Source organism: Pseudomonas sp. TE24901, assembly GCF_054058375.1.
In genome coordinates this window covers 57,672-113,861 of sequence record NZ_JBSSAF010000006.1, presented here as the reverse complement: position 1 = coordinate 113,861, position 56,190 = coordinate 57,672, and the positions used below count along the sequence as shown (strand labels likewise).

Genomic DNA, 56,190 nt, shown 5'->3' with positions numbered 1-56,190 from the left:
AGAGTTTGACTCACAAGGTGCTCAAGGCCGCCGGTTTGAAACTGCCGTCGCAGCAATTGGCGGGCAGTGCCGATGACAACCTGGAGTTTCTCGACGAGCACCAGCGCATCGTGGTCAAGCCACTCGATGGCGAGCAGGGCCAGGGTGTGGCAGTGGACCTGCAGAACATCGAAGAGGTGCAGAAAGCCATTGAAGCGGCGCGCCAGTTCGACAGCCGCGTGCTGCTGGAAAGCTTTCATGAAGGCCTGGACCTGCGCATCCTGGTGATCGGTTTTGAGGTGGTCGCCGCCGCGATCCGCCGTCCGGCCGAGGTGACCGGCGACGGTCATCACTCCATTGGCGCGCTGATCGAGGCCCAGAGCCGGCGCCGCCAGGCGGCCACCGATGGCGAGAGCAAGATCCCCCTCGACGCCGAAACCCAGCGCACCCTCCACGCGGCCGGTTACGACTACAGCAGCATTCTGCCACGTGGCCAGACCCTGGCCGTGCGCCGCACCGCCAACCTGCACACCGGGGGCTGCCTGGAGGACGTCACCGCGATCCTGCACCCCACGCTGGTGGACGCCGCCGTGCGTGCCGCCCGTGCACTGGATATCCCCATGGTGGGCCTGGACCTCATGGTGCCGGCCGCCGATCAACCCGAGTACGTGTTTATCGAAGCCAACGAACGGGCCGGACTGGCCAACCATGAGCCGCAGCCAACGGCTGAGCGGTTTGTGGACCTGCTGTTTCCCCACAGTTAGCTGACTGCTTGAGAGGTGGGGTGCCTGCACTGGCCCTATCGCAGGCAAGCCAGCTCCCACATTGGAATGCGATCACCTGTGGGAGCCGGGCTTGCCCGCGATGAGGCCTTTACAGGCACTACATCCTGACAAGCCAATAGGAGTCTTTATGAGCCGAACCATCCCCGAACCCGATCTCAACTACCTGCAGAAAGTGCTGCTGGAAATGCTCGCCATCCCCAGCCCCACCGGGTTCACCGACACCATCGTGCGCTACGTCGCCGAGCGCCTGGAAGAACTGGGCATCCCCTTTGAAATGACCCGGCGCGGCACCATTCGCGCCACCCTCAAAGGCCAGAAGAACAGCCCCGACCGCGCGGTGTCGGCACACTTGGACACCATCGGTGCCGCCGTGCGCGCCATCAAGGACAATGGCCGGCTGAGCCTGGCCCCGGTGGGCTGCTGGTCGAGCCGCTTTGCCGAGGGCAGCCGCGTCAGCCTGTTCACCGATAACGGCGTGATCCGGGGCAGCGTGCTGCCGCTGATGGCCTCCGGGCATGCGTTCAACACCGCCGTGGATGAAATGCCGGTGAGCTGGGACCACGTGGAGCTGCGCCTGGATGCCTACTGCGCCACCCGCGCCGACTGCGACTCCCTGGGGATCGGCATCGGTGACTACGTGGCCTTCGACCCCCTGCCCGAATTTACCGAAAGCGGGCACATCAGCGCCCGTCACCTCGACGACAAGGCCGGCGTGGCCGCCCTGCTCGCCGCGCTCAAGGCGATCGTCGACAGCGGCGAGCCCTTGCTGATCGACTGCCACCCGCTGTTCACCATCACCGAGGAAACCGGCAGCGGCGCGGCAGCCGCCTTGCCATGGGACGTGAGTGAGTTTGTCGGCATCGACATCGCCCCGGTCGCCCCCGGGCAACATTCCAGCGAACATGCGGTGAGTGTGGCGATGCAGGATTCCGGTGGCCCTTATGACTATCACCTGTCCCGTCACCTGCTGCGCCTGGCCTCGGACAACGAGCTGCCGGTGCGTCGAGACCTGTTCCGTTATTACTTCAGCGATGCGCATTCGGCGGTCACGGCCGGGCACGATATCCGCACTGCCTTGCTGGCATTCGGTTGCGATGCGACCCACGGTTACGAGCGCACGCACATCGACAGCCTTGCGGCGCTGAGCCGCTTGCTGGGGGCCTACATCCTCAGCCCACCCGTGTTCGCCAGCGATGCGCAGCCCGCCCAGGGCTCCCTGGACCGGTTCAGCCACCAGCTGGAACATGAGACACAGATGGAGAGCGACACGCGAGTGCCGTCGGTGGACAGCCTGGTCGGACAGAAGTCCTGACACGGGCAACTGCTGGTCACAAGAGCCCCGGCGCAGTAGGATCGCCGGGACTCACTACCCGAGGCTTGTATGCTGATTCCCTACGACGCACTTGAAGTCGACACCCTGACCCGCCTCATCGAAGACTTCGTCACCCGCGACGGCACCGACAACGGCGATGAAACGCCCCTGGAAACCCGTGTTCTGCGTGTGCGTCAGGCACTGACCAAGGGCCAGGCGCTGATCGTGTTCGACCCTGAAAGCGAGCAATGCCAATTGATGCTCAAGCACGATGTGCCCAAGCATCTGCTCGACTGAGGGAGGCTCAGGGGTTGGGCACCGCGTGGGCAGCGGTGCCCTGGCGCTCAAGGATTTTCTGATACACCTCGGCCCGGTGCACGTGCACCCCGGTCGGTGCTTCCACACCAAATTTCACCTGGGGCCCATTCAACTCGAGGATGTGCAGGGTGATGTCATCGCCGATGGAGATGACTTCGCCTACGGCGCGGCTTAAGACCAGCATGGCGGTTGTCCTTATTCAGTGACAGGACCTTGACCATGCGCGCTAGAGCAGGCGGGCATCAATGCCTTGCGGCCAAATCAGGCCGCACCTACACCACAAGGTAACTTACCTGACAGACTGCGACCCAATCAGCCTTTGGCTGCCTGGGCCTTGGCGCGCATCTTGTCCGCCATGCTTGTCATCTCGTCGTACAGCAGCTGCGGGTTTTTCTGCTTCAGCGCCCAGGCCATGCGGCCCTGCTCGTGAGGCAGGATCATGAACTCGCCCTGGGCCACCTGCTGGTAAATGTAATCGGCGATATCGGCCGCTGAGATCGGCGAGCTTTCCAGCAACTTGCCCACCTGGGCTTTCATTGCCGGGGTTGGCCCACGGAAGGAATCCAGCAGGTTGGTCTGGAAGAACGACGGGCAGACCACGTGCACCCCCACCTCCTGCTGCTTGAGCTCCACCAGCAGGCTTTCCGACAAAGCCACCACGCCGGCCTTGGCCACGTTGTAGTTGCTCATCGCCGGGCCTTGCATCAAGGCCGCCATCGACGCGATGTTGATGATGCGCCCCTTGCTCTTTTCCAGCAGCGGCAGGAACGCCTTGCAGCCCTTGACCACGCCCATCAGGTTGATTGCGATCTGCCAATCCCAGTCCTCCAGGGACAATTCGGCGAAGAAGCCGCCCGAGGCCACGCCGGCGTTGTTGACGATGACATCGATACCGCCGAGCTTGACCTCGCAGGCCTGGGCAAATGCCGTGAGCTGGCTGTAGTCGCGCACGTCGCAACGCTGCACAAAGCCGTCACCGCCGACCTCGCGCACCCGCTTCAGGGTTTCCTGCAAGCCCGGCTCGCTGACGTCCGACAAGGCCAGTTGCCAACCCTCGCGCGCCCAGCGCAGAGCGATTTCGCGACCCAGGCCGGACCCGGCGCCAGTGATCATCATGCGATTTTGCATAGGAAGTAGCCTTGTGGTTCACGGAAGAAGTGATCGGCAGTGTAGCGAAGGTTTTTCCTACACCCACGTACCATCCAATTGATGAATGCCTCAGGCAAACCGGCGCCCGGGTGCGACGGCGGCCTATAGCGCAAGTTCAATAATTTTCAACTAGACAGATGAAGTTGCGAGCGTATTAAAAGAAATAACACGGCGTGCAAAATGCTTTAAAAAAATAGTGAATTTTCTGCGAAGTGCCAGAGTCGGAGTTGTTAAGGCGTTCGTAAATAAACGGACCTTACTTTAAATAACCGGTCTTTGCAGAAGGCCTATAAGGAAGATAAACCATGAGCCTCATTCTGATCATTATCCTGATCCTCCTGCTGGTCGGTGGCCTGCCAGTGTTCCCGCACTCGCGTAACTGGGGTTACGGCCCCTCGGGTATCCTCGGTGTTGTACTGGTGGTGCTTCTGGTGCTGTTGTTACTCGGTCGGATATAAAACCCAGGCAAAAAAAAGAGGCCTCCAAGAGGCCTCTTTTTTATTGCCGATTAGTTAGTCCGGCTTGCCATCAACCACACCCGCGGTGTTATCCAACAGGCTCTTGGTAGCGGTTTGCAGGAACGACTCGAGTTTCTGCTTAAGCGCCGCCTCGTCCGGCGATTCAGGAATCACTTTGCCCGTGGGGTTTTCACCCAATTCGTATTCCCACAGCTTGGGTGGCATTTCCTTGGGCAATACCAGCACGCGATCAGCAGTGAGCAAGGCCACGGTCTGGTCGCTGCCCGATGGCTTGATCACGCCGAAGCCCTTGTCGCCTTCCGGCAGGTTCAGCAGGTCACGGCCCCAGCACTGGTGCAGGGTGTCGCCACCGAGGCGGCCCATGATGGTCGGCACGATGTCGATCTGAGTGCCCACGGTGTGGTCACGCTGGCCGAATTTTTCCTGGATACCCGGTGCGATCATCAGCATCGGCACGTTGAAACGGCCCAGGTCCATTTCGGTGATCTGCTGCTCGTTGCCAAACCCGTGGTCACCCACCACCACGAACAGGGTTTCCTTGAAGTACGGCTCTTTGCGCGCCTTCTCGAAGAACTGGCCCAAGGCCCAGTCGGAGTAGCGCATGGCGGTCAAGTGCTCGTCCAGGCTGCCACGGCCGGTGACCTTGTCGACCGGCAAAGGCGTCGGCAAGGCATACGGGGTGTGGTTGGACAGGGTCTGCAGCAGCGCATAGAACGGCTTGCCGCTTTCACCGCGCGTTTTCAGCTCTTCCAGGCCACGGTTGAACATGTCCTGGTCGGACACGCCCCACGTCGGGTCGGAGAACACCGGGTTGACGAAGTCATTGCGGCCGATGAAGTTGGTCATGCCCTGGTTGCTGAAGAAGCCCGACTGGTTGTCCCAGGCAAAGTCGCCGTTATAGACGTACACGTCGTCAAACTTGCGCGCGCTGAGCAGCTGCGGCAGGCCCGACAGCTTGTGGCTGCCTTCCGGGGTTTGCATCAGGTATTCGAAGCCCGGCAGGTTCGGGAAGCAGGCCATGGTGGCAAACATACCCTGGTGGGTGTGGGTGCCGTTGGAGAAGAAGCGATCGAACAGCAGGCCTTCCTTGGACAGCTTGTCGAAGTAAGGCGTGATGTTGCCGGGACGGCCCAAGGCGCCCACCGAGTGACCGGCGAAGCTTTCCATCAGGATCACCACCACGTTCTTGATCGGCAGGGTTTTCTCGGCCGGTGGCGTGTAGTCACGGCGCACGGCAGCGGTGTCGGTGTCCACCAGCTTCTCGGCCGGCAGTACCAGCATGTCGCGCACGGTCTGGGTGGCCAGCGGCTGCTCCAGGGTGGCCTTCCAGATGTTGGAACGCTCTTCGGAGAAACGCGACTTGGCGGCGGCGATCAGCGACAGAGTACCGTTGAGGCCCAGTTGGTTGGCGAAGTTCGATTCGGTGGTGTAGACGTCACCCCAACGCAGTGGCGGGCCCTGGCGCAGGGTGCCACGGATGGCGACCACGGCGATCAACAGGCAGACCACGAACACCGCAATGCGTGTGTACCACGGCGCCACTTGGCGGGTGCCGATGCTGCCGCCACTGAACGGGCCACGGGGGCGCGTTGCACGGTCGGCGCCCTTGAAGGCGATGCTCAGGATCAGCGTGCCTACGGCCCACGCCAGCAGGTAGCGCACCACCGGGAAACCGTACCAGAGCATGCTCATCACGGTTTTCGGGTCTTCCTTCACGTACTGGAAAACCAGGCCATTGAGGCGCTGGTGGAACTCACGGTAGAAGTCCATTTCCATCAGGCCCAGGAACAGGCAAATGCTGGACGCGACGGTCAGCCACAAACGGAAGAACCCACGTGCCGCCATGGCCCGCACGCTGAACAGAGCCAACAGCAGCGGCACCAGCACGTACATCACCAGGCGGATATCCAGGCGCAGGCCGTTGGCAAACGCTTCCAGGAATGTCGAGGCCGGTGTGTCGAGGATCATCTCGCGGTTGTAGACCAGCAGCGCAAGGCGCAGCAGGGAGAACATCACCATCATGACCAGTGCGCAGAGCAGCGTGTACGCCAGATGGGATTTGACGGTCGGTTGCAGCAAGCGATTAGAAGCTCGCTGCTGACTCAGGGCGTCCGGGTTTGCCATGTCGTTTAAGGACCCATTGGAAGTTAAAGTTGCGAAATATTGCAGCGTCTTCCTACCGACACTCAAGCATGTAGGAAAACAGAGGCGGCGCTTTGGCGCGAATGGTGCCCCATCACTGCCAGCAACGCTATGGTTTACTGAGGATTAGCGCTTCTTTGTGGTGTTTTCCCTGGCATGAAAAAGATCTTTCCGGCAGAGAGTCGAAGCGTGGGAATTATCCGAGGGGAGTTGTGAAAATTCTGTGCAGCGAATATTTCGACACATAAATTTCTGGACGCATACAAAACAATGTGGGAACGAGCCGCCCGCAAAAACAGTGTGTCAGCCTGAGTTTCTGGCACTGATCCACCGCATTCGCGGGCAAGTCGAATCGTCGCACCGCCGCGCCCACATTGACTGTGTCCGCTTCGAATCGAGGGGGGATCAGATCCGCACGTTGCCACGCGGCCCGGCAATCGCCCAGATGATCAGGCCCAATACCGGCAACAACAGGATCAACAGGATCCACAGCACTTTGGCACCCGTGCTCGCGCCGCTTTTGAACACGTTGATGATCGCCCAGATGTCCAGGGCGAGAATGATCAGCCCGATCAGGCTATTAAACGTGGAACCCATGGTGTCGCTCCTTAGTGAGGGGCATGCACTTGTAGGATAGTCAGCCCTGCCAGGGGTTCCGTTTTATTTCAGACGTGCAGGGCAATGCGCAACGCTTCCAACGATGGCTCGCCCTTGATGCCCACTTCGGCACACAGCTCCAGCACGCGCGGCAAGTCGTTGCCGTAGACCAGCACGGCCTGGATTTCGTCATCGAGCAACTGGCTGAAGTTGAGCAGCACGTAGCCACCGTCTTCCGGGCTGAGGGCGCTCATCTGGATCTGGATACGGTTGAGCGCCGTGAGGTCTTCGGCCTTGGCCAGTTGCTTGGGCTTGAGGTTGAACGCCACGCCAGGGCCGAACGAGGCGACGATCTGGGCGAACAGGTCGCCGTAGGTGTCGGCCTGGAACAGCACGGTATCGGGCAGGCTGCCGACCACGACCCACTCCCCCAGCGGAATAGGGAAGGTGTCGTCGTAGTTGATATCCGGGTTGGCCGCCAGAAAGGCCGCAGGGTCGGCGTAGGCCTGGGCCGCTTCATCGGCGATGCGCGCCACTTCGTCCTCGCCCATGACGCCGGCGCTGATTTTGCTGATGAGTTCGACGAGGGCGGTTTTCATGGAGCGATCCTGTGGCGGGCGGGTTTTCGAGGGCGCGTAGCCTACACCAGTTTCTGCAGCTGCGCCGCCGTATCCACCGCGCCCATGGTTTGCGCCGCTGCCAACGCGGTGGCGCCCTGGGCATCAGCGGCCTTGGGGTTGGCGCCCTGGCCGAGCAGGTACTCGACCATTTCGACACGGTTGAACATCGCCGCCATCATCAACGCCGTACGCCCGTCGGAAGAGGCCGCATCCACCGGCGCTCCGCCTTCAATCAGCGCCTTGACCACCGCCAGGTTGCCCTTGAACGCCGCACCGGCCATGGGCAATTGGTTCTTGTCGTTGGCGATCTGTGGGTCGGCCTTGAATTCCAGCAGCACTTTCACCGCCTCGGCGTGGCCGTGATAGGCCGCGAGCATCAGCAACGTGTCGCCATTGTGGTTACGGAAGTTGGCGGGCAAGCCCTTGGCCAGCAACGCTGCGAGCATGGCTGCGTCGCCGCGGCGGGCCACGTCGAAGACCTGTTCGGCAAATTCGGCGGCTTCGTCTTCGGTCATTTGTTTGGCGTGGTCTGACATGTGGGGCTCCTTGTCTGGTGCTTTATAGGCGCCCAGTGTCGCGAGGGAGTTCCCACCTGTCATGGCTTTTTTGTCAAAAGCGGCCATAGGCAGAATCAATAACGCCGCCTTTAATAACGAAAGTGCCCACCCTGAATCTGCGCCAACAGTTGACCGGTCACCGGCACGTAGCAGTCCGAACCCGGCAGCCACGCATAGACCGGGTCATTGCCCGCCTTCTCCGGGTCAAAGGCCTCCTCCTTGAGCTTGACCTTCTGGTACTTGAACGTGCCGGTGGTTTCCATCTTCACCTTGATCCGCAGGAACAGCGGCACCGCATAGTGGGGCAACTGGCCGTGGGCGAACCGCAACAATTCACGCATGTCCAGTGAGGCCAGGGACTCGCTCGGCGTGATGGCGACCATCCCGGCACGGCCGTTGGTGTTTTCGATCTCCACGCCATAGGCCACCACTTCGGCGATCTGCGGGTGTTGCAGCAACACGTTCTCGACTTCGGTTGTGGACACGTTTTCACCCTTCCAGCGGTAGGTGTCCCCCAGGCGGTCGACGAATTGCGCGTGACCAAAGCCGATGCTGCGCACCAGGTCGCCGGTATTGAAGTAGCGGTCGCCCTTTTCGAACACGTCGGTGAGGATCACCTTGCGGTTCTTTTCCGGGTCGGTGTAGCCGTCATAGGGTGACTTTTCATCGATCCTGGCCAGCAACAGGCCCTGCCCGCCTTTTTTCACTTTCAGCATGAAACCATCGCTGCCACGCACCGGCTCTCCCGTGTCGTGGGCGTAGTCCACCAGCGCCCAGTGCTGCAGGCAAAAGCCGACGGTGTTGTCGAAATTCAAGATATTGGTGAAGCCGATATTGCCGTCGCTGGCGGCATACAACTCGCAGATATGCGCCACGCCATGACGCGCCTTGAACTGCGCCCACACCCCAGGCCGCAGGCCGTTGCCGACCATCTTGGTCACGCTGTGATCACGGTCTTTTTCGCTGGCGGGCTGGTCGAGCAGGTAGCGGCACAACTCACCGACATAACCGAGGGTGGTGGCCTTGAACCTGCGGGCATCATCCCAGAACTGGCTGGCGCTGAACTTGCGCCGGATGGCGAACCCCGACGCACCGACAATCGCCGAGCCCCAGCACACACACAGGCCGGTGGCGTGGTACAGCGGCAGGGTGCAATAAAGGACATCCTCCAGCCCCATGTCCAGGGCAATGCTGCCGAAGCTGACGGCGGTCTTGGTCCAGCGGCCATGCTTCATGATGCCGGCCTTGGGCAACCCCGTGGTGCCGGAGGTGTAGATATAGAAGCAGGGGTCGTTGAAGAAGATTTGCGCGGTGCTCGGCGGGTTGTCCGCCGGGGACTCGGCGCTGGCGGTGATCAGGTCGACATAGCCGTCGGGCACTGCGCTGGCCTGCTGGTCGGCGACAAACCAGGTGTGCTCGGCGGGAATCTGCACCTGATGACACACCGCTTCATAGGACGCCACCAGTTCCGCCCCCACCACAATCGCTGCCGGGCTCACCAGGTTCAGGCTGTGCACCAGCGCGGCCTGGGTCTGCGCCGTATTGAGCATGGCGCAGATACCGCCCAGCTTGGCCACGGCCAGGACGCTGAGCAGCAATTCGGGGCGATTCTCGATGAACAACGCCACCACATCCCCCTTGCGGATGCCCTGGTCATGCAGGTAGTGGGCAATGCGGTTGGCGCGACCGTTAGCCTCACGGTAGGTAAGGCAGGTATCGGCATACAGCAGCGCGACGCCATCGGGGTTGCGCAATGTGGCCTGCTCAAAATGCCAGCCCAGGCCGCAGGGCTGCGCGGGGTCGGTGACATTGGCCGCGCGCATGCCGCGCACCACCCGAGGCAGGGCCCGGACAATGGTGGGCACCTTACGCAGCATCATGCCCCAGGTGATCATGTCGTTTGGCGGTTGGCTCATGGGGAACGTCCTTTTTCTTATTCTTCGTAGGATCCTGAAACAGCGACGCTTCTGTAGGCAGGAGGTCGAATGTCTTGCAGGAAAATACGCCAGCCATTCTTGGACTGTACATGCGGGATTTGAAAAGTTTTGTATCCCGAACCCCTGCGTTCAGTTAAATGGAATTACCCCCGCAGGCAGCAGTCGATAGAAGGACAGGACGCCGAGACGTCACGGAAAAAACCCGGCCCGGATAGCGCAAAATGCAGGATGCACGATGGCCATTCATGCAAATTGCACGAAAACGAAAATCGCATATTTTTATAAGCAATTGATTTATAAGGTTTTTTATAGAGAGCCAATACTGGCACAATCACTGCACCTATCACTCCATGCTTGCCAACTTGAGCCAACGGAGCTGATAGACATGAGCCTGATCCAAGATAAATTCGCTTCTGTATTCTCCCAATACGACGTCACCACCCAGCCGCGCCCGGACGGCGGCATCCTGTTGACCCTGCGCAACAGCGAAGGCAAACAGGTCAAGCGCTCGATCTCGTACCAACAGCTGCACACCGCCGATCAACTGACCTGGGTGATCAGCGCTATTCGCCGCGACCTGGCCGAGCAAGCCAGCGAGCTGCCACAGATTTCGATGCTGCAAAGCCAGAACCGCTTTGCCCTGCCGACTTACCATTCGGCCTAAGCACCGGCACAAAAAAGGGCCGCGACGCCGTTGAGCGTCGCGGCCCTTTTTTTGCCCTCAATACAGCCCCAGGCGGGCCGCTTCGTTCATTGCCTGCACACGATTGGTGACCTGCAGCTTGCCGTAGATATTACGCAGGTGAAACTTCACGGTGGCTTCGGAGACCGCGCGAATCTGGCTGATTTCCCAGACGGTTTTCCCTTCTGCCGCCCAGCGCAAGATCTCAAGCTCTCTAACCGTAAGGGTTTTGCCCGACTGGCTCAGGCGCCTTCTTGTCGCGATCGGCGCAGTAACCGGCTTACGGCATGAATCCTCGGGGCCGCTCATGACTCTCTCCTTCTTATTATCGGATGCCCCCGCCCATCTTCGGATTCCTCCGATTGACAGACGTTATAAACATAGGGGCAGGAGAGAGTTACATAATGAAAGGAATGAAAGCATAGGGTGCCGAATAAACAGCAGGGTCTCACAGATTGTTAGGCCGCTTCCCACACCAACTTCCAACTGGCCGGGGTTGATCATTCTTACGTTTGCGCCTAGTCATCCAACCCTGGAAAGCCCGAGGCCAGGGTGTCGCCGGTGAACATCGGTACCCAGCCTTGGGCTGTATCGAACATGCGCAGTGCCACGAAGTGCGGGTTTTCACCCATGTCGAACCAGTGAGGCAAGCCGGCCGGAATCACCAGCAAATCATTCTTTTCGCAGCGCACGGCGTAGACATAGTCACCCACATGCAGGCAAAACAGGCCCTGGCCAGCCAGGAAAAAACGCGCATCGTCTTCGCTGTAGCGGCGTTCATCCAGGAACTGGGCGCGCATTTCGGCCGCTTGCGGGTGGTCGCCCGTGACACTCAGCAGCTCGACCGAGCGGTAGCCCAGGGCGTCGATCTGCGGCTGGTAGGCCGCAATCATTTCAGCCGCGCTGGCGCCCTTCTCTATCGGGCTGGGCTGCCAACGCTCGAACCGCACGCCGTGCTCGGCCAGGGTCGACACAATATCGTCGAAGTGGGTGAGCACCTTGTTCGGGGTATCAGGCGTGGCGATGTGATAAACGGCGACATAACTCATTGCACGGTTCCTCTATTCGGCTCTTGCAAGCGCAGGCCAATGATAACGGCGGCCGCCAGGGCCGCGACGCTGGCGATACTGAATGTCAGGGTCGGCCCCAGCAGGTTCCAGCTGTAGCCGGCATACAGGGCGCCCAACGCGCCACCGGTGCCGGCCAGCGCGGCATACAACGCCTGGCCCTGGCCTTGCTGGCGGTCGCCGAAGCTGCGTTGCACAAAAGCAATCGCTGCCGCATGAAAACTGCCGAACGTCGCGGCGTGCATGACTTGCGCCAGCAGCAATACCCACAGGTATTCGGCAAACGAGCCCAGCAACAACCAGCGCAGCGCGGCCAACAGAAAGCTGGCCAGCAGCACGCGGCGCACGGAGAAGCGCGTGAGAATACGGCTCATGGCCAGGAACATCAGCACTTCAGCTACCACCCCCAGCGCCCAGAGCATACCGATCACACCACGGCTGTAGCCCAGGTGTTCCAGGTGCAGGGTGAGGAAGGTGTAATACGGGCCGTGGCTCAGTTGCATCAGCGCCACGCAGGCATAGAACGCCAGCACGCCGGGGCTGAGCAGTTGCTTGAGGAAACCATCACCGGCCAGGCGATTGCCGTGGGTGGTGGGCTGTGCGTTTGGTACCCACAGGCTGGCGCCGATGATACCGGCCATGATCACCACGACCACCACCGGGTAGATGTCCAGGCTCAGCCAATCGAACAGACGGCCCATGATGACCACGGTGAGGATAAAACCGATGGAGCCCCACAGCCGCACCTGGCTGTAGCGTGAGGTCTGTTTGTACAGGTGGGCCAGGGTGATCACTTCAAACTGCGGCAGCACCGCGTGCCAGAAGAACGCATGCAGCGCCATCACCAGCGCCAGCCAAGCGTAGGTCTTGCTGACGAAGATCAGCGAAAAACTGGCCAGGGTGCACACCGCGCCGAAACGCACGATGGCCAGGCGCCGACCGGTGTAGTCCCCGAGCCAGCCCCACAGGTTGGGCGCCACGCAACGCATCAGCATGGGGATGGCCACCAGCTCGCCGATGCGCGCGCTGGAGAACCCCAGGTGATCGAAATACAGCGCCAGGAACGGTGCCGTCGCGCCCAGCAGGGCGAAGTAGAAGAGGTAGAAGCTGGAGAGGCGCCAGTAGGGGAGGGCTTGGGTCATGGTGTATTAAGGGGCTGCTTCGCAGCCCAGCGCGAGCAAGCTCGCTCGCCACAACAAGCTCGCTCATCACACAGAGCTGTCACAATTGGCCCAGCACCGGGGTACTCACGCGCACGTCGGCGTTTTGTCCGCGATTGCGCAGCAGGTGGTCCATCAGCACGATGGCCATCATCGCCTCGGCAATCGGCGTGGCACGGATGCCCACGCAGGGGTCGTGACGGCCCTTGGTGATCACGTCCACCGGGTTGCCGTGCACATCGATCGAACGGCCCGGCGTGGTGATGCTCGACGTGGCCTTGAGTGCCAGGTGCGCCACGATCGGCTGGCCGGAAGAAATGCCACCGAGGATGCCGCCCGCGTTGTTGCTGAGGAAACCTTCCGGGGTCAGCTCGTCGCGGTGCTCGGTGCCACGTTGGGACACACAGGCGAAACCGGCGCCGATTTCCACACCTTTCACGGCATTGATGCTCATCAGCGCGTGGGCCAGTTCGGCGTCCAGGCGGTCGAAGATCGGTTCGCCCAGGCCAGGCTTGACGCCTTCGGCCACCACGGTGATCTTGGCACCGACCGAGTCCTGGTCGCGGCGCAGCTGGTCCATGTAGGCCTCCAGCTCTGGCACTTTGTCCGGGTCGGGGCTGAAGAAGGCGTTGTCTTCGACGCTGTCCCAGGTCTTGAACGGGATTTCGATCGGGCCCAGCTGGCTCATGTAGCCACGGATCACAATGCCCTGGGTGGCCAGGTACTTCTTGGCAATCGCACCGGCCGCTACGCGCATCGCGGTTTCGCGCGCGGAACTGCGGCCACCGCCACGGTAATCACGCTCGCCGTATTTGTGGTGGTAGGTGTAGTCGGCGTGGGCCGGGCGGAACAGGTCCTTGATGGCCGAGTAGTCCTTGGACTTCTGGTCGGTGTTGCGGATCAGCAGGCCGATGGCGCAACCGGTGGTGCGGCCTTCGAACACGCCGGAGAGGATCTCGACTTCGTCGGGCTCCTGGCGCTGGGTGGTGTGGCGGCTGGTGCCGGGCTTGCGGCGGTCGAGGTCACGCTGCAGGTCTTCCAGAGACAGCTCCAGACCCGGCGGGCAGCCGTCGACAATGGCGACCAACGCCGGGCCATGGCTTTCGCCCGCGGTGGTGACAGTGAACAGTTTGCCGAAGGTATTGCCGGACATGCAGGGCGCTCCGTGAAATCAGTTGAATCAAGTCAACCGTAATAACTTAAGGGCGCCAGTATACGCAGGCTAATCGACTAGTTCATCCTCGAAACCTTACCGGTAGACCTCTGTCCAACCGGCACCTCTCTCATAATGGCGCGATAATGCTGCGAGTTCTGCTGTTTACCCTCACCCTGTTTACCGCCGTGGCCCAGGCCGCCTCCCCCGTCGTGCTGCAACGTCCCATCAGCCTGGACACCGGCAGCGGCGAGCTGTTTGGCTCGTTGCTGCTGCCCCAGTCCGACACCCCGGTGCCGGTGGTGCTGATCATCGCCGGCTCCGGCCCCACGGACCGCAATGGCAACAGCGCCGACGGCGCACGCAATGACAGCCTCAAGCGCCTGGCCTGGGTGCTGGCCCGGCATAACATCGCCAGCGTGCGCTACGACAAGCGCGGCGTGGCCGCCAGCCTGGCCGCCACCCCGGACGAACGCAACCTGACCCTCGACGCCTATGTGGCTGACGCCGTGGCCTGGGGCAAGCTGCTCAAGGCCGACAAACGCATGGGCCCGCTGATCGTGCTGGGCCACAGTGAAGGCGCGTTGGTGGCGGCCCTTGCCGCACCGCAACTCGACCCGGCCGGGGTCATTTCCCTGTCCGGCAGCGCCCGCCCGGTCGACCAGGTGATCCGCCAGCAACTGGCCGACCATCTGCCCCCTGCCCTGCTACTGCGCAGCAATGAAATCCTCGACCACCTCAAGGCTGGCCAGGTGGATGCCGATGTGCCGGGCCCGTTGGAGGGGATATTCCGGCCGAGCGTACAGCCTTACCTGATCAGCCTGTTCCGCGCCGATCCCTCAGCCGCCTTTGCGAAGTTGAAGATGCCGGCCCTGATCCTCCAGGGCACCAACGATATCCAGGTGGGCGTGGGCGATGCCCGGCAACTGAAAAAGGCCAAGCCCGATGCGCAGTTGGCGGTGATCGAAGGCATGAACCACGTGATGCGCATCGTGCCCAACAACGTGAAGGAACAATTGGCCTCCTACAACGACCCGCAATTACCCCTGGCCGCCGAGCTGGGTGAGCGTGTGGTGCGCTTTATCGGCGGACTTGGGCCCCGTTAAGCGACTATTTGCCTCCAGTCCTGGAGAAAGCGGCCGATAAGCCCAGTGTCGACAGTAAAAAGACTGCCGACTCGCTGGGCTTGGACAGGATCGCGCCGCATGACAACCACTGAAGCAACACCGGAACCGACCGCCGAAACCCCGGCTGAAAAAACCGAGGCCAACGACGCGGCCGCCTTGCCGTGGGCGGACGTGCAGGCCGAACGTTTCAAGATGCTGCGCCTGGCGCCCCTGGCCACGGATCGCGCCACCGGCGTGCGACCACTGCGCTTCGTGCAGTTCGGCTACGCCGAGCGCCACGATAAACGCCATAGCCTGTTGCGCATGGTGATTCAATTGCCGGGGCAACGGGTGCGCCGCGAGCAGAACCATTTGGACATCTGGGTCGACCACGACACCCATCGTGTGCATTTCGGCCCGGGCAACAGCCTGGAAATCGAACCCGCCAACCGTGGCATCGGCCGTTTCCTGGTGGCACAAGGGGCGGCGTGGGCGAAGAAGAAGTGGTCCCACTACCGCGTCGACGGTGTGGACCTGGCCAACAAGGACGCACTGAACGAAGCCACGCGCCTGCGCCGCGACCACTTCCTGCGTATCCAGGGGTTTGATGTGGCTTACGCCGATGTGCAGCACCTAAAGGGCAACGTGCAACCGGGCAAGGTCAGCGACGTACTGGACAGCTGGAACACTGAGAAGCTGCAGTTCGTGGAGATCCTCGAAGCCGCGCAGATGCTGCAGCAGGCCGAACAGAACCTGGCAGAGCAGGAAGTGAAGCTGCGCAAGGAAGAGGAAAAGGTCACCAAGTTCAAGCGTGAAGACAGCGGCTTGCGCTTTACCATCACCTGCCTGGTGGCGTTTACCGTGTTTCAGGCGGGGCTGTTGATCTGGATTGCCACGCACCGCTGACAGCGGCTGAAATGCGGTCAAACAGGTGGGAGCTGGCTTGCCTTCGATAGCGGCAGTGAATTCACCATCGCTATCGCAGGCAAGCCAGCTCCCACATTGACCGCGTTCTATCTTGCGATTGGGTTAAATGCGGGCGGCGAAGACGGCCTGATGCTGGCGGCACTGCTCGGCCGTCAACATGAATACGCCGTGACCGCCGCGCTGGAAGTCCAGCCAGGCAAAGTCCACTTCCGGGTACAACGCCTCGACGTGCACCTGGCTGTTGCCCACCTCAACGATCAGCAACCCCTTCTCGGTCAGGTGGTCTGCCGCTTCGGCCAACATGCGCCGCACCAAGTTCAAGCCATCATCACCGCAGGCCAGGCCCAGTTCCGGTTCGTGCTGGTATTCGTCGGGCATGTCGGCGAAATCTTCGGCATCGACATACGGCGGGTTGGACACGATCAGGTCAAAACGCTGGCCCGGCAGGCCGTCGAAGCCATCGCCCTGTACGGTGTACACGCGCTCATCGACGCCATGACGTTCGATGTTCTGGTTGGCCACTTCCAGCGCTTCGAAGGACAAGTCCCCCAATACCACTTCGGCGTCCTGGAACTCATAGGCGCAGGCAATACCGATGCAACCGGAACCGGTGCACAGGTCGAGGATGCGCGCCGGTGGTTGCGCGAGCCAGGGCTCGAAGCGGTTTTCGATCAGCTCGCCAATCGGGGAACGCGGGATCAACACGCGTTCATCGACAATAAACGACAGCCCGCAGAACCACGCCTCTTTCAGCAGGTAGGCGGTGGGCACGCGCTCATGGATACGACGATGCAGCAGACGCTGCACATGGGAGATTTCCTCTTCTTCGAGATTGCAATCCAAGTAGCTGTCAGCAATTTCCCATGGCAGGTGCAAGGCACCGAGCACCAATTGCCGGGCTTCGTCCCAGGCATTATCGGTGCCATGGCCGAAAAACAGGTCTTCCCCATGGAAACGGCTGACAGCCCAACGGATGTGGTCGCGCAAGGTGCGCAGGCGGGATGTGATCACGGGGGAGAACTCCTGGAAAAAACGACGGGCGATTCTAACAGCCTTCGCCTGTCCCTTCGATGTACGAAAATCCTTCGCCATCCGTCGGATTTCATCCATTTTGCCATCATTGCGCTAAACAACCCGCCCACTTGACATGGCTGAACGCCAACAACGGCGTACCTTACGATGGTAGCGGTTCACAGAACCGCTCAGCCAGTGGACAATGTCGCAAAAGCCCCCCTCACAGGAGCCCCAGAATGTCCGTTCCAAAGACGATGTTTCAACTCAGCGGTCGCGGTTACGCAGCAGCCAACCTGAACCATGCGACCCTCGTGATCATCGACGCCCAGAAGGAATACCTCAGCGGCCCACTCGCCCTCTCGGGCATGGATGCGGCGGTTGGCAACATCAAGCAGCTGGTCGCTGCAGCACGTAACGCCGGACGTCCCATCGTGCATGTGCGCCACCTCGGTACCGTGGGCGGCCTGTTCGACCCCCAGGGCGAGCGCGGCCAGTTCATTCCCGGCCTGGAACCCGAAGGTGACGAAACCATCATCGGTAAGCTGCTGCCCAGCGCATTCCACGGCACCGGCCTGGAAAAACACCTGCAAGACCTGGGCTCCCTCGACCTGATCGTGTGCGGTTTCATGAGCCACTCCAGTGTCAGCACCACCGTGCGCGCGGCCAAGAACCTGGGCTTTCGCTGCACCCTGGTGGAAGACGCCTGCGCCACCCGCGACCTGCCTTACAAAGGCGGCATCCTGAGCGCCGAGCACGTGCAACAGACCGAAATGGCCATCATGGCCGATAACTTCGCCACCCTGGCGTTGACCAAAGATCTGATCTGATCGACCTTCCGGTGAGCGGCGCGGCCTGTCTACGGCCCCGCTCATCCGCAAAGCCCTCTCATTTGGCGCATTTACCCCTCCCCCCGGAACAACCTGTGTATTGTCCGGTCGAAGGGCCGATACCCTGGAGGAAAGGTCGGAATGAAGATATCCGATGGTTTTGATGCTCGTCGCTTGCGCCCCAAGGGCCCGAGCAACTGGCGTCTGCGCCTGGTGGCTGGCTTTGCCGCGCTGCTGGCGATTGTAGGTTTGTTGATGGCTGGCGCGGGTGGCGCCGGGTTGTTAGGTCACTCGCCCGCCCTGGGCGAATTGAACGCCAGCCCTGGCGGTTCGGCTATCCTGTTGGCGATCGGGCTGCTGGTGCTGTGGTTGGGCATTTGGTTGTGGCGCCGTAGTCGTCGAAAAATGCGCCAGCCGTTGTCGCTCAATATCGCTTCGCACCTGATGAAAAAGCACGACTGATGGCGCTTGGATAGCGTTTCCTGCGCCCCGGCCGCCGCGATTTAGGTAAACTGCCCGCCCTTCGCGGAGGCTGACATGCAAGACGACGATTTTTCCCTGTTCAAAAACGAGCTGCGCGGCGTCAAGCCGATCAAGCACGACCGTGCCGACACCGGTAAACCCAAGGCTGACCGCGCGCAGATCGCCAAGCTGCGCCAGGCCGCGACCGTGCGCACCGATGCCACCACCGTGGACGGCCTGTCGGACCAGTTTGTGATCGACGTCGGCCCCGAAGACGAGCTGATGTGGGCCCGCGATGGCGTGCAGGAAAGCCAGATGCGCAAACTCAAGGTCGGCCAGATCCCCTTCGAGGGCAGCCTGGACCTGCACGGCATGACCGTGGAAAAAGCCCGGGAGACCCTCTGGGCCTTCCTGGCCGAAGCCACCCGGTTCGAAATCCGCTGCGTGCGCGTCACCCACGGCAAGGCCGTGCGGCTCGATGGCAAGCGGCCAATGATCAAGAGTCACGTCAATACCTGGTTGCGCCAACACGCCCAGGTGCTCGGCTTTACCTCGTGCCAGGCCCGCCACGGCGGCGCGGGTGCCGTGTATGTGATGCTCAAGCGCACCATGATGGAAGGCCGCGACGAGTAACAACTGCCATCGTCAGGCTTGCAGCGATGTGTCCGCCACCGTAACCTTGCGCTTTGCGAAAATCCCACAGGTAGTTTCATGTCCCTGGAACAGAATTACACCGCGATCCTCGGCCAGCTCGGCGAGGACGTTTCCCGCGAGGGCCTGCTCGACACGCCAAAGCGTGCCGCCAAGGCGATGCAGTACCTCTGCCGCGGTTATGAACAGACGCTGGAAGAAGTCACCAACGGTGCCTTGTTCAGCTCCGACAACAGCGAAATGGTGCTGGTCAAGGACATCGAGTTGTACTCGCTGTGCGAACACCACCTGCTGCCGTTCATCGGCAAGGCCCACGTGGCGTATATCCCGAGCGGCAAAGTGCTGGGCCTGTCGAAGGTCGCGCGGATTGTCGACATGTACGCCCGCCGCCTGCAGATCCAGGAAAACCTCAGCCGCCAGATCGCCGATGCGGTCCAGCAGGTGACCGGTGCCCTGGGCGTTGCCGTGGTGATCGAAGCCAAGCACATGTGCATGATGATGCGTGGCGTCGAAAAACAGAATTCGTCGATGATCACCTCGGTGATGCTCGGTGAGTTCCGCGAAAACGCGGCCACCCGCAGCGAATTCCTCAGCCTGATCAAGTAATCGGCTGGGCAGGAAAAGACCGGCGCTCATCGCCGGTTTTTTTTCGCCCGCAGAATTGCTGTAAGCTGCGACCCCTTCTGTCCTGGGCAAGAGGTTCAAGCCATGTTCGTCAAAGCACTTCGAGTGGGCCTCGGCCACGTCATCATCGCGGGCGACTTCCTGACCCGTCCACGTAAAAAGCAGCGCCCTGCCGAACAGCAGGCACAGGTGAACGAGGCCGCCAAGGACCTGACCCTGTACCAGTTCCACGCTTGCCCGTTTTGCGTGAAGACCCGCCGCACCCTGCACCGCCTGAATGTGCCGGTGGCGTTGAAGGACGCCAAGAACAACGAGCAGGACCGCCAGACCCTGCTGGAGCAAGGCGGCAAGATCAAGGTGCCGTGCCTGCGCATCGAAGAGAACGGCCAGACCACCTGGATGTACGACTCCAAGGTGATCATCGACTACCTGGACAAGCGCTTCGCCGCGGTCTGATACACGCGAGTTAACCCTTGTGGGAGCTGGCTTGCCTGCGATAGCGGTGTATCAGTAGCAAAAGTGCAAGCTGACCCGCCGCTATCGCAGGCAAGCCAGCTCCCACATTTAGTTCGGTGTTATCAAATCCAGTTCCAGCAGCGCCGAGCCCAGGCACTTGCCATGGGCATCCAGCGCCAGCGAACGTGTCACCCCGCCACGCAAAATCCCCGGCAGCACGAAGTTCAGCGCCTGCACATTGGGCAATTCATACCGTCGCACCGGCGCCTCCCCTGGCTCGCGCAAGCCCGCGAAGTACTCGGCCACACGCTCAGCGGTCAGGTGCTCACACAGCAATGGATAATCTTCGGCCCGGTACGCAATGATCGAGATGTTCGACGTGTCGCCCTTGTCCCCGGTACGGGAATGGGCCAGCGTGTGCAGCTTCATGCTTGAATCCTCGGATTGACCTTATCGCGTGGCAGTAATAACGACGCCACCGCCACCACCTGCCGCACGCTTTTACTCGCCCCACCGCCGCCCGACGGGCCGTTGGTGTAGAGGGTTTCCACCTCATTGCCCACGCGCACCGCTTCGCTGCGCGCTTCACAACGGGCCGCTACGCGCAGGCGCACTTCCCAGGGTTCAACGCCGCTGCGTGGGCCGTGCAGCGAGTCCATGCCGATCAATTCGGCGCGTACGTCCTGCATCTTCACGCCCATCAATTCCAGGCGCTTGAGCACCACATCCCGCGCCAGTTGGGCCCGTGCGACAGCGCCAGGCCCGCCGTAGGACATCTGCCCCTCGCCAATCCAACCGTCCAGATAACCGACACTGACTTTCAACTGTTCGGGCCGCGAACGCCCTCCCGCGCCCTGGGCACGCACCCGATCAACGCTTTCTTCAACAAACCCGACCTTGGAAAAATCGGCCGTCACATCCGGCGTCAGGTACGCCGACGGGTCATGCACCTCATAGATCAATTGCTCCGTACACGTAGCGCGGCTGACGCGACCACCTGAACCGTTGACCTTGGTGATCAGCGCTTCACCCTCGGCATCGATCTCGGCCAACGGAAAACCCAGGCGCGCCAGGTCATCCACATCCTTGAACCCGGGGTCAGCGAAGTAACCACCGCTGACCTGCCCGGCACACTCAAGCAAATGCCCCACCAGCGTGCCGCGCCCCAGGCGCTGCCAATCGTCCTGCGCCCAGCCGAATTCAAACATCTGCGGCGCCAGGAACAGCGAAGGGTCAGCCACGCGCCCGGTGATCACCACGTCCGCATCCGCGTGCAACGCCTGCAGAATGCCGTCGACGCCCAGGTAGGCGTTCGCCGAAAGCAGCCGCTCGCCCAAGGAGCCAACGGTCTGGCCGTTATCCAGCACAAACTCGGGTTGCAAGGCCTGCAATACGTCATCGCCGACCACGGCAACCACCTTGAGAGCCCGGCCCAGCTCAGCCGCAATCCGTCGCACTTCATCAGCCGCCGCCACCGGGTTGGCCGCGCCCATATTGGTGATCACTCGCAAGCGTCGGCGCCCGGCCTTCGTGCCGACAAAGGGCAGCACGCGGCGCATGCGTTCACTCAGCAGCGGGTCGTAGCCGCCCTGTGGGTCGTTGATCCGTGCCTGTTGCGCCAACGCGATCGTGCGTTCAGCCAGGCACTCGAACACCAGGTAATCCAGATCGCCTTGTTCGGCCAGTTCCACGGCGGGCTCGATACGGTCGCCGGAGTAGCCGGCGCCGGAACCGATGCGCAAGGTTTTCATCTCAAATTACTCCCAGGAGCAACGCGGTCAGGGTCATCAGCACCGACGCGGCAAACAGAAACGGAATGGTGAAGCGCTGGTGATCGGCCAATTCGATCTTGCACAGGCCCACCAACAGGAAGGTTGCGGGGGTCAGCGGGCTGACCGGGAAACCGGTGGTGTGCACGCCCAGCAACGAGGCCTGGGCCACTTGCAGCGGGTCGACGCCCAGGGCCTTGCCCACTTCGGCGATCACCGGCATCACGCCGAAATAGTAGGAATCGGGGTCGAACAGCATGCTCAGCGGCATGGAAATAAAGCCCACCACCGCCGGGATCAACTTGCCATGGCCGGCCGGGATCTGCGCCACCGCCACTTCGGCAATCGCCTTGAGCATGCCGGTGCCTTGCATGATGCCGGTGAACACGCCGGCGGCGAGCAGGATGCTGGCCATGGTCAGGGCGGTTTTCGCATGGGCGTCGATGCGTGCACGCTGGGCGTCCACGTTCGGGTAGTTGATGCACAGCGCGACCACGGTGCCGAGCATGAACATCACCACCGGATCGACCCAGCCGGCGATCATCACCACCATCACCAGCACGGTCAGTACCAGGTTGACCCAGAACAGACGCGGGCGACGCAGCTTGATGTCGTCGTCGCTGAGCACCCGTTGCGGCACCGCGCCCACCGAGGAGCCGGCGCCCAGGCCCAGGCGTTTTTCCTCACGGCGCCCCAGCCACCAGGCGCAGGCGAACACAAAGATCAAACCGACGATCTGCACCGGAATCAACGGCTGGAACAGGTCAGCCACCGGCACATGCAGGGCCGCCGAGGAGCGCAGGACGGGGCCGGTCCATGGCAGGAAGTTGACCCCGGCCGCCATCGCACACACACAGGCGAGGATGCGTTTGTCGATGCCCAGCCGCGTATACAGCGGCAACATCGCCGGCACCGTGACCAGGAAGGTCACTGCGCCGGAACCGTCCAGGTGCACCAGCAACGCCAGGGTGGCGGTGCCTACAACAATGCGCGTAGGACGCGTCCCTACCGTGCGCAGGATGCGATCAATGATGGGGTCAAGCATGCCGGCGTCGGTCATGATCCCGAAAAACAGGATGGCAAACACAAACATGCCCACCACGGGGGCGACGTTCTTGATGCCGGTGATGATAAAGGCGCTGGTTTGCAGGCCGAAACCGCCGAGCAGCGCAGCGATGATCGGCAACGCGATCAGGGCTACCAGGGGCGAGAGGCGTTTGCTCATGACGGCAGCGAGCAGGCACAGGATGGTGATGACACCCAGGGTTGCGAGCATGGGTTACTCCAGAGCGGCCTTGGTGGCCGGTTATTGTTTTCCCTGGAGTATTGGAAGCGGGTTAGTCTTTGTAAATTGGAATATTCACCGGTCAGTGTTCGGAAAAACAAAATGAAGAACAGCATCCAACACATTCAAGCGTTTCTTGCCGTGGCCCGTACGGGCAGTTTCACCAAGGCGGCCAACGAACTGCACCTGTCACCTTCGGCATTGACTGTGCAGGTGCAACAGCTGGAAGACTGGCTCGGCGTCGCCCTGCTCGACCGCAGCCCGCGGCATGTCAGCCTCACTGCGGCCGGCCAGGACGCCCGTGGGCCCATGGAAAAACTGCTGCTGGACCTGGACAACATCGTCACCGGCTCCCGCGACCTGGCGGCCTTGCGCCGGGGCGTGGTCACCCTTGCCGCCCTGCCCTCGGTATGCGCCGGCACCTTGCCGCCCGTGCTGCGCCTGTTCCGCGAGCGTTTTGCCGGGATCGAAGTGCGCCTGCATGACCTGGTAGCCCACCGCATTCACGCCCAGGTACGTTCCGGCGAAGTGGATTTTGGTATTGGCGTGCGGGCGCGGCTCAGCCACGGGCTGGGGTTCGTGCCGGTGCTCAATGATCGCCTGTGTGCGTTTGTACCGGTGAGCCACCCCCTCACTCGTCACCGCCAACTGACCCTTGAGCAACTGGCAGACCAGCCGATCATCCTGACCGGGCGCGACAGCAGCGTGCGTGAGCAAGTGGATGGGTTGTTCGATGAGACGCGACTGACGCTGAACGCGGGCATGGAAGCCAACTACATGTCGACAGTATTGGCACTGGTGCGTCAGGGATTGGGGATCAGTGTACTGCCGGAATCGGCGGCGGACAGCCTGGAGGGGTTGAAGCGCATCCCCATCGATCACCCCGGCGTGAACCGGGAAATCGGCTTGATCACGCGCAGCGGGATGGGCTTGAGCCCGGCGGCGCAGCGGTGCTTTGACCTGCTGAACGAGCAATTATCTGATACACCGCAGAACTAAAATTAGAGCAGGCTTGTGTGGGAGCCGGGCTTGCCCGCGATGGCATCACCTCGGCACAACTGACAGACCGAGTTGCCCGCATCGCAGGCAAGCCAGCTCCCACATCTGAACCGTATTATCAGTCCAGCATCGCGACGTGTTTTGGATGGTTGGCAACGCGAGCCAGCCACGCCTGCACGCCCGGGTAGGCGTCCAGGTCAAAACCACCCTCGTGAGCCACGTGGGTGTAGGCATACAAGGCCACGTCGGCAATGGAGAACTGCTCACCCACCAGGTACGGCGTCAGTTGCAGCTGGCGCTCCATGACTTTCAGCGCCTTGTAGCCGCCTTTGTGCAGCTTCTTGTATTCCTCGAGGCGATCTTCTGGCAGTCCCAGGTAAAACTGAATGAAGCGCGCCACTGCGATATACGGCTCATGGCTGTACTGCTCGAAGAACTGCCATTGCAGCACCTGGGTGCGCAGGCGTGGCTCGCTGGGCAGGAACTCGCTGCCATCAGCCAGGAAGTTGAGGATCGCGTTGGATTCCCACAGGCAGGTGCCGTCTTCCAGCTCCAGCACCGGGATCTTGCCGTTGGGGTTCTTGGCCAGGAATTCAGGGGTCTGGGTGTCGCCCTTGAGAATATCGACATCGATCCATTGATACGGGATGCCCAGCAAGTTGAGCATCAATTTGACCTTGTAGCAGTTGCCCGACTTGTAATCGCCATAAACCTTGTACATGGACCTTCCCCTTATGCCGCTTGCGCGTGCTGTGCTTGACGGACCACTGCGGCCAAACGCTTGAGACCTTCGTCCAAACGGGCCGGGTCGATATGACTGAAATTGAGTCGCAGCGAACCATGGTGCTGGTCCGGCTCGGAAAAGAACGGTTCACCGGGCATGAACGCGACGTCCTGATCGAGCGATGGAGCCAACAAAGTGCGGGTATCCAGCGGCTGTTTCAAGGTCAGCCAGAAGAATAATCCGCCCTGGGGCACCTGCCAGTCGGCCAGGTCCGCAAAATGACGCTCCAGCGCAGCCTGGAATGCATCGCGGCGTTCACGGTAAAAGCTGCGCAGTTCCACCCGATGCTGCTGGTATTTTTCGCTGCCGATCCACTGCATTGCCTGCCATTGCCCGACGCGATTGGTGTGCAGATCCGCCGACTGCTTGAGCTTGAGCAGGTGCGGAAACAGGTCCGGGCTGGCGATCAAATAGCCGACACGCAGGCCCGGCAGCAAGGTCTTGGACACTGTGCCGGTGTAGATCCAGCTGGCTTTTTTCAGGCGCCCGGCGATGGGTTTGGCGCTGCCGCCGTCGAAGGTCAGCTCGCGGTAAGGCTCGTCTTCGATCAGCGTCACGCCAAATTCATCGAGCAAGGCTGCGACCGCCGCGCGCTTGGCCTCGCTGTAACGCACGGCCGAAGGGTTCTGGAAGGTCGGGATCAGGTAGATGAACGCCGGGCGGTGGCGCTCAAGCCTGGCACGCAAGGCCGCCAGGTCGGGGCCATCGGCTTCCAACGGCACGGTGAGGCAGTCGGCGCCGAACAGCTGGAAGATTTGCAGCGCGGCCAGGTAGGTCGGGCCTTCCAGCAGGATCGGCGTGCCCTTGTCGATGTACAGCTTGGCCGCCAGGTCGAGGGTTTGCTGGGAGCCACTGACCACCAGCACCTGGCTGGCCTGGCACGGCACGCCCAGGGCGCGGGCCTCGGCGGCGAGCAATTCGCGCAGTTGCGGCTCGCCTTCGCTCATGCCGTATTGGCCGATGGTCAAGGGCATGGCGTCCCAGTTCAATGCCGGCAACATCGCTTCGGCCGGCAGGCCGCCGGCAAACGACATCACTTCCGGACGCTGGGCAGCCGCGAGGATTTCACGGATCAAGGAGCTTTTGAGGCGCGTAACACGTTCTGAGAAGGCCATAAGGTCACCGCTAGCGAAGCCTGTGGGAAATACGTCAAACTGGTTGACCGAAATTACGACGACTTCAACGGATACGTCAATATGCTTGACCTTAAAAATCCCGCCAGCCAGCAAGAAGCCATGGAAGCCTTCTTCTTCGGCTACCAGGCCTTTACCGCCAAGGCCGATGAAATGCTTGAGCGCCGTGGCCTGAGCCGGGTGCACCAGCGCATCGTGTTTTTTATTGCGCGTTACCCGGCCTTAAGCGTGAAGGAGTTGCTGGAACTGCTCGGCGTGAGCAAGCAGGCGCTGAACATCCCGCTGCGCCAATTGCAGGAAATGCACCTGGTGGACAGCGTCGCGTCCGAGACTGACAAGCGCAAACGCCTGCTGCAATTGAGTGAGGAAGGCGTACGCCTGGAGCAGTCGCTGCGGCGTGAGCAGGTGAAGCTGTTGCAGCGGGCCTTCAGCGACGCCGGGGAAGAGGCGGTCAGTGGCTGGCTGGCGGTCAATCAAGCGCTGTGTGCTACCCGTAATGTGTAACGGTCGCATGCCTGATTAACCAGGCGCCTAAGCGTTTTTCGCCGGCAAGCCGGCTCCTACAGGAGCCATTCATCTGTCGTACTGAAAACATTATTTGCTTTATTTGTATACAAAAGCATAATCCACATCGAGTGAGTTCTTGACCTATTGGTCAACAAACTTGCCAGCACCTCAAAGCGCTGTTGCCCACCTTTGTGACCGGCGCTGGAAATAACAATAAAACTCTTGAGGAGTACTCGCTGTGGAAAGCCGCAAATCCGAAGCCCCGACGCTGGACATCGCCCCGCCCAACAACAGCTGGCTAGAACGCCTGTTCAAGCTCAGCGTGCATGGCACCACAGTGAAGACCGAGCTGATCGCCGGCCTCACCACCTTCATCACCATGGCCTACATCATCTTCGTCAACCCCAACATCATGGCCGACGCCGGCATTGATCACGGCGCGGCGTTCGTCGCCACCTGCATCGCCGCCGCGCTGGGCTGCCTGCTGATGGGCCTGTACGCCAACTGGCCCGTGGGCCTGGCGCCCGGCATGGGCCTGAACGCGTTCTTCACCTACACCGTGGTCGGCACCATGGGCTACCACTGGGAAACCGCGCTGGGTGCGGTGTTTATCTCCGGCGTGCTGTTCATGGGCCTCACCCTGTCCCGCGTGCGCGAATGGCTGCTCAACAGCATTCCGGTCAGCCTGCGCCACGCCATGGGCGCCGGTGTCGGCCTGTTCCTCGGTGTAATCGGCTTGAAGACCGCCGGCATCATCGTCGACAGCCCCGCCACCCTGATCAAGCTCGGTTCGCTGCATGAGCCCGCACCGTTACTGGCAGCCGTGTGCTTCCTGCTGATCGCCATCCTCAGCTATCACCGTGTGTTCGGCGCGATCCTGATCAGCATCATCGCCGTCACCTTCGCGGGCTGGGGCCTGGGCCTGGTGCATTACAACGGCATGATCTCCACCCCACCGAGCCTGGCACCGACCTGGATGGCCATGGACGTGAAAGGTGTATTCAATATCAGCATGATCAGCGTGGTATTTGCCTTTCTTTTTGTACACATGTTCGACACTGCAGGTACACTGATGGGCGTCGCGCAGCGCGCCGGCCTGGTGAACGCCGATGGGCGCATCGATAACCTGTCCCGCGCCTTGAAGGCCGACAGCGCCTCCAGCGTATTCGGTGCCATGGTCGGCGTGCCGCCCGTGACCAGCTACGTGGAAAGTGCTGCCGGTGTGGCAGCCGGTGGTCGTACCGGACTCACGGCGGTAACCGTGGGTGTGCTGTTTGTGGCGGCGATGTTTTTCGCCCCGCTGGCCGGCATGATCCCGGCCTACGCCACGGCAGGTGCGCTGATCTACGTGGCAATGCTGATGATGGCAAGCATGGCGCACATCAACTGGGATGAAGCCACCGACAGCATCCCGGCGATTGTCACTGCGATCATGATGCCGCTGACCTTCTCGGTGGCCGACGGGATCGCCCTGGGTTTCATCACCTATGTGGCGCTCAAGGCCGGCACCGGCAAGTACCGTGAAATCTCCGCGAGCCTGTGGGTGCTGTGCGCGATCTTTATCGCCAAATTCATATTTCTATAAAGGAGCAACGGATGAACCTGGAAACCTGGCTACTGTTCAGCGGCGCAGCATGGGTGGTGATCCTGATACCCGGGCCACTGTCACTGTTGATGATCAGCAACAGTCTCAACTACGGCCTGCGCCGTTCGTATCCAGCGTTTCTCGGTGGGGTATCTGCTTCGATCCTCCTGCTCAGTGCTTCGGCACTGGGCCTTGGTGCGCTGCTGCTGGCATCGGAACAGTTGTTCAGCGCCCTGAAGATCGTCGGCGCGGTGTACCTGTTCTACCTCGCCTGGCAGAGCTGGCAGCAATCGCGGCAACCGGCCAAGGCCGCAGAAGTGCCCTACAGCGCGCCGGTTCCACGCTTTCGTGCGCTGTTTGGCCGGGCTTTCGTACTCGGCGCCAGCAACCCCAAGGACATCCTGTTCTTCGCCGCATTCCTGCCGCAGTTCCTCCACAGTGAGCAGGCCTTCATCCCGCAATTGCTGATCATGATCGCCACCTGGACCGTACTGGACCTGCTGTGCAAGGTGTTCTACGGACTCAGCGCCCACGGCGCTGCGCGTTACTTGCGCAGCGGCAAGGGCCAGGGCTGGTTCAATCGCGTGAGCGCGGCCTTGTTTGCTGGCGCCGGCGGTGCGGCCTTGGCGCGGGCCTGAGGCTGCCGAACCGCACGAAGAACACCGTCGGGGCTGTCGTGGGTGTCCATTGGATGCCTGCGATGATCCTCACCAGGCGCCCTTCGTCCATCGCTTGCTTGATGGGCGCGAACGCCGTGGCAAAGCTCGCTGTGGCGGCGCGGTAGTTGAACCACTCGTCAGTCAGTTGCATGGCACGCGCCGCATACAACTTGAAGCTAGCGGTATTGGCCCAGCGTGTGAGCACGAAATACAGGTTGTTGGACTGTGGATGGGTACAGCTGAAATCCACGGTCGCGCCAGAGCCGGCTTTCTTTTCGACGCTAAGTACGCTGAACCCCTGTTGTTCGAGGATATCCCTGACGGCATGCTGCATCATATGGGACCGCTCGAGCAGGTTGTGCTGGGTGGGCGCTCGCAGATCAAGTGGCGGCGGTTGCCGCAGAATGAAGTCCAACCGGTCAAACCCCGGTGTGGTCGATTCGCGGCCAATATAGACACTGGTACTGCTGGCACTGTGCAGGGGCCGCAACAACTTGAGCAGATCATCGGTTTGCCCGGCAGTGCTGGGCACCCCCCACCGCTCCAGGGTCGCCTTCAGGCGCAGCAGATGGGTAGCGGTCAGGCGGCGGCTGGGGTCAGACAACTCCAGCAGGCGGTCGATCAGGAACGTGCGACTGTTGGCGGTCATGCCCGGAAAGCCCCGCGCCAGCGACACCCGTAACGACTCGCTGAACAACGGGCGATGGAACGTCCAGCGACCGTCCGCCCCCAAGGTGGCCGGTATCGGTTGATCAAAGGTCCCGGCCTCCAGCCAATAGGCAATGTCCAACGAGGCCGCATGTTCCAGCGGACGATCACGAATGATGAACACCACTTTACGTGGCGACACCTGGGAACCGTCAGGCAGCAGTCGGTAGTGGCGAGCGTCATACTGAAGCACCCTGTAACGCTGCGCCGAGGGCGGCCCGGACACGTCGAAGATCCCGAGTTCAGGGACAGCGTTGGTCAAGGTCATGGGCGTATTGATCGCCCAGGCTTCAAAGGTCTTGGGCGCCATGGTCACCTGGGACAGGCGTTGCTCTAGCGCCCCCAATGACGGCGGCACCCACTCTGTGGTGTGCGACGCTGCAAAAGGCCGCCATACCGCTGAACTCGGGCCGGGTTGTGGGGATGGCGGTGGCGCATCCGCGCCCAGCGCCCAGTCGCGATCTTCGCGGATCTGCAGCACCAGCTCCCCCTCCGCTTCGCCGCCCGGGCTTTTCACCCGCCATGCTTGCTCATCCCCGCGCCGATAGATCGGGTAATGGTGTTCGCCATCGGCCATGAACAGCTCGCCGTTTTTAACGTATACGCCCTTGTTGCCCGGCCCACTCAGGGGCACGGCGCCGTCGCTGGAGAAGGGTTTCCTGAAGCGCTCCAGCAACGTGACGGGGCGCGGGGCTGGCGGCAGCCGAGTCAACCCGCGCCCCCGGCGATGGAGCTGGCGCAGCCCTCTGCGCAGTCCGGTGCTGCCGCCTGGTCGGGTGCCGGGGGCAAATGCCGTCAGCACATCGATAAACGCCATCAGCGTCAGAAACGCCACGTCCACCGCATCCTCGGGCGTGCCGCTAAGGTGGTAGCGCCCGGCAGCCAGCAACAGTTCATACAGGCTGACAACCGTACCGATCACCGGAATGAAGGACAAAAGACCGCGCACCGTGGCGTCCGCCTGTTCGCCCAGACGCAGCTCGCGGTAGCGCGCCAGCGTCGCACGGGTGTTGGCACTGGCGTGGGCCTGCTGCTGAAGCTCAAGCCTGCGCGCGTGGACGAACAGGGCCAGGGCGTCGCGCTGGGAGGTGGGCACGATCGCCAACCAGGCGCCCGGCTGCGCATCGATCTGTTCCTGGATTTGCGCCTCGATGGCGGACAGCGTGGCAACCGGCAGTTTGTGCCTGATCTTGAAGCTGCGCACCAGTCGTCGGATCGCTTCGTACACCCTGAGAATCCCATAGCCATGAACAGGCCTGGACCCGACGGCAATCAACAGTACCAGGGGCGTTCGCAAGGGTACCGGTTGCCCGGGATAAGTGGCCAAGGCGTCCTCTTCCCAGCCAGGTGCGACCCGTTGCGCCAACGCCTTGATACAGTCTGCGTTGGCACCTGCTCGATTCAAATGCGCCAGGGCCTCGGCCTGGCTGCTGTATTCGGCGAGCACCGGGTAGCCCATGGCACCCGGCCAATACACCAGGCAACGCTGGGACAGGGTATCGGTGATGACCAGCACGCCGGCAATATGTCGGTCATGGGCGAGCGTATGGCCGCGCAAGCGCAAGAAACCAAGGCTGACGTGATCCGCCCCCCTGGTGGTCATGGCCGTGTCGAACAGGCTTTTACCGGCTGCCGAAAGCCCCTGGCGCACCGCCGAATACACCTGCATCTGCGCCAGCTGCAAGGTGGTGCGATCGATGAGCCCTGGTGGGAGCGCGCGCGGGCCCGGCGCAAATACGCGCTGGATCAAGCGCTGGTATTGGCCACCGAGGTCCAGTGCCGACAGGGTCTTGATCAGGTAACGCGGGGTCAGGCGCTGTTTCCACGCAGGTTGCAGATAACGCGCGCGATTGAGTCGCCATTCGGTCCACGGCGCCTGGGCGTCCAGATTGTGCAATGCCAGGTCCAGCAGGCTGAACGGCGTGCGCTGTGCGCTGGCGACCTTTTTGACCTGGCGCTCGCCGGGCACGCACTGGCTCGACCAACCGCAGAATTGGGCACTGACATCATCCGGCATCTCCAGCAGCGGCTGGTCCACGTCCAGCTCCGGGTAAAAACCATCCTGGGTCAGTTGGGCTACCAGCCGCTCGCGTGCAAAGGTGTGCAACGGCGGCAGGACCTGCCACAGCCGATCCTCAAGCGCCAGGGCACTGGACAGGTAGCGCCGCTGCAAACGTCCATAGACCTGACGCTGGGCGGTGGTGGCCGTGGCCAGCCAGGCCGGTCGGCTTTTCGCCTGCTCGGCGGCAAAACGAACAAAGTCGACGTTGGCCAGGGCCAGGGTCCGCGCATCATTGCCCGGCACCTGCAGGTGCTCGCGCAGTTCCATCGCCAGCCATTGCAGGCCCTGGGCCGGGTCACTGACCTCACTGAACACTCGCCTGTCCGCCTCCAGCTGTTTGCGCAACCGCGCATAGTGTTCAACCGTTGCCTTGAAGTCTTCGTGAAGTACGTCATTTTCAGTGATTCGATAGTCCGGCACGGTCGGTCGGGAGAAGGCCAAACGTGCAGCGGCGCGCTCATCCCGAGCGATGCACCGCCACAACACCGAGCCGTCACGGCTGGCAAAGCTGGCCCGAAGCGCTTGGGACAAGGCCTCCAAGTGATCGAACACCGCAGTCCCGCCGAAGCCGCCCGCCACCACCAGGATCACCGGTTGCACCCAGGTCGGTTCGATCACTGCGCGGGCGGTGGTCACCACGAAAGCCCCCTGCAAACGGTGGCTGCCCATCGCGATACGCAGCACACGGGTGTCACTGCCCAGGCGCTGGCTGGCCAGAGGCTTGCTGAGGACTTCCAGCAACCGGTCCAGGTGGGTCTGCTTGATGATTCCAAGGCTGTGATCAAGCTGGGCGTCCAGGCGCAACGCCAGGCGCCGGGCATTCAATACCCGCGTGGCGCGCTTGTGGGTGTCATCAAGCCGTTCCAGCCAGAACCCTGTCTCGAACAGACGCCCCTCCTCAGCCTGGGTCGAATGCCCGATGATCTGCGCCTGGGCTTGGCGCTGGGCTTCGCGGCGTGCAAAGGCCTGGTAGGCCGTATCGTCACCGGGCGTCTGCAGCAAGGCCTCCATGCCACTTTCGTAACGCTGCACCTGACGCTCACAGGCACCGCGCGAAAGGTCGCCCGACACTCGGGAGAACACGATGTCTGCCTGGCGACGCTGGCGATCCCACTCCAGCAAGGTGTCAAGGACCGTCTCGAATGGCAGGCCGTTGCCCAGGCGCGTGCGGCCCTGCTCAACCGTCCGCAGCAGGCGCGCGAGCCATCGACTCGGCAACGGATCGTCAGGCGCTGTCGGCGCAGCGTAATGAAGGGACAGCACGCAGCCCCATTCATTGTTCCATTGGCCCTCCAGCAAGGCCTGCGCACTGTGGGCCAACGCGTCTTGCGTGAGTGCACTCCCGACCGGCATCGGCGCCTGCACCTGACGATGCAGTGGCAGGTAGTGCCACCATTGCCCCAACAACGATCGATGCACGAGGTCGGGCAACTGCGCCTGCATCTGGGCCCCGGAACTGAACTCATGAAACCCGCGCGATAACCCTGGCAGGTAGATGACCTGCAGCCCATCAACGGCCCCTGCCCGACTGATGTGCAAGGCACCCGGAAGCGCCAGCACCCCGTGCTCGGCATGGGGCCATGAGACTGTTGCCACTTGGACCGTCGCCCAGGCCCCTCCGGCCCGCTGGCGCGTCTCTGCGTCGGGGGCGTCGATCAGTTGCCCGAGCATGGCGTAACCGTTATCCGACAGGTGGAACAGCTGATGCGCGAGGAAAGCCTGGTCGGCAAACAACGCCTTGCGCAATTCGACCCAGCGTTCGCGACGCGAAAGCCAGGTGCCTTGGGCCAGTTGCTGCCAGTAGTCCGCCGTGGCGCTATTGATACGGTCCAACAGCCGCAACTGTCGGACACGCTCCAGCGCCTGCCAGGCATTGAACGCCAGCGCGCACGTAGGCTGGCCTTGCACGCTCAAGGCGGTGAAATGGTGCAGGTTGATCGGCACACCGGGGTCGCTGAACAAGGCCAGCGCCCGATCGGTCAAGCTGTTGACGTGAAGGGGCGATTGGGGCGGTGGCGGTTCGCTGAAGAGCAGGGTGTCCGGGTCCAGGGCGAACGCTTCGCGCAAGGCATGGCGGATGATGGACAAAATGCGCGGCGCCCGCCCCGCCAGGTGCCCCAGCTCTTTCGCGTGGTGCATGCAGCGCGCGTGGGCGGCATGGATCTGGTTGATCGTACGGCTGGGTTCGCGCGCACGATTGACCCGCCGTGTCAGCAGTGCGCGAATCGCCGCCAGGCGCTGCTCCCGGGTCACGGCGGGATCGTCGAAATCGAAGGCGGGCGAGATAGGATCGGGCGTGTCTGGACTCATGACGGCTCTTCAAGGCTGAAACAGCCGAGCCTAGGCACTCTCTCCTGTGCCGGTGCGTTACATAATTGGCAGACGAAAAAAAGCCCGCAGTGTGGGCGGGCGAAAATCCAACGAAGAGCTTTGGGGGTGTGAAGCGAGGTGACGCTAGCTACCGCGATACGTGGAGTAGCTGTAGGGCGAAATCAGTAGCGGGACATGGTAGTGATCCTGTTCGGCGTTGATGCCGAAGCGCAGCACCACCACATCCAGGAAAGCCGGTTCAGGCAATTGCACGCCGCGGGCGCGGTAGTAATCGCCGGCGCCGAACTGCAGCTGGTAGACACCGCTGCGGTAGTCGTCACCTTGCAGCAAGGGGGCGTCGCACCGGCCATCGCTGTTGGTCAGGGCCGTGGCAACCAGTTCCAGCTGCGCGCCTTCGACGCGGTACAGCTCGACCTTGATTGCGCTGCCGGGGCAGCCGTGTGCGGCGTCCAAAACGTGTGTGGTCAAACGTCCCATGGCGTCTACGCGCCTCCTTAAGCCAGTAGAAGAAAGGTCCGCACTTTTCCGGGGCATCAAAAAAGCCGGCGATGACTGATTAAGACACTTTTTAAAAAAATTGTACACAATAAATTAAACAAATTACCGGATCGCCATTCGAACCGGGTTGCCGACGGGGGTGGTGTGCCTGATAGTCCCTTGGGAGGCGATCGCCGGCAAGCCGGCTCTTACAAATCGGTGTTGTGTAGAAAGATTTTGTGGTTTAGCTGACCAGGCAGGCAAGTTTCTTGCAGTACCTTTGAGTGGGGTGTGACAGAAAAAATGCAGAAATGCAGGCTTACAAAGTTGGCAATAAGTTGTATACAATCACTCATCGCTGTGACGCCACCCAGTCATTTCACTGCCCGGCCGCCACATGAATGATCACGAACAAGAAGGAAGACTGCAGTGAGCGCTGACTACCCACGCGACCTGATCGGTTACGGCAGTAACCCTCCTCACCCCCACTGGCCGGGCAAGGCACGCATTGCGCTGTCTTTCGTACTCAATTACGAAGAAGGCGGCGAACGCAACATTTTGCACGGTGACAAAGAGTCCGAAGCCTTCCTCTCGGAAATGGTCTCGGCCCAGCCGCTGCAAGGCGCGCGCAACATGAGCATGGAGTCGCTGTACGAATACGGCAGCCGTGCCGGTGTGTGGCGCATCCTCAAGCTGTTTAAAGAGTTCGACATTCCGCTGACCATCTTCGCCGTGGCCATGGCCGCCCAGCGCCACCCGGACGTGATCCGCGCGATGGTCGAGGCCGGCCACGAGATCTGCAGCCACGGCTATCGCTGGATCGACTACCAGTACATGGACGAGGCCCAGGAGCGCGAGCACATGCTCGAAGCCATCCGCATCCTCACCGAACTGACCGGCGAACGCCCACTGGGCTGGTACACCGGGCGCACCGGCCCCAACACGCGCCGGCTGGTGATGGAGGAAGGCGGCTTCCTCTACGATTGCGACACCTACGACGACGACCTGCCCTACTGGGAGCCCAACACCCCCACTGGCAAGCCGCACTTGGTGATCCCTTACACCCTGGACACCAACGACATGCGCTTCACCCAGGTGCAGGGCTTCAACAAGGGCGACGACTTCTTCGAGTACCTCAAGGACGCGTTCGACGTGCTCTACGCTGAAGGCGCCGAGGCACCGAAGATGCTCTCCATCGGCCTGCATTGCCGCCTGATTGGCCGCCCTGCGCGCCTGGCGTCGCTGAAGCGCTTTATTGAATACGTCAAAGGTCACGAGCAGGTCTGGTTCACTCGCCGAGTGGACATTGCCCGTCACTGGCACCAAACCCACCCCCACACGGGAGCGGCGAAATGACTGCGTTCCACACCCTGAAGCCCTCGACCTTGAGCCGCGACGCATTCGTCCAGGCCTTCGCCGACATCTACGAACACTCGCCATGGGTGGCCGAAAAGGCCTTCGACCTGGGCCAGGACCCTTCGATCGACCAGATCGAAACCCTGCACCAACGCATGAGCGACATCCTGTTGAGCGCCGATCACACCAGTCAGCTGGCCCTGATCAACGCTCACCCGGACCTGGCCGGCAAAGCCGCCGTCCAGGGCCAACTGACCCAAGCCAGCACCGATGAACAGGCTGGCGCGGGGATTCACCAATGCACGGCCGAAGAGTTTTCTCGCTTCACCGAGCTGAACGATGCCTACAAGGCCAAGTTCAAGTTTCCCTTCATCATGGCGGTAAAAGGCAGCAACCGGCATCAGATCCTTGCCGCGTTCGAAACGCGCATCCACCACTCGGTCGACACCGAGTTCAAATGCGCACTGGCCGAGATCAACAAGATCGCGTTGTTCCGTTTACTGACTCTTTAAGCAACCCTCGCCCGAGTGTTCATGAGCACCCAGGGCCTGGTGAGCATCCCAAGCCACTCTATTTAAGGCAGACAAGAAGAATGAAAGCGCAACCCGTACCTTTCGAGAAGTTCGTCAACCTGGCCGACGCCCGCCTGGGCACCAAGATCCTCTCCGTGACCGATGACTGGTTCGCCGACGCCAACCGCCTGTTCCAGCCGACCCCGGCCGTGTGGAAGGAGGGCGTTTTCGATGACAACGGCAAGTGGATGGACGGCTGGGAATCGCGCCGCAAGCGCTTCGAAGGCTACGACAGCGCCGTGATCCGCCTGGGCGTACCGGGCTCGATCAAAGGCGTGGACATCGACACTTCATTCTTCACCGGCAACTTCCCGCCGTCGGCCTCCCTGGAAGCCTGCTTCCTGGCCTCGGGCGACCCTGATGAAAACACCCAGTGGGTAGAAGTACTGTCGGCCGTCGAGTTGCAAGGCAACAGCCATCACTTCCACGAGATCAACAACGACCAGGCGTTCAGCCACCTGCGTTTCAACATCTACCCGGATGGCGGCGTGGCCCGTCTGCGTGTGTACGGCGTGCCGTTCCGCGATTGGTCCTCGGTGGGCGACAACGAACAGGTCGACCTGGCCGCCGCCTTGAACGGCGGCCGTGCCCTGGCCTGCTCCGACGAACACTTCGGCCGCATGAGCAACATCCTCAACCCGGGCCGTGGCATCAACATGGGCGATGGCTGGGAAACCGCACGTCGTCGCACGCCGGGCAATGACTGGGTGATCGTCGCCCTGGGCCACCCGGGTGAGATCGAGAAAATCATCGTCGACACCCTGCACTTCAAGGGCAACTACCCGGACACCTGCTCGATCCAGGGCGCCTTCGTGAAGGGCGGCACCGACAGCCAGATCGAAACCCAATCGCTGTTCTGGCGCGAACTGCTGCCGGCGCAGAAACTGGAAATGCACGCTGAACACACCTTCGTCGAGCAGATCAAGGCGCTGGGGCCCATCACCCACATCCGCCTGAACGTGTTCCCGGATGGTGGCGTGAGCCGCCTGCGCGTTTTGGGCAAGGTAGCGAAGTAAGCGGTGATGCCATTCGCGAGCAAGCCCGCTCCCACATTTGAAATGCATTCCCCTGTGGGAGCGGGCTTGCTCGCGAAGGCGTCAGATCAAACAACACAAAATTCGGATAAGAAGACAGCCATGCGCACACTCGTGATCGAACCCCTGACCAAAGAAGCCTTCGCCCCTTTCGGAGACGTTATCGAAACCGATGGCAGCGATCACTTCATGATCAACAACGGGTCGACCATGCGCTTCCATAAACTGGCCACGGTGGAAACCGCCAAGCCTGAGGACAACGCGATCATCAGCATCTTCCGCGCAGACGCGCAGGACATGCCGCTGACCGTGTGCATGCTGGAACGACACCCGCTGGGCAGCCAGGCTTTCATTCCGCTGCTCGGCAACCCCTTTCTGATCGTGGTCGCGCCACTTGGCGATGAACCTGTATCGGGCTTGGTCCGCGCCTTCGTTACCAACGGCAGGCAGGGCATTAATTACCATCGCGGCGTCTGGCACCACCCGGTGCTGACGATCGAAAAGCGGGATGACTTCCTGGTGGTTGATCGCAGTGGCACAGGCAATAACTGCGATGAGCATTTTTTCAAAGAGGATGAGCGGTTGATCCTCGCCCCCCACCAATAAGAGAAGGTCTGATCACCCGACAACAAGGGTGACAGGCGAGAGGTAAAGACTGTGGAAGCACATCTGTTGGAATGGCTGAACCTGAGCGTGCGCTGGGTTCACATGATCACTGGCGTCGCGTGGATCGGCGCTTCTTTCTACTTCGTCTGGCTGGAAAACAACCTCAATCGCGTCAACCCCAAGGACGGCCTGGCCGGTGACTTGTGGGCAATCCACGGTGGCGGTATCTACCACCTGGAAAAATACAAACTGGCCCCGCCGACCATGCCGGACAACCTGCACTGGTTCAAATGGGAAGCCTATTTCACCTGGATGTCGGGGATCGCGCTGCTGTGCGTGGTGTTCTACTCCAACCCCACCCTGTACTTGCTGGCCCCGGGCAGCAGCCTCAGTGGGCCTGAAGGCGTATTGCTGGGCATCGGCTCGCTGTTCGCCGGCTGGTTCATCTACTCCTTCCTGTGCGACTCGGCCCTGGGCAAACGCCCTGCCCTGCTCGGCTTCATCCTGTTCGTGCTGTTGATTGCGGCGGCCTATGGCTTCAGCAAGGTGTTCAGCGGCCGTGGCGCCTACCTGCACGTGGGTGCGGTGATCGGCACCATCATGGTGGGCAACGTGTTCCGCATCATCATGCCGGCGCAACGCGCATTGGTGGCGGCGATCGCCGAAAACCGCACACCGGACCCGGCACTGCCGGCCAAGGGCTTGCTGCGTTCACGTCACAACAACTACTTCACCCTGCCGGTGCTGTTCATCATGATCAGCAACCACTTCCCGAGCACCTACGGCAGCCAATACAACTGGCTGATCCTGGCCGGTATCGCCGTGGCTGCGGTGCTGGTGCGTCACTACTTCAACACCCGCCATGACAGCCAGAAATATGCGTGGACGCTGCCCGTCGGCGCGTTGGCGATGATTTGCCTGGCCTATGTGACCGGCCCCAAACCTGTGTCGACCGCACCGGATGTCGCCAAGGCGCCTGCCGCCATCGAGTACCAACCGTTGCCGGAAACGGCGCTGGGCGGTGGCTTGAAACCGGCCGCTCCCGCCGCACCTGCCGAACCGGCTGCAGCGCCCGCTGCCCCGGCACAGGCCACGATTGATTTCGACAAGGTGCACGGTGTGATCCAGGAACGCTGCGCCGTGTGCCACTCGGCCAAGCCGACCAGCCCGCTGTTCAGCACCGCGCCGGCCGGGGTGATGTTCGACACCCCGGCGCAGATCCAGCAGCAGGCGGCGCGCATCCAAGCGCAGGCCGTGGCCAGCCAGATCATGCCGCTGGGCAACATCACCCAGATGACCCAGCAGGAGCGGGATTTGATTGGCACCTGGATCAACCAGGGGGCGCGTACCAATTAGATTTTCGGTGGCTTGACGGCCGCTATCGCCGGCAAGCCGGCTCCTACAGGGGATTCGCAAACCTGCAGGAGCTGGCTTGCCAGCGATCAACCGCGCAGCGGTTGCCAAACAACACAACAATAAAAAAGATTCGAGGTGTTGCATGACCGAGTTAGCCGAACCGCAGATTCCTGCCGCGCCCGCCATGGTGCGGCTGCCCCTCTTGCAACTGATTCTGGTAGGCCTGCAACACGTCTTGCTGATGTACGGCGGCGCCGTCGCCGTGCCCCTGATTATTGGCCAGGCCGCAGGCCTCGGCCGTGAAGAAATCGCTTTCCTGATCAACGCCGACCTACTCGTGGCCGGCATCGCCACCATGGTGCAGTCGTTCGGTATCGGCCCGGTGGGCATTCGCATGCCGGTGATGATGGGCGCCAGTTTCGCCGCCGTCGGCAGCATGGTCGCCATGGCCGGCATGCCCGGCATCGGTCTGCAGGGGATCTTCGGCGCGACCATCGCCGCCGGGTTCTTCGGCATGTTGATCGCACCGTTCATGTCCAAGGTGGTGCGCTTCTTTCCACCGTTGGTGACCGGTACGGTGATTACCGCCATCGGCCTGTCGTTGTTTCCAGTGGCCGTGAACTGGGCGGGTGGCGGCAGCGCGGCCGCCACCTTCGGCTCGCCGATCTACCTGGCCATTGCCGCACTGGTACTGGCCACCATCCTATTGATCAACCGTTTCATGCGCGGCTTCTGGGTGAATATCTCGGTGCTGATCGGCATGGGCCTGGGCTACGCCCTGTGCGGTGCGCTCGGCATGGTCGACCTCAGTGGCCTGGCGATGGCGCCCTGGGTGCAAGTGGTAACGCCGCTGCACTTCGGCATGCCCAAGTTCGAGCTGGCCCCCATCCTGTCGATGTGCCTGGTGGTAGTAATCATCTTTGTCGAGTCCACCGGGATGTTCCTGGCACTGGGCAAGATCACCGGCCAGGACGTGACGCCGAAGATGCTGCGCCGTGGCCTGCTGTGTGATGCCGGTGCGTCGTTCTTCGCCGGTTTCTTCAACACCTTCACCCACTCCTCGTTCGCCCAGAACATCGGCCTGGTGCAGATGACCGGCGTGCGTTGCCGCTCGGTGACGATCATGGCCGGGGTGTTCCTTATTGTGCTGAGCCTGCTGCCCAAGGCGGCCTACCTGGTCGCGTCGATTCCACCGGCGGTGCTGGGCGGCGCGGCGATTGCCATGTTCGGCATGGTAGCGGCCACCGGGATCAAGATCCTGCAAGAAGCCGACATCGCCGACCGCCGCAACCAGTTGCTGGTGGCGGTGAGCATCGGCATGGGCCTGATCCCCGTGGTACGCCCGGAATTCTTCGCACAGTTGCCGCTGTGGATGAGCCCGATTACCCACAGTGGTATCGCCATGGCCACGCTCAGCGCGTTGTCGCTGAATATCCTGTTCAACATTCTCGGTGGTTCTGAACGACCTGCCGTTGCCCACACGCATTGATTCCTTCGTTCGCACAAAAACAATAACGAAACGGGAACACACGCATGCACATCCTCCACCTGGGGCCGGCCACAAGCCGCGCCCCATTCTCGCCCCACGCGCTCTGTTACAGCGCACTTGAGCCCAGGCCTGGGAGCCAGTATTCTCCGCGCCCGCTCGAATCGACTCAAAAAAAAACAGCAGATGTAAAAGCTGACTGCAAGGCCAACTTATCCCGGCCTGTTGTCTGCGGCCAACCTACGCAAAAAGTCCTCCGGATCGACTGCATCTCATGCAGCCGACGGGGATTTTTTGGCTTTTTAAATACCTTGGCGCAGGTCTTGCTAAAAGCACTAAAGCTGACCAAACAGACGATTTTTGCAGCGAACCAAAAGGCGCCACATCAGAGCGCCTGCGTAGAAAAAAAACCATAAAACTTTAACTCGGGAGCAACCGAATGAAACCTATGTTCAAAGGCCTGATGCTGGCGGGATCCCTGCTGGCCGGTGGCCAAGCCGTGGCCGGTGACTTGTTGCAGTGGCAGAACAACAGCCTGACTTACCTGTGGGGCAAGAACTTCACCGTCAACCCGCAGATCCAGCAGACCGTTACGTTCGAACATGCCGACGCATGGAAGTACGGCGACAACTTCCTGTTCGTCGACCGCATCTTCTACAACGGCAAGGAAGACGGCAACGTCGGCCCCAGTACTTACTACGGCGAGTTCAGCCCACGCCTGTCGTTCGGCAAGATCTTCGATAAGGACCTGTCGTTCGGCCCGATCAAGGACGTGCTGCTGGCCTTCACTTACGAGTTCGGCGAAGGCGACAACGAGTCCTACCTGCTCGGCCCTGGCTTTGACTTGAACATCCCGGGTTTCGACTACTTCCAGCTGAACTTCTACCAGCGCCAGACCGAAGGCAATCGCCCGGGTGACGGCGTGTGGCAGATCACGCCGGTGTGGTCGTACACCATTCCCGTGGGCAACTCCAACGTGCTGATCGACGGCTTCATGGACTGGGTCGTGGACAACGACAAGAACGCTCGTGGCACTTACCACGCCAACCTGCACTTCAACCCACAGATCAAATATGACTTGGGCAAGGCGCTGCACTGGGGCGACAAACAGTTGTACGTGGGTATCGAGTATGACTACTGGAAGAACAAGTACGGGATCCAGGATACCGGTGCGTTCGAAACCAACCAGGACACGGCAAGCCTGCTGGTCAAATACCATTTCTAACTGAAAACCGCATCCCCCCTGTGGGAGCGGGCTTGCTCGCGAATGCGGTGTGCCAGTCGACTAATGTGCTGACTGATCCACCGCATTCGCGAGCAAGCCCGCTCCCACATTTAGATTGGGGGTAGTCCCAGAAACCGAGTAATTTCCTCGCGCTTGGCCAACGCATCGCGTCGCCCCAACTCGATCAACTCGCTGCAATACCCCGCCTCGAACAGCAGGTAGCTCAACACCCCCGCCCCGCTCGTCTTGGTCGCCCCCGGCCCGCGCAGGAACAGGCGCAGTGCCGCCGGCAATTCCTGCCGATGCCGTGCCGCGATTTCGTCGATCGGCTGGCTCGGCGCAATCACCAGCACGTCCACCGCCGCCAACCCGGGCGCGGCATGGCTGAACTGGTTCAAGCGCTCCAGCAATTCAATATCGCTTTCCAGGCTGTCAATGAACGTGCTGTTGAGCATGTGCCCGCCGATCTGCGCCAGGGTCGGCTCCTGGCCGGTGAAAGTGCGTTGTGTGGCCGGCTCGTTGCCACGCGGGTTGCCACTGACACCCACCACCAGCACGCGGCTGGCCCCCAGGTGCAAGGCAGGGCTGATGGGCGCCGATTGGCGCACGGCGCCGTCACCGAAATACTCCTGGTCGAGTTTCACCGGGGCGAACAGCAAGGGGATCGCCGAGCTGGCCAGCAGGTGTTCAACCGTCAGTTGGGTGGGTACGCCGATGCGTCGATGACGCAGCCAGGCGTCAATGGTGCCGCCGCCCTGGTAGAAGGTCACCGCCTGGCCGGACTCATAGCCGAACGCCGTGACCGCCACCGCGTGCAGGTGCTGATTGCGGATGGCTTCATCAATGCCGTGCAGGTGCAGTTTGTCGTTGAGCAGATCGCGCAGCGGCGTGCTGTTGAGCAACGCCACGGGCACCTGTGCGCCAAAGCCCAGCAGGCTATGGATAAAAAAGCGACCCGCCTGGCGGATCACCCCGGGCCAGTCGCTGCGCAACACCAGGTGGCTGCGAAAGCCTTGCCAGAACGCCGTGAGGCGCCCGATGGCGGCGGTGAAGTCCATGGCGCCGCTGGCCAGGCTCACCGCATTGATCGCACCGGCCGAAGTACCGACGATCACCGGAAAAGGGTTGGGGGCCCCCGGCGGCAGCAACTCGGCAATCGCCGCCAACACCCCCACCTGATACGCCGCCCGCGCCCCGCCACCGGAAAGAATCAAGCCTGTAACCGGTTCAGCTGGGCGCATCGCGTCACTCCATGTGGGGAAGGGTCGTTATGTGTGGCGAGGGAGCTTGCTCCCGTTCGACTGCGCAGCAGTCCTGGTCCTTACAATTGCAATAACTTTATCGACGGCGTTTCTCATACAGCTTGGGCTCACCCGGTGGCCGGCTCTTGAAGCGCCGGTGCGTCCACAGGTATTGCTCGGGGCATTCACGTACCGAGGCTTCGACCCATTGGTTGATCCGCAGGCAGTCGATTTCATCGGATTCGCCAGGGAAGTCTTCCAGCGGCGGGTGAATCACCAGGCGATAGCCGCTGCCATCGGCCAGGCGCTCCTGGGTGAACGGCACCACCAGCGCCTTGCCCAGCTTGGCAAACTTGCTGGTGGCGGTCACGGTGGCTGCCTGGATGCCGAACAGCGGCACGAAGATGCTTTGCTTGGCGCCGTAGTCTTGGTCCGGCGCGTACCAGATCGCACGGCCGGCACGCAGCAGCTTGAGCATGCCGCGCACATCTTCGCGCTCGACGGCCAGGGAGTCGAGGTTGTGGCGTTCACGGCCACGGCGCTGCACGAAGTCGAACAACGCATTGCCGTGTTCGCGGTACATGCCATCAATGGTGTGCTTTTGCCCGAGCAGGGCTGCGCCGATTTCCAGGGTCGTGAAATGCAGGGCCATGAGGATCACACCCTTGCCGTCCAGCTGCGCCTGCTTGAGGTGCTCGAGCCCTTCGACATGGGCCAGGCGTGCCAGCCGCTGGCGTGACCACCACCAGCTCATGGCCATTTCAAAGAAGGCAATGCCGGTGGAGGCGAAATTTTCCTTGAGCAACTGCTTGCGTGCTTTGGCGGACATTTCCGGGAAGCACAGCTCCAGGTTGCGCGCAGCGATGCGGCGGCGTTCGCCGGCCACACGGTACATGCCGGCGCCCAGCAGGCGACCAATGGTCAACAAGGCGCGGTAGGGCAATTGGGTGATCAGCCACAACAGGCCGAGTCCCAGCCATAACAGCCAAAAACGTGGGTGAAAAAATACAGCTCGAAAACGCGGGCGATCCATTACAGATTCCGGTAAAGACAAGGGCCGCGCATTCTACAACGGTTCGACCCGGCTTGCGGCCCGTGGATGTTCTCGTTATAAGTCTCGACACTTTTCGTGACAAGCCGCTTTTGCCGACCATGAGCCAAACCGAACCGCTAGACCAAGATCCCGTGTTCCAGTTAAAAGGCAGCATGCTCGCCATTACCGTGCTGGAACTGGCCCGCAACGACCTCGATGCCCTGGACCGCCAACTGGCCGCCAAGGTCGCCCTGGCGCCGAACTTCTTCAACAATGCCCCGTTGGTGCTGGCCCTGGACAAACTGCCAGCCGGCCAGGGCGCCATCGACCTGCCCGGCCTGATGCGTGTGTGCCGTTCCCATGGCCTGCGTACCCTGGCGATCCGTGCCAGCCGTATCGAAGACATTGCCGCCGCCATCGCCATTGAACTGCCAGTATTGCCACCGTCCGGTGCGCGCGAGCGTCCGCTGGAACCATTGGTCGGTGAAGAGAAGAAAAAACCGGAAAAACCACCCGAGCCTGCGATCAAGCCTACAAAGATCATCACCTCGCCCGTACGCGGCGGGCAGCAGATTTACGCCCAAGGCGGCGACCTGGTGGTGATTTCCTCGGTCAGCCCAGGGGCGGAACTTCTCGCCGATGGCAACATCCATGTATACGGCCCGATGCGCGGACGCGCCCTCGCCGGCATCAAGGGTGATACCAAGGCCCGTATTTTTTGCCAGCAGTTGACCGCTGAGCTAGTGTCCATCGCAGGCCAGTACAAGGTTTCAGAAGATTTGCGCCGTGATCCGCTGTGGGGGGCTTCGGTGCAGGTCAACCTGTCGGGCGATGTGTTGAACATCATCCGTCTTTAACGGATACTGCCGCATTTTCCAAGCATCTCTAGACTCTGATAGCACAGCGAAACCGGCATTACTTGTGTAGGAATTATTTTTCCTACAAGGCTGTCCGCCTGCAGCGAGTTCCAAGAGATGTTTTTCAGGGACCGAAAAGTCCTTTTTCCTTAGGGGTGAAACACCTTGGCCAAGATTCTCGTGGTTACATCCGGCAAGGGTGGTGTGGGTAAGACCACCACCAGCGCCGCTATCGGTACCGGCCTCGCACTGCGCGGCCACAAGACAGTCATCGTCGACTTCGACGTCGGTTTGCGTAACCTCGACCTGATCATGGGCTGCGAACGCCGCGTGGTGTACGACTTCGTCAACGTGGTGAACGGCGAAGCCAACCTGCAACAGGCCCTGATCAAGGACAAGCGCCTTGAGAACCTGTACGTGCTGGCCGCCAGCCAGACCCGTGACAAGGACGCGCTGACCAAAGAAGGCGTAGGCAAAGTCCTGGCCGAGCTCAAGGAGACCTTCGAATACGTGGTGTGCGACTCGCCGGCCGGTATCGAAACCGGTGCGCACCTGGCGATGTACTTCGCTGACGAAGCCATCGTGGTGACCAACCCGGAAGTCTCCTCGGTACGTGACTCGGACCGCATGCTGGGCCTGCTGGCCAGCAAGTCCCAGCGCGCCGAAAAAGGCGAAGACCCGATCAAGGAGCACTTGCTGCTCACCCGCTACAACCCTGAGCGCGTCAGCAACGGCGAAATGCTCGGCGTTGAAGACGTGAAGGAAATCCTCGCCGTCACCCTGCTGGGCGTGATCCCTGAATCCCAGGCCGTACTCAAAGCCTCCAACCAAGGTGTTCCGGTCATCCTCGACGACCAGAGCGACGCCGGCCAGGCGTACAGCGATGCCGTCGACCGCTTGCTGGGCAAGTCCGTGGAACATCGCTTCCTCGATGTCAAGAAGAAGGGATTCTTCGAGCGTATCTTTGGAGGCAACTAAACAATGAAATTTCTCGACTTCTTTCGCGCCAACAAAAAGCCAACGACCGCGTCGGTAGCGAAAGAGCGTCTACAGATCATCGTGGCGCACGAACGCGGCCAACGCAGCACGCCGGACTACTTGCCAGCCTTGCAGAAGGAACTGGTCGAGGTGATCCGCAAGTACGTCAATATCGGGAACGACGATGTGCATGTCGCCCTGGAAAACGACGGCAGCTGCTCGATTCTGGAACTCAATATCACCCTGCCTGATCGTTGATCGAACAGGCGGCCGCCACGGCGGCACGGTCACAGGATCCCGCAAGGGAACCGGTGACCGTGCCGCCGTTGGCGTTTGTTACGAGGCTGTTTGATGCCGCTGTCCAATATTCATATCCTGCATCAGGACGCCGCCGTCCTGGTGGTGAACAAGCCCACCCTGCTGCTCTCGGTGCCCGGTCGCGCCGACGACAACAAGGACTGCCTGATCACCCGCCTGCAGGAAAACGGCTACCCCGAAGCCCGCATCGTGCATCGCCTGGACTGGGAAACCTCGGGGATCATCCTGCTGGCCCGGGACGCCGATACCCACCGCGAACTGTCCCGCCAGTTTCATGACCGCGAAACCGAAAAGGCCTACACCGCCTTGGCCTGGGGCCAACCGGCGCTGGACAGCGGCAGCATCGACCTGCCCCTGCGCTACGACCCGCCGACCAAGCCACGCCACGTGGTGGACCATGAGTTCGGCAAACATGCGCTGACCTTCTGGAAGGTGCTGGAACGTTGCGGCGACTGGTGCCGCGTGGAACTGACGCCGATCACGGGGCGTTCGCACCAACTGCGCGTGCACATGTTGTCCATCGGCCACCCGCTGCTGGGTGATGGCCTTTATGCCCACGAACAAGCCCTGGCCGCCTGGCCGCGCCTGTGCCTGCATGCAAGCATGCTGAGCTTCACCCATCCTCAGAGTGGCGAACGCCTGCGCTTCGAGTGCCCTGCTCCCTTCTAAAGCTGCAAACGCATTCAATGTGGGAGCTGGCTTGCCTGCGATAGCGGTCTTTCTGCAAAAAATGTGGAACTGACACACCGCTATCGCAGGCAAGCCAGCTCCCACAGTGGTTTTGTGTTGTGCTCAAGAAGGTAGCTTCACTTCAAATGTAGAGCCAATACGGTAAACTCCGCGCACTGCTGTCTGGAGCTATTTATGCGCGAAGCGTTGAATCAAGGCCTGATCGACTTCCTCAAGGCCTCCCCTACTCCTTTTCATGCCACTGCTGCCCTGGCCCAGCGCCTGGAAGCGGCGGGTTACCAGCGGCTCGACGAGCGCGAAACCTGGGCCACCGAAGCCAACGGTCGCTATTACGTCACCCGTAACGATTCCTCGATCATTGCCTTCAAGCTGGGCCGCCACTCGCCACTGTTGGGCGGGATTCGCCTGGTCGGCGCCCACACCGACAGCCCGTGCCTGCGGGTCAAGCCCCAGCCCGAGTTGCAACGCCAGGGCTTCTGGCAGTTGGGCGTGGAAGTCTACGGCGGCGCGCTGCTGGCGCCGTGGTTCGATCGCGACCTGTCCCTGGCCGGCCGCGTCACCTTCCGCCGTGACGGCAAGGTCGAAAGCCAGCTGATCGACTTCAAGCTGCCCATCGCCATCATCCCCAACCTGGCCATCCACCTGAACCGTGAAGCCAACCAGGGCTGGGCGATCAATGCCCAGACCGAGCTGCCGCCGATCCTCGCGCAATTTGCCGGTGACGAGCGCGTGGACTTCCGCGCCGTGCTCACCGAGCAGTTGGCACGCGAACACGGCCTGAACGCCGACGTGGTGCTCGACTACGAGCTGAGCTTCTACGACACCCAGAGCGCCGCAGTGATCGGCCTCAATGGCGACTTCATCGCCGGCGCACGCCTGGACAACCTGCTGTCGTGCTACGCCGGCCTGCAGGCCTTGCTCACCAGCGACAGCGACGAAACCTGCGTGCTGGTGTGCAACGACCACGAAGAAGTCGGCTCCTGCTCGGCCTGCGGTGCCGACGGCCCGATGCTGGAACAGACCCTGCGCCGCCTGCTGCCCGAAGGTGATGAGTTCGTACGCACCATCCAGAAATCACTGTTGGTGTCGGCGGACAACGCCCACGGCGTGCACCCCAACTACGCCGAGAAGCACGACGCCAACCACGGCCCCAAGCTCAATGCCGGCCCGGTGATCAAGGTCAACAGCAACCAGCGCTACGCCACCAACAGCGAAACCGCAGGCTTCTTCCGCCACCTGTGCATGGCCCAGGAAGTGCCGGTGCAGAGCTTCGTGGTGCGCAGCGACATGGGTTGCGGCTCCACCATCGGCCCGATCACCGCCAGCCATTTGGGTGTGCGCACCGTGGACATCGGCTTGCCGACGTTTGCCATGCATTCCATTCGTGAGTTGTGCGGCAGCCATGATTTGGCGCATCTGGTGAAGGTGTTGGGGGCGTTTTACGCCAGTCGTGATTTGCCCTAATAATTTGGGCTGACACGGTCAAAAAATGTGGGAGCGGGCTTGCTCGCGAAAGCGGTGGATCAGTCACACTTATATTGACTGATACCCTGCATTCGCGAGCAAGCCCGCTCCCACATTTAGTGTTGTGTACACCTGATCTACATCACCTGCACTTTCTGTAATCCGACCTAGACTTGTCAGTATTCCCACTCCGACAAGGCCGTCGTCCCATGATCTCCATGTCCTCGTTCCACGCCATGCTTATCCCGATCCTGATCGGCATGATCCTGCTGGCGACGGGCTTCAACTTTCGCGACAAGCCCCTGGGCGTGTTTGGCATGTGGATCGGCATGCTGCTGATCCTGGGCACCGTGGTCTACAAGATCCTCGCCAAACTGGCGGAATGACAAATGCACTCGCATCTGGCATAGCGGCCTCGTACACTCGATCAACCCGTCGTTTCCAAGGTTGACCGCCTAGTGTTCTCCCGTCTGTTCGCCCTGCCCTGCACCCTGCTGATCACCCTGCTCATGTTGCTGCCGCTCGCGCCTGCCCAGGCCGTGAGCCTGCCCGGTCTGCTGGGTAACGCCACCAAGTCCCAACCCCAGGCAGATGTGCCGCTGGGGCAGTCGCTGGACGAGGTGATCAAGACCCTGGAAAACGACCAACAGCGCACCCAGCTGCTGAGCGACCTGAAAAAACTCCGTGAAGCCACGAAAAAAGCCCAACCGGCCACCGAAGAAGGTGTGCTGGGTTTGATCGGCGGCACCCTGGCCAACCTCGAAGCGCAGTTTTCCGGGGCCGACAGCCCGCTGGGGCGCTGGTCCAATGAAATCGACCAGGCCAAGGACGAACTTGACGCCCTGATGTTGCCGGCGAGCGAATGGTTGCCGATCATTTTCGGTTTTGCCCTGATCCTGGCCGTATGGAGCTTGCTGGCCGCCGCGCTGATCTGGCTCAGCCACCGGGTGCGCGAGCGCTTCGGCCTGCCCGAAGAACTGCCGCAGCACCCGCGCACCTGGGATATGGTGCGTTTCGCCTTGCGCAAACTGGGGCCGTGGCTGATCGCCCTGGTGATCACGGTGTACCTGAGTTACGCCCTGCCCTCCTCCCTGGGCAAGTCCCTGGCGATGGTATTGGCCTACGCGCTGGTGGTGGGCACCTGCTTCTCGGCCATCTGTGTGATCGCGTTTTCCCTGCTCGACGGCCCGCACCGCCATCGCGCGCTGTACATCCTGCGCCACCAGGCCTTCCGCCCGCTGTGGTGGATCGGCAGCTTTGCCGCCTTTGGTGAAGCCCTGAGCGACCCGCGACTGGTCCAGGCCCTGGGCCAGCACTTGTCCCACACGGCCGCGACGGTGGCCAATGTGATGGCAGCGCTGTCTACCGGCGTGTTCATCCTGCGTTTCCGCCGCCCCATCGCCCACCTGATCCGCAACCAGCCGCTGTCGCGTCGCCTGACCCGCCGCGCCCTCAGTGACACCATCGAGATCATCGGCTCGTTCTGGTACATCCCGGCCCTGCTGCTGGTGGGCATCTCGCTGTTCGCCACCTTCGTGTCGGCCGGCGACACCAGCACCGCCCTGCGTCAGTCGCTGTTATGCACGGTGTTGCTGGTGCTGTGCATGGTGATCAACGGCCTGGTACGCCGCCACGCCCTCAAGCCGCAACGCGGCCACAAGCGCCATGCGCTGTACTCCGAACGTCTTAAAAGCTTTGTCTACACCCTGGCGCACCTGATGGTGTGGCTGGTGTTTATCGAACTGGGCCTGCGGGTGTGGGGCCTGTCACTGATCCGTTTTACCGAAGGCGATGGCCATGAAGTCAGCGTCAAGCTGTTCGGCCTAGCCGGGACCTTGCTGTTTGCCTGGCTGATCTGGATCCTCAGCGACACCGCCATCCACCATGCCCTCACCCGCTCGCGCAAAGGCCTGGCCAACGCGCGCGCGCAGACGATGATGCCGTTGATCCGTAACGTGCTGTTCGTGACCATCTTCATCATCGCCGCCATCGTCGCCCTGGCGAACATGGGCATGAACGTCACGCCGCTGCTGGCCGGTGCCGGTGTGATCGGCCTGGCCATCGGTTTTGGTGCGCAATCGCTGGTGGCAGACTTGATCACCGGCTTGTTCATCATCATCGAAGACTCCCTGGCCATCGATGACTACGTGGATGTCGGCGGTCACCTCGGCACGGTCGAAGGCCTGACCATCCGCACTGTACGCCTGCGGGACATCGACGGCATCGTGCACACCATCCCGTTCAGCGAGATCAAGAGCATCAAGAACTACTCGCGGGAGTTCGGCTACGCGATCTTCCGGGTGGCGATCCCGTACAACATGGAAATCGACGATGCCATCAAGCTGATGCGCGACGTCGGCCAGAAAATGCGCAACGACCCGCTGCAACGCCGCAATATCTGGTCGCCGCTGGAGATCCAGGGCGTGGAGAGTTTCGAGTCGGGCAGCGCGATCCTGCGCGCCCGGTTCAAGACGGCGCCGATCAAGCAGTGGGAAGTGTCGCGGGCGTTCAACTTGTCGTTGAAGCGGCATCTGGATGAAGCGGGGTTGGACCTGGCGACGCCGCGCTTGAGCGTGCAGGTGGTGACGGGGGCTTCTGGCGGGCTGGAAAAAGAGAAGAACACCTAAAAGGCAACGCAACCTTAATGTGGGAGCTGGCTTGCCTGCGATAGCGGTGGGCCAGCCAGTAGATTTGGCCCAGACACACCGCTATCGCAGGCAAGCCAGCTCCCACATGGGATGGGTGGTGTTTAGGCGAGGGCGGCGCTGTCCATCTTCTGGCGCAGGCTCAACGGGCGCATGTCGGTCCAGACTTCTTCGATGTAGGCCAGGCATTCTTTCTTCAGGCCACTCTTGCCCACGGTGCGCCAGCCTTCCGGCACGGCTTTGTAGTCGGGCCAGATCGAATACTGTTCTTCGTGGTTGACCACTACCTGAAACAGGATGTCGTCGCGGTCAAATACTGAGGTCATTGCTGTTCTCCATCGCAAAAAGGCTGGCTGCGCACACTGCGCAGCGCTGATATCTGTAGAAACGTACCAAACGGCAAAAAAATTAGAGGCTGGCGACCGCTGCGGCCAACGCCCGGCCGAAAATCTCGGCGACGCGGTCGACCTCGGCGCCGGTGATCACCAGCGGCGGCAGGAAGCGCACCACGCTGCCATGGCGCCCGCCCAACTCCAGGATCAGGCCGCGCTTGAGGCATTCGCGCTGCACCAGCGGTGCCAGTTGGCGATGCACCGGTGGATGGCCCTGAACATCGGGCTTGCCGTTCGGGTCCACCAGCTCCACGCCGAGCATCAGCCCACGGCCACGGATATCCCCCAGTTGCGGGAAATCCCGTTGCAGGATGCGCAGGTGTTCACCCAGGCGTTCGCCCATGGCGGCGGCATGGCCCGCCAGGTCGTGCTCCTTGAGGTAGCGCATCACCGCCGAACCCGCCGCCATCGCCATCTGGTTGCCACGGAACGTGCCGGCATGGGCGCCTGGCAGCCAGGTGTCGAGCCAGTCGCGGTACACCACCACGGCCAGGGGCAGGCTGCCGCCGATGGCCTTGGACATCACCACCACATCCGGGATGATCCCGGCGTGCTCGAAGGCAAACATCTTGCCGGTGCGGCCGAAACCGCTCTGGATTTCATCGACGATCAACGCCACACCCGCCTGCTCGGTGATGCGCCGCAGGCCACGCAGCCAGTCGAGATCGGCCGGGATCACGCCGCCCTCGCCCTGCACCGCCTCGACAATCACCGCCGCCGGCAGCAAGACGCCCGCCTCCGGGTCGTTGAGCAGGTTTTCCAGGTAATGCAGGTTCACCCGAACCCCTTCGGCGCCGCCCAGGCCAAACGGGCAGCGGTAGTCGTACGGGTACGGCAGGAACTGCACGCCATTGCCGAGCAGTGCGCCCAGCGGCTTCTTTGGCCCCAGGCTGCCCATCAGGCTTAACGCGCCCTGGCTCATGCCATGGTAACCGCCCTGGAACGACAGCACGGTGCTGCGACCGGTGGCGGTGCGCACCAGTTTCAACGCAGCTTCCACCGCATCGGTGCCCGTGGGGCCGCAGAACTGGATCTTCGCTTCGCGCGCCAACTCGGCCGGCAGCAGGCCGAACAGGTCCTGCACGAATTGATCCTTGACCGGCGTGGTCAGGTCGAGGGTGTGCAACGGCAATTCGTCGCTCAACACCTGCTGAATGGCCTCGATCACCACCGCGTGGTTATGCCCCAGCGCCAGGGTGCCAGCGCCGGCCAGGCAGTCGATGAAACGACGACCTTCCACGTCCTCCACATAGAGGCCCTTGGCGCGCTTGAGCGCCAGGGGGATACGCCGAGGGTAGCTGCGGGCGTTGGACTCCTGCTGGCGCTGACGGGCCAGCAGCGGGGACTCGTCAAACTGGTAAAGCGTTTCTTGAAGCGGGGTGTCTTCGATATGGCTGATAGCGACGGACATTACAAGATCCCTCATCGGGCCCAAGGGGCATGCGCACGGATTTCCTGTTCTGGAAACGCATCAGCGCGGGAGGGATTTAGTGGCCACTGATCTTTAACTGAGGGGTGAAGATCCAGAGGTGGGAGCGGGCTTGCTCGCGAAGGCGCAGTGTCAGCCACCAGAAATGTTGTCTGGGCCACCGTATTCGCGGGCAAGCCCGCTCCCACATTTGGACGGTGTGAATCCATAGACCCGTAGGAGCCAGACGTTAGAGACCTCGGTATTTTTCATTCAGTGCGTACAAAATCGCGCAGGTTTCCGCGTCCAGGAAACCGCAATAATCCCGGGGCCGGAAGTGCATCTGAAACGCCCGCGTGCGCTGTTCAAAGCCTTGCCGATTCTTCGCCGGTGCATACCCATAGCGCTGGAACGCCCGCTCCAGCTCCACCTCTGGCGGCAACCCGACGCAAAACCGGCGCTGGTACATTGCCCGCGTCGTCTCATCGAACCAGGCGCCGATGCCTGCTTCGTGCAGACGCCACCACGGCAGCCTCGGCCCTGGATCGCTCTTGCGCCCATACGCCACATCCGAATGCCCTAGGATGCCCACAGGCTCTATCTGTGGGTAGCGACTCACGATGTCGCGCAGCAGCGCGGTCAGCACCTCGATCTGTTCCTCGGCGTACGCGGGGAAGGTGACGACGCCCGCGTCATCCCGCGCCAGATTGACCAGCTCGATGCCGATCGAGCGACTGTTGAGGTTGTCGCGCCCGTCCCAGTGGCTGACCCCGGCATGCCAGGCTCGCTGGCTTTCTTCCACCAGGCGGAACGCACGCAACTCGTCATAGCCAGCCGCGCGATAGCTGGGCTCTTCCGGGTCGGGCACCAGGTAATGCGCACTCACCCCGTCCTGGGTCAGGGTGCGCAGGGATGACGCAAAGGGCGCCGCGGTGTAATGCAAAATCACCTGCTGCACGGGCTCACCGCACCGTTCGTTGAAGCCGATGGCAGGAAAACTGGTATCGATGACCAACATAAAAAGCCGTCCTTTTCACTACAGGCCGACTCATTCGGCCCGTTCAAGCACAAAAAAATTACCGCCATCCTGAAGCGTTGAACCTCAAGCGGGCAGTAACTAATTGGCACCTGAAAGAACGTTGATCAGCGACGCAGCGGCATACCCAGGTCGACCCGCAGGCCATCGGGCTGGCTGTCGAACTTCAGCGAGCAGGAGCAGCGCTGCACAATCGCTTGCACGATGGCCAGGCCCAGGCCGCAGCCTTCGCTGTTGCCATTACGCCAGAAACGCTGGGTGAGGTACTGCAGGTCTTCGGCAGAGATCTGCTTGCCGTGGTCACGCACGCGGAACACCACGTGCTCGGCGTCGGTGGACACACTGAGTTCCACGCGGGTATCGGCTGGCGTGTGGCGCAAGGCGTTGTCCAGCAGGTTGCGCAGGGCCGCAACCGCCAGGCCCACGGGCATTTCCACCGGCCGGTCACTGAGACCTTCCGGCAGGATCAGGTCGATGCGCGAGTTGTCCCCGGCGTTGGCGTCCTGGATCGCCAGACGTGCTACTTGTTCGGCACTGGACTGCAAGCCGTCGTCGAACGACAGGCTGCCTTCCACCCGCGCCAGCAGCAGCAATTGTTCGAGGGTGCGGTGCAGGCGGTCGGCCCCCTCCTCGGCGTGGGCCAGGGATTGATCCCGCGCGGCGCCGTCGGTCATGCGCGCCACTTGCAGGTGGGTCTTGATCGCCGTCAACGGGCTGCGCAACTCATGGGCGGCATCACCGGTAAGGCGGCGCTCGCGCTCGATGGTCTTGGCGATGCGTTGCAGCAGTTGGTTCTGGGTGTCGAGCAGCGGCTTGAGCTCGCTGGGCAACGGATGGATCTGCAGCGGTTCGAGGGAATCGGCACTGCGGCGCATCAAGGCGTCTCGCATGCGGTTGAGTGGCAGCAGGCTCTGGCCGATACCCAGCCACAGCAAGCACAGGCAACCGAGCAACGCCACGCCCACCGGCACCGAGGCCGCGAGCAGGATCGACAGGTTCAGCGCCTCACGCTCCACCTGGCGGTCGGCGGTGGTGATCAGCAGGTCGCCCCGGGACAGGGTGAAACTGCGCCAGCCCACGCCATCGATCATCTGGTCGCGAAAACCGCTTTTGCGTGACTCCAGCCCTTCATCCGGCGTGGTGTGGCTGCGCGCCAGGATTTCGCCGCGCAGGGAGCTGACCTGGCAGGCCATGCCGCCCGGCACGTTCAATTGCTCGGTGCGCAGATGCGTGCCGCCACTCACGCTGGCCAGGCCGGGCATCTGCTCGGTCAGCCCGGCCACCATGCGCGCCGACGCCACCAGGCGCTGGTCGAGGGAAAACATCATCTGGTTGCGCAGGTCGTTGAGCATCCAGGCAGCGGCAAGGGCCCAGATCAACACAAAGGCAGCGCCCAGCTTGAACGTCAGGCGCAGGCGCAGGCTTTTCACGAAGCGTCCTCTCCACCCGCATCTGCCGGCCCAAGGCGGTAACCCAGGCCACGCACGGTTTCGACGATGCCGTTGCCCAATTTGCGGCGCAGGTGGTGGATGTGCACGTTCAGCGCGTTGCTTTCCAGCTCGTCATTGAACCCGTAGACGCTGTCCTTGAGCTGTTCGCTGGACAGCACGCGGCCCTTGTTGTGCAGCAGGGCTTGCAACAGCGCCTGCTCGCGGCGGGACAGGTCCACCGGCTCGCCCCCCAGGAAAGTCTCGCGGCTGCTTGGGTCATAGGCCAGGCGGCCATGCTCGATCAGGTTGACGCTGCGCCCCGCCACCCGCCGCAGCAGGGTTTGCAGGCGCGCAGCGAGTTCGCGCAGGTCGAAGGGTTTGAGCAGGTAGTCGTCGGCACCGGCTTGCAGGCCGTCGACACGGTTGGTCACCGAGTCGCGGGCGGTGAGGATCAGCACCGGAATCTCCAGGCCCTGGCTGCGCTGTTGCTGCAGCAGCTTGAGGCCGTCTTCGTCGGGCAAGCCAAGGTCGAGCACCATGATGTCGAACGTGGCCGCCTTGAGCATCGCGCGCGCGGCAGAAGCTGTACCCACGCGCTCCACGGTAAAGCCCTGGGCGGTGAGGCCGGCCACGATACCGCTGGCGATCAGTTCGTCGTCTTCACAGACCAGTACGTGCATGCTGAACCCTTCATGAAAGATGGGAGGATTAAAGAGGCCACGGATTAAGCGCCGATTATGCCGTGAAAAGAGGCGCGCTC

The 56,190-nt window shown here is 61.8% G+C and carries 56 protein-coding genes (1 of these 56 cut by a window edge); 30 read left to right on the top strand and 26 right to left on the bottom strand.

Annotation, left to right across the window (positions count from 1 at the left end; all coding sequences use genetic code 11):
- From ngg to ACVWVP_RS13595, 3 genes are all read left to right on the top strand, one after another.
- Positions 1–743: the final stretch of an N-acetylglutaminylglutamine synthetase gene (gene ngg / locus ACVWVP_RS13605; RefSeq protein WP_178921387.1), read on the top strand. Its footprint begins 991 nt before the window's first position; only the last 743 of its 1,734 coding nucleotides appear in the window; the start codon falls outside the window, past its left edge; the stop codon is at positions 741–743.
- Between the two features lie 148 nt (positions 744–891).
- Positions 892–2,076 (top strand): osmoprotectant NAGGN system M42 family peptidase, encoded by a 1,185-nt coding sequence (locus ACVWVP_RS13600; protein WP_178921385.1) that lies wholly within the window; start codon positions 892–894, stop codon positions 2,074–2,076.
- A 69-nt stretch (positions 2,077–2,145) separates the two neighbouring features.
- Positions 2,146–2,373, top strand: a complete 228-nt coding sequence (locus tag ACVWVP_RS13595; RefSeq protein WP_457406451.1) for a YheU family protein — start codon at positions 2,146–2,148, stop codon at positions 2,371–2,373.
- 7 nt (positions 2,374–2,380) lie between these two features.
- Here the strand turns inward: ACVWVP_RS13595 and csrA are convergent, their stop codons facing one another.
- Complete coding sequence (gene csrA / locus ACVWVP_RS13590) at positions 2,381–2,578, bottom strand: carbon storage regulator CsrA (protein ID WP_178921383.1); 198 nt, start codon at positions 2,576–2,578, stop codon at positions 2,381–2,383.
- A 128-nt stretch (positions 2,579–2,706) separates the two neighbouring features.
- Complete coding sequence (locus ACVWVP_RS13585; RefSeq protein ID WP_178921381.1) at positions 2,707–3,522, bottom strand: SDR family oxidoreductase; 816 nt, start codon at positions 3,520–3,522, stop codon at positions 2,707–2,709.
- Positions 3,523–3,848: 326 nt separating this feature from the next.
- Here ACVWVP_RS13585 and ACVWVP_RS13580 point away from each other — a divergent pair, with 326 nt between their 5' ends.
- Positions 3,849–4,001 carry a DUF3309 family protein gene (locus ACVWVP_RS13580; protein WP_015885095.1) on the top strand — a complete coding sequence of 51 codons (153 nt, stop codon included), beginning with the start codon at positions 3,849–3,851 and terminating at the stop codon, positions 3,999–4,001.
- Positions 4,002–4,055: 54 nt separating this feature from the next.
- On the opposite strand, the gene ACVWVP_RS13575 is transcribed toward ACVWVP_RS13580, so the two are convergent.
- From ACVWVP_RS13575 to ACVWVP_RS13555, 5 genes are all read right to left on the bottom strand, one after another.
- Positions 4,056–6,146, bottom strand: a complete 2,091-nt coding sequence (locus ACVWVP_RS13575; protein WP_178921379.1) for an LTA synthase family protein — start codon at positions 6,144–6,146, stop codon at positions 4,056–4,058.
- 423 nt (positions 6,147–6,569) lie between these two features.
- Positions 6,570–6,761: a PLDc N-terminal domain-containing protein gene (locus ACVWVP_RS13570; protein WP_003192770.1), complete on the bottom strand. Its 192-nt coding sequence runs from the start codon at positions 6,759–6,761 to the stop codon at positions 6,570–6,572.
- 68 nt (positions 6,762–6,829) lie between these two features.
- Positions 6,830–7,360: a hypothetical protein gene (locus ACVWVP_RS13565; protein WP_457406448.1), complete on the bottom strand. Its 531-nt coding sequence runs from the start codon at positions 7,358–7,360 to the stop codon at positions 6,830–6,832.
- Between the two features lie 41 nt (positions 7,361–7,401).
- Positions 7,402–7,917: an ankyrin repeat domain-containing protein gene (locus ACVWVP_RS13560; RefSeq protein WP_457406445.1), complete on the bottom strand. Its 516-nt coding sequence runs from the start codon at positions 7,915–7,917 to the stop codon at positions 7,402–7,404.
- A 110-nt stretch (positions 7,918–8,027) separates the two neighbouring features.
- Positions 8,028–9,854: a long-chain-acyl-CoA synthetase gene (locus ACVWVP_RS13555; RefSeq protein ID WP_457406444.1), complete on the bottom strand. Its 1,827-nt coding sequence runs from the start codon at positions 9,852–9,854 to the stop codon at positions 8,028–8,030.
- 406 nt (positions 9,855–10,260) lie between these two features.
- Here ACVWVP_RS13555 and ACVWVP_RS13550 point away from each other — a divergent pair, with 406 nt between their 5' ends.
- On the top strand, positions 10,261–10,539 hold the full coding sequence (locus ACVWVP_RS13550) for a DUF3509 domain-containing protein (RefSeq protein ID WP_016970113.1): 279 nt from the start codon (positions 10,261–10,263) through the stop codon (positions 10,537–10,539).
- Between the two features lie 57 nt (positions 10,540–10,596).
- Here the strand turns inward: ACVWVP_RS13550 and ACVWVP_RS13545 are convergent, their stop codons facing one another.
- The 4 genes from ACVWVP_RS13545 to aroC form a co-directional block, all read right to left on the bottom strand.
- Positions 10,597–10,866, bottom strand: coding sequence for a response regulator transcription factor (locus tag ACVWVP_RS13545; RefSeq protein ID WP_178921372.1), 270 nt, complete (start codon positions 10,864–10,866; stop codon positions 10,597–10,599).
- Positions 10,867–11,075: 209 nt separating this feature from the next.
- Positions 11,076–11,606, bottom strand: coding sequence for a 1,2-dihydroxy-3-keto-5-methylthiopentene dioxygenase (locus ACVWVP_RS13540; RefSeq protein WP_457406441.1), 531 nt, complete (start codon positions 11,604–11,606; stop codon positions 11,076–11,078).
- The gene (locus ACVWVP_RS13535; RefSeq protein ID WP_457406439.1) at positions 11,603–12,766 is read right to left on the bottom strand and encodes an MFS transporter; all 1,164 of its coding nucleotides are present in this window, start codon (positions 12,764–12,766) and stop codon (positions 11,603–11,605) included. The genes ACVWVP_RS13540 and ACVWVP_RS13535 overlap by 4 nt, the downstream gene beginning before the upstream one ends.
- 79 nt (positions 12,767–12,845) lie before the next feature.
- Positions 12,846–13,937, bottom strand: coding sequence for a chorismate synthase (gene aroC / locus ACVWVP_RS13530; protein WP_016976377.1), 1,092 nt, complete (start codon positions 13,935–13,937; stop codon positions 12,846–12,848).
- 143 nt (positions 13,938–14,080) lie between these two features.
- Between aroC and ACVWVP_RS13525 the strand changes: the two genes are divergently transcribed.
- Both ACVWVP_RS13525 and ACVWVP_RS13520 read left to right on the top strand, forming a co-directional pair.
- A complete protein-coding gene (locus tag ACVWVP_RS13525) occupies positions 14,081–15,043 on the top strand; it encodes an alpha/beta hydrolase (RefSeq protein ID WP_178921366.1) in 963 nt (320 codons plus the stop codon).
- Positions 15,044–15,142: 99 nt separating this feature from the next.
- Complete coding sequence (locus tag ACVWVP_RS13520) at positions 15,143–15,949, top strand: hypothetical protein (protein WP_457406436.1); 807 nt, start codon at positions 15,143–15,145, stop codon at positions 15,947–15,949.
- A gap of 123 nt (positions 15,950–16,072) precedes the next feature.
- On the opposite strand, the gene prmB is transcribed toward ACVWVP_RS13520, so the two are convergent.
- Positions 16,073–16,981: a 50S ribosomal protein L3 N(5)-glutamine methyltransferase gene (prmB, locus tag ACVWVP_RS13515; protein ID WP_178921364.1), complete on the bottom strand. Its 909-nt coding sequence runs from the start codon at positions 16,979–16,981 to the stop codon at positions 16,073–16,075.
- 239 nt (positions 16,982–17,220) lie between these two features.
- On the opposite strand from prmB, the gene ACVWVP_RS13510 reads away from it, so the two are divergent.
- From ACVWVP_RS13510 to ACVWVP_RS13490, 5 genes are all read left to right on the top strand, one after another.
- On the top strand, positions 17,221–17,811 hold the full coding sequence (locus tag ACVWVP_RS13510; RefSeq protein ID WP_259174067.1) for a cysteine hydrolase family protein: 591 nt from the start codon (positions 17,221–17,223) through the stop codon (positions 17,809–17,811).
- Positions 17,812–17,952: 141 nt separating this feature from the next.
- On the top strand, positions 17,953–18,273 hold the full coding sequence (locus ACVWVP_RS13505; protein WP_178921360.1) for a hypothetical protein: 321 nt from the start codon (positions 17,953–17,955) through the stop codon (positions 18,271–18,273).
- Between the two features lie 75 nt (positions 18,274–18,348).
- Complete coding sequence (locus tag ACVWVP_RS13500) at positions 18,349–18,906, top strand: Smr/MutS family protein (RefSeq protein WP_259174068.1); 558 nt, start codon at positions 18,349–18,351, stop codon at positions 18,904–18,906.
- A 78-nt stretch (positions 18,907–18,984) separates the two neighbouring features.
- Positions 18,985–19,530, top strand: coding sequence for a GTP cyclohydrolase I FolE (gene folE / locus ACVWVP_RS13495; RefSeq protein ID WP_003204506.1), 546 nt, complete (start codon positions 18,985–18,987; stop codon positions 19,528–19,530).
- A gap of 102 nt (positions 19,531–19,632) precedes the next feature.
- A complete protein-coding gene (locus tag ACVWVP_RS13490; protein ID WP_259174089.1) occupies positions 19,633–20,004 on the top strand; it encodes a glutathione S-transferase N-terminal domain-containing protein in 372 nt (123 codons plus the stop codon).
- Between the two features lie 108 nt (positions 20,005–20,112).
- On the opposite strand, the gene ACVWVP_RS13485 is transcribed toward ACVWVP_RS13490, so the two are convergent.
- From ACVWVP_RS13485 to ACVWVP_RS13475, 3 genes are read right to left on the bottom strand one after another with little or no spacing between them, the layout of a single operon-like run.
- Positions 20,113–20,433: an AtuA-related protein gene (locus ACVWVP_RS13485; protein WP_457406431.1), complete on the bottom strand. Its 321-nt coding sequence runs from the start codon at positions 20,431–20,433 to the stop codon at positions 20,113–20,115.
- Entirely contained in the window at positions 20,430–21,755 is a 1,326-nt protein-coding gene (locus tag ACVWVP_RS13480; RefSeq protein ID WP_457406429.1) for an acyclic terpene utilization AtuA family protein, read from the bottom strand. The genes ACVWVP_RS13485 and ACVWVP_RS13480 overlap by 4 nt, the downstream gene beginning before the upstream one ends.
- A gap of 1 nt (position 21,756) precedes the next feature.
- Positions 21,757–23,049, bottom strand: coding sequence for a CitMHS family transporter (locus ACVWVP_RS13475; protein WP_457406427.1), 1,293 nt, complete (start codon positions 23,047–23,049; stop codon positions 21,757–21,759).
- 111 nt (positions 23,050–23,160) lie between these two features.
- Between ACVWVP_RS13475 and ACVWVP_RS13470 the strand changes: the two genes are divergently transcribed.
- Positions 23,161–24,057 carry a LysR family transcriptional regulator gene (locus ACVWVP_RS13470; RefSeq protein ID WP_259174095.1) on the top strand — a complete coding sequence of 299 codons (897 nt, stop codon included), beginning with the start codon at positions 23,161–23,163 and terminating at the stop codon, positions 24,055–24,057.
- Positions 24,058–24,175: 118 nt separating this feature from the next.
- Here the strand turns inward: ACVWVP_RS13470 and ACVWVP_RS13465 are convergent, their stop codons facing one another.
- A complete protein-coding gene (locus ACVWVP_RS13465) occupies positions 24,176–24,778 on the bottom strand; it encodes a glutathione S-transferase family protein (protein WP_178921346.1) in 603 nt (200 codons plus the stop codon).
- 11 nt (positions 24,779–24,789) lie between these two features.
- Positions 24,790–25,956: an aminotransferase-like domain-containing protein gene (locus ACVWVP_RS13460; protein WP_178921345.1), complete on the bottom strand. Its 1,167-nt coding sequence runs from the start codon at positions 25,954–25,956 to the stop codon at positions 24,790–24,792.
- An 81-nt stretch (positions 25,957–26,037) separates the two neighbouring features.
- Here ACVWVP_RS13460 and ACVWVP_RS13455 point away from each other — a divergent pair, with 81 nt between their 5' ends.
- From ACVWVP_RS13455 to ACVWVP_RS13445, 3 genes are all read left to right on the top strand, one after another.
- Positions 26,038–26,478 (top strand): MarR family winged helix-turn-helix transcriptional regulator, encoded by a 441-nt coding sequence (locus tag ACVWVP_RS13455; RefSeq protein WP_259174096.1) that lies wholly within the window; start codon positions 26,038–26,040, stop codon positions 26,476–26,478.
- A gap of 241 nt (positions 26,479–26,719) precedes the next feature.
- The gene (locus ACVWVP_RS13450; protein ID WP_178921341.1) at positions 26,720–28,066 is read left to right on the top strand and encodes an NCS2 family permease; all 1,347 of its coding nucleotides are present in this window, start codon (positions 26,720–26,722) and stop codon (positions 28,064–28,066) included.
- Between the two features lie 11 nt (positions 28,067–28,077).
- Entirely contained in the window at positions 28,078–28,704 is a 627-nt protein-coding gene (locus ACVWVP_RS13445) for a LysE family translocator (RefSeq protein WP_259174098.1), read from the top strand.
- Here ACVWVP_RS13445 and ACVWVP_RS13440 read toward each other — a convergent pair.
- Complete coding sequence (locus ACVWVP_RS13440) at positions 28,643–33,805, bottom strand: dermonecrotic toxin domain-containing protein (protein ID WP_457406423.1); 5,163 nt, start codon at positions 33,803–33,805, stop codon at positions 28,643–28,645. The genes ACVWVP_RS13445 and ACVWVP_RS13440 overlap by 62 nt on opposite strands.
- A gap of 144 nt (positions 33,806–33,949) precedes the next feature.
- A complete protein-coding gene (gene uraH / locus ACVWVP_RS13435) occupies positions 33,950–34,303 on the bottom strand; it encodes a hydroxyisourate hydrolase (protein ID WP_457406421.1) in 354 nt (117 codons plus the stop codon).
- A 429-nt stretch (positions 34,304–34,732) separates the two neighbouring features.
- Between uraH and puuE the strand changes: the two genes are divergently transcribed.
- From puuE to ACVWVP_RS13400, 7 genes are all read left to right on the top strand, one after another.
- Positions 34,733–35,659 (top strand): allantoinase PuuE, encoded by a 927-nt coding sequence (gene puuE / locus ACVWVP_RS13430; RefSeq protein ID WP_178921333.1) that lies wholly within the window; start codon positions 34,733–34,735, stop codon positions 35,657–35,659.
- Complete coding sequence (gene uraD / locus ACVWVP_RS13425) at positions 35,656–36,171, top strand: 2-oxo-4-hydroxy-4-carboxy-5-ureidoimidazoline decarboxylase (protein ID WP_457406419.1); 516 nt, start codon at positions 35,656–35,658, stop codon at positions 36,169–36,171. The genes puuE and uraD overlap by 4 nt, the downstream gene beginning before the upstream one ends.
- 80 nt (positions 36,172–36,251) lie before the next feature.
- On the top strand, positions 36,252–37,247 hold the full coding sequence (alc, locus tag ACVWVP_RS13420) for an allantoicase (RefSeq protein WP_178921328.1): 996 nt from the start codon (positions 36,252–36,254) through the stop codon (positions 37,245–37,247).
- Positions 37,248–37,367: 120 nt separating this feature from the next.
- On the top strand, positions 37,368–37,871 hold the full coding sequence (locus tag ACVWVP_RS13415; protein WP_016976354.1) for an ureidoglycolate lyase: 504 nt from the start codon (positions 37,368–37,370) through the stop codon (positions 37,869–37,871).
- Between the two features lie 51 nt (positions 37,872–37,922).
- Positions 37,923–39,227 (top strand): urate hydroxylase PuuD, encoded by a 1,305-nt coding sequence (locus tag ACVWVP_RS13410; protein WP_457406417.1) that lies wholly within the window; start codon positions 37,923–37,925, stop codon positions 39,225–39,227.
- Positions 39,228–39,369: 142 nt separating this feature from the next.
- Positions 39,370–40,716, top strand: coding sequence for a nucleobase:cation symporter-2 family protein (locus tag ACVWVP_RS13405; protein ID WP_178921326.1), 1,347 nt, complete (start codon positions 39,370–39,372; stop codon positions 40,714–40,716).
- A gap of 436 nt (positions 40,717–41,152) precedes the next feature.
- A complete protein-coding gene (locus ACVWVP_RS13400; RefSeq protein WP_178921322.1) occupies positions 41,153–41,938 on the top strand; it encodes an outer membrane protein OmpK in 786 nt (261 codons plus the stop codon).
- A gap of 110 nt (positions 41,939–42,048) precedes the next feature.
- Here ACVWVP_RS13400 and ACVWVP_RS13395 read toward each other — a convergent pair whose 3' ends face one another.
- Both ACVWVP_RS13395 and ACVWVP_RS13390 read right to left on the bottom strand, forming a co-directional pair.
- The gene (locus ACVWVP_RS13395) at positions 42,049–43,179 is read right to left on the bottom strand and encodes a patatin-like phospholipase family protein (RefSeq protein WP_259174121.1); all 1,131 of its coding nucleotides are present in this window, start codon (positions 43,177–43,179) and stop codon (positions 42,049–42,051) included.
- 97 nt (positions 43,180–43,276) lie between these two features.
- Entirely contained in the window at positions 43,277–44,212 is a 936-nt protein-coding gene (locus ACVWVP_RS13390) for a lipid A biosynthesis lauroyl acyltransferase (RefSeq protein ID WP_176998054.1), read from the bottom strand.
- A 119-nt stretch (positions 44,213–44,331) separates the two neighbouring features.
- On the opposite strand from ACVWVP_RS13390, the gene minC reads away from it, so the two are divergent.
- From minC to ACVWVP_RS13355, 7 genes are all read left to right on the top strand, one after another.
- Positions 44,332–45,069, top strand: a complete 738-nt coding sequence (gene minC / locus ACVWVP_RS13385) for a septum site-determining protein MinC (protein WP_034117002.1) — start codon at positions 44,332–44,334, stop codon at positions 45,067–45,069.
- Positions 45,070–45,234: 165 nt separating this feature from the next.
- Positions 45,235–46,047 carry a septum site-determining protein MinD gene (minD, locus tag ACVWVP_RS13380; RefSeq protein WP_016970146.1) on the top strand — a complete coding sequence of 271 codons (813 nt, stop codon included), beginning with the start codon at positions 45,235–45,237 and terminating at the stop codon, positions 46,045–46,047.
- Between the two features lie 3 nt (positions 46,048–46,050).
- Positions 46,051–46,305: a cell division topological specificity factor MinE gene (gene minE / locus ACVWVP_RS13375; RefSeq protein ID WP_010208824.1), complete on the top strand. Its 255-nt coding sequence runs from the start codon at positions 46,051–46,053 to the stop codon at positions 46,303–46,305.
- 93 nt (positions 46,306–46,398) lie between these two features.
- Positions 46,399–47,034 (top strand): RluA family pseudouridine synthase, encoded by a 636-nt coding sequence (locus ACVWVP_RS13370; protein ID WP_307390791.1) that lies wholly within the window; start codon positions 46,399–46,401, stop codon positions 47,032–47,034.
- Between the two features lie 195 nt (positions 47,035–47,229).
- Positions 47,230–48,519, top strand: a complete 1,290-nt coding sequence (locus tag ACVWVP_RS13365) for a M18 family aminopeptidase (RefSeq protein WP_176998053.1) — start codon at positions 47,230–47,232, stop codon at positions 48,517–48,519.
- A 209-nt stretch (positions 48,520–48,728) separates the two neighbouring features.
- On the top strand, positions 48,729–48,905 hold the full coding sequence (locus ACVWVP_RS13360; RefSeq protein WP_176998052.1) for a hypothetical protein: 177 nt from the start codon (positions 48,729–48,731) through the stop codon (positions 48,903–48,905).
- Between the two features lie 72 nt (positions 48,906–48,977).
- Positions 48,978–51,146, top strand: a complete 2,169-nt coding sequence (locus ACVWVP_RS13355; RefSeq protein WP_457406410.1) for a mechanosensitive ion channel family protein — start codon at positions 48,978–48,980, stop codon at positions 51,144–51,146.
- 122 nt (positions 51,147–51,268) lie between these two features.
- Here ACVWVP_RS13355 and ACVWVP_RS13350 read toward each other — a convergent pair whose 3' ends face one another.
- The 5 genes from ACVWVP_RS13350 to ACVWVP_RS13330 all read right to left on the bottom strand — a co-directional run bounded on the left by ACVWVP_RS13350 (position 51,269) and on the right by ACVWVP_RS13330 (position 56,110).
- Positions 51,269–51,490, bottom strand: coding sequence for an MbtH family protein (locus tag ACVWVP_RS13350; RefSeq protein ID WP_135292242.1), 222 nt, complete (start codon positions 51,488–51,490; stop codon positions 51,269–51,271).
- Positions 51,491–51,572: 82 nt separating this feature from the next.
- A complete protein-coding gene (locus ACVWVP_RS13345) occupies positions 51,573–52,967 on the bottom strand; it encodes an aspartate aminotransferase family protein (RefSeq protein WP_178921316.1) in 1,395 nt (464 codons plus the stop codon).
- Between the two features lie 247 nt (positions 52,968–53,214).
- Positions 53,215–53,982, bottom strand: coding sequence for an N-acetylmuramoyl-L-alanine amidase (locus ACVWVP_RS13340; protein ID WP_457406406.1), 768 nt, complete (start codon positions 53,980–53,982; stop codon positions 53,215–53,217).
- A gap of 125 nt (positions 53,983–54,107) precedes the next feature.
- Positions 54,108–55,430: an ATP-binding protein gene (locus ACVWVP_RS13335; protein WP_457406404.1), complete on the bottom strand. Its 1,323-nt coding sequence runs from the start codon at positions 55,428–55,430 to the stop codon at positions 54,108–54,110.
- Positions 55,427–56,110: a response regulator gene (locus ACVWVP_RS13330; protein ID WP_176998046.1), complete on the bottom strand. Its 684-nt coding sequence runs from the start codon at positions 56,108–56,110 to the stop codon at positions 55,427–55,429. Before ACVWVP_RS13330 ends, ACVWVP_RS13335 begins: the two co-directional genes overlap by 4 nt.
- Positions 56,111–56,190 lie beyond the last annotated feature (80 nt).

Coding starts and splice junctions, on each gene's coding strand:
- ACVWVP_RS13500 (WP_259174068.1), top strand. CDS start 18,349: ATGCAAGACGACGATTTTTCCCTGTTCAAAAACGAGCTGCGCGGCGTC.
- uraD (WP_457406419.1), top strand. CDS start 35,656: ATGACTGCGTTCCACACCCTGAAGCCCTCGACCTTGAGCCGCGACGCA.
- ACVWVP_RS13585 (WP_178921381.1), bottom strand. CDS start 3,522: ATGCAAAATCGCATGATGATCACTGGCGCCGGGTCCGGCCTGGGTCGC.
- uraH (WP_457406421.1), bottom strand. CDS start 34,303: ATGGGACGTTTGACCACACACGTTTTGGACGCCGCACACGGCTGCCCC.
- ACVWVP_RS13340 (WP_457406406.1), bottom strand. CDS start 53,982: ATGTTGGTCATCGATACCAGTTTTCCTGCCATCGGCTTCAACGAACGG.
- ACVWVP_RS13490 (WP_259174089.1), top strand. CDS start 19,633: ATGTTCGTCAAAGCACTTCGAGTGGGCCTCGGCCACGTCATCATCGCG.
- csrA (WP_178921383.1), bottom strand. CDS start 2,578: ATGCTGGTCTTAAGCCGCGCCGTAGGCGAAGTCATCTCCATCGGCGAT.
- ACVWVP_RS13535 (WP_457406439.1), bottom strand. CDS start 12,766: ATGACCCAAGCCCTCCCCTACTGGCGCCTCTCCAGCTTCTACCTCTTC.
- ACVWVP_RS13455 (WP_259174096.1), top strand. CDS start 26,038: ATGCTTGACCTTAAAAATCCCGCCAGCCAGCAAGAAGCCATGGAAGCC.
- ACVWVP_RS13565 (WP_457406448.1), bottom strand. CDS start 7,360: ATGAAAACCGCCCTCGTCGAACTCATCAGCAAAATCAGCGCCGGCGTC.
- ACVWVP_RS13365 (WP_176998053.1), top strand. CDS start 47,230: ATGCGCGAAGCGTTGAATCAAGGCCTGATCGACTTCCTCAAGGCCTCC.
- minC (WP_034117002.1), top strand. CDS start 44,332: ATGAGCCAAACCGAACCGCTAGACCAAGATCCCGTGTTCCAGTTAAAA.
- ACVWVP_RS13390 (WP_176998054.1), bottom strand. CDS start 44,212: ATGGATCGCCCGCGTTTTCGAGCTGTATTTTTTCACCCACGTTTTTGG.
- ACVWVP_RS13470 (WP_259174095.1), top strand. CDS start 23,161: ATGAAGAACAGCATCCAACACATTCAAGCGTTTCTTGCCGTGGCCCGT.
- ACVWVP_RS13505 (WP_178921360.1), top strand. CDS start 17,953: ATGAAGATATCCGATGGTTTTGATGCTCGTCGCTTGCGCCCCAAGGGC.
- ACVWVP_RS13415 (WP_016976354.1), top strand. CDS start 37,368: ATGCGCACACTCGTGATCGAACCCCTGACCAAAGAAGCCTTCGCCCCT.
- ACVWVP_RS13555 (WP_457406444.1), bottom strand. CDS start 9,854: ATGAGCCAACCGCCAAACGACATGATCACCTGGGGCATGATGCTGCGT.
- ACVWVP_RS13480 (WP_457406429.1), bottom strand. CDS start 21,755: ATGAAAACCTTGCGCATCGGTTCCGGCGCCGGCTACTCCGGCGACCGT.
- ACVWVP_RS13445 (WP_259174098.1), top strand. CDS start 28,078: ATGAACCTGGAAACCTGGCTACTGTTCAGCGGCGCAGCATGGGTGGTG.
- ACVWVP_RS13350 (WP_135292242.1), bottom strand. CDS start 51,490: ATGACCTCAGTATTTGACCGCGACGACATCCTGTTTCAGGTAGTGGTC.
- ACVWVP_RS13405 (WP_178921326.1), top strand. CDS start 39,370: ATGACCGAGTTAGCCGAACCGCAGATTCCTGCCGCGCCCGCCATGGTG.
- ACVWVP_RS13550 (WP_016970113.1), top strand. CDS start 10,261: ATGAGCCTGATCCAAGATAAATTCGCTTCTGTATTCTCCCAATACGAC.
- ACVWVP_RS13595 (WP_457406451.1), top strand. CDS start 2,146: ATGCTGATTCCCTACGACGCACTTGAAGTCGACACCCTGACCCGCCTC.
- ACVWVP_RS13395 (WP_259174121.1), bottom strand. CDS start 43,179: ATGCGCCCAGCTGAACCGGTTACAGGCTTGATTCTTTCCGGTGGCGGG.
- ACVWVP_RS13580 (WP_015885095.1), top strand. CDS start 3,849: ATGAGCCTCATTCTGATCATTATCCTGATCCTCCTGCTGGTCGGTGGC.
- ACVWVP_RS13520 (WP_457406436.1), top strand. CDS start 15,143: ATGACAACCACTGAAGCAACACCGGAACCGACCGCCGAAACCCCGGCT.
- ACVWVP_RS13570 (WP_003192770.1), bottom strand. CDS start 6,761: ATGGGTTCCACGTTTAATAGCCTGATCGGGCTGATCATTCTCGCCCTG.
- ACVWVP_RS13440 (WP_457406423.1), bottom strand. CDS start 33,805: ATGAGTCCAGACACGCCCGATCCTATCTCGCCCGCCTTCGATTTCGAC.
- ACVWVP_RS13400 (WP_178921322.1), top strand. CDS start 41,153: ATGAAACCTATGTTCAAAGGCCTGATGCTGGCGGGATCCCTGCTGGCC.
- ACVWVP_RS13330 (WP_176998046.1), bottom strand. CDS start 56,110: ATGCACGTACTGGTCTGTGAAGACGACGAACTGATCGCCAGCGGTATC.
- ACVWVP_RS13560 (WP_457406445.1), bottom strand. CDS start 7,917: ATGTCAGACCACGCCAAACAAATGACCGAAGACGAAGCCGCCGAATTT.
- ACVWVP_RS13460 (WP_178921345.1), bottom strand. CDS start 25,956: ATGGCCTTCTCAGAACGTGTTACGCGCCTCAAAAGCTCCTTGATCCGT.
- alc (WP_178921328.1), top strand. CDS start 36,252: ATGAAAGCGCAACCCGTACCTTTCGAGAAGTTCGTCAACCTGGCCGAC.
- ACVWVP_RS13510 (WP_259174067.1), top strand. CDS start 17,221: ATGTCCGTTCCAAAGACGATGTTTCAACTCAGCGGTCGCGGTTACGCA.
- ACVWVP_RS13540 (WP_457406441.1), bottom strand. CDS start 11,606: ATGAGTTATGTCGCCGTTTATCACATCGCCACGCCTGATACCCCGAAC.
- ACVWVP_RS13360 (WP_176998052.1), top strand. CDS start 48,729: ATGATCTCCATGTCCTCGTTCCACGCCATGCTTATCCCGATCCTGATC.
- minE (WP_010208824.1), top strand. CDS start 46,051: ATGAAATTTCTCGACTTCTTTCGCGCCAACAAAAAGCCAACGACCGCG.
- folE (WP_003204506.1), top strand. CDS start 18,985: ATGTCCCTGGAACAGAATTACACCGCGATCCTCGGCCAGCTCGGCGAG.
- ACVWVP_RS13485 (WP_457406431.1), bottom strand. CDS start 20,433: ATGAAGCTGCACACGCTGGCCCATTCCCGTACCGGGGACAAGGGCGAC.
- aroC (WP_016976377.1), bottom strand. CDS start 13,937: ATGTCCGGCAATACCTTCGGCAAACTGTTCACTGTCACCACCGCGGGC.
- ACVWVP_RS13370 (WP_307390791.1), top strand. CDS start 46,399: ATGCCGCTGTCCAATATTCATATCCTGCATCAGGACGCCGCCGTCCTG.
- ACVWVP_RS13475 (WP_457406427.1), bottom strand. CDS start 23,049: ATGCTCGCAACCCTGGGTGTCATCACCATCCTGTGCCTGCTCGCTGCC.
- ACVWVP_RS13465 (WP_178921346.1), bottom strand. CDS start 24,778: ATGTACAAGGTTTATGGCGATTACAAGTCGGGCAACTGCTACAAGGTC.
- ACVWVP_RS13345 (WP_178921316.1), bottom strand. CDS start 52,967: ATGTCCGTCGCTATCAGCCATATCGAAGACACCCCGCTTCAAGAAACG.
- ACVWVP_RS13600 (WP_178921385.1), top strand. CDS start 892: ATGAGCCGAACCATCCCCGAACCCGATCTCAACTACCTGCAGAAAGTG.
- ACVWVP_RS13575 (WP_178921379.1), bottom strand. CDS start 6,146: ATGGCAAACCCGGACGCCCTGAGTCAGCAGCGAGCTTCTAATCGCTTG.
- ACVWVP_RS13545 (WP_178921372.1), bottom strand. CDS start 10,866: ATGAGCGGCCCCGAGGATTCATGCCGTAAGCCGGTTACTGCGCCGATC.